Raw genomic sequence first — 47,073 nt, 5'->3', positions numbered from 1 at the left:
TAATACCGATTTTGGGCGTAGCCATAGCTTCCACTTTACTTATTTTGATTGTACGCCAGGAACAGCCGGAGTTGGCCCTACTCTTAAGTCTGACAGTAGGAGCACTGATTTTTTTGTTTGCTGTTACTCGCCTAGGCAGTGTTATTGGTGTGCTAGAGTCTTTGGCCCAACGTACCGGTGTTAATCCGCAATACTTTACCCTAATTTTGAAAATTATTGCCATTGCTTATATAGCTGAATTTGGCTCCCAAATTTGTCGTGATGCCGGGCAGGAGGCTTTGGCCGGTACGGTAGAACTGGCCGGCCGAGTGGTAATTCTCCTTTTGGCTGTACCGATTCTACTCACGGTATTTGACTTGGCCCTAAAACTTCTTCCTTGAGGTGAAATACATGAAGAAGCAGTGCCTGCTGATAGCTTTGCTGGTTGCCATTATGTTTCCATCTGTTGGTGTCCGAGCTGAAGGCATCGAAGAAACAAATGATCTGGATCTGTGGGCGTTGGAAGACATCGTTAGAGCTTTGGAAGGCGACTGGGCCCTATTTGTGCCTAGTTTTCAGTGGAGAGACCTGCTGGCTCAGGCCAGGAGCGGTAAAGGATTTGACTGGCGAGCGGTGATAACCGGGCTGACAAGGTACTTTTTCCGTGAAGTTGTGGTAGGATCAAGACTTTTGGGCCAGTTGCTAGTCATGGTTGTGTTTACTGCTTTACTGACCACGTTAGAACATAGCTTTCAGGTTCAAGGAACTGTGCGGGTTGCTCAAACGCTGGTTTTCATAGCTATCATGGGAGTAGCTGTCCAGAGCTTTCATGTGGCTCTATCAACAGGCAAGACGGCTATTTCTAACATGGTTTCCTTTATGCAGGCCTTGCTCCCTGTTTTATTTACCATGTTAGTGGCTAGCGGTGCTGTGGCCAGCACAGCGCTCATGCATCCATTTCTGTTAGCCACTATTACTATTTTAGGTACCCTTACCAAAGACATAGTCTTTCCTTTACTTTATCTAAGTACAGTACTAAACCTGGTAACATACGTGGTTCCGGAGATAAACGTGGGGCGGCTGGCTTCGTTCATATCCGGAGTATGTGTTACGCTGTTGGGAATGGTATTATGTGTGTTTGTCGGCGTGAGTGCCGTCCAAGGAGCAGCAGGTAAGGTGGTTGACAGCGTGTCGATTCGGAGCGCTAAGTTCTTGGCCGGTTCTTTTATTCCTGTAGTTGGGAAGCTGTTTGCAGATGCTGTGGAAGCTGTGGTTGGTTATTCGGCAGTGGTGCAAACGGCGGTAAGTACTGCGGGAATGTTAATGTTACTGCTCCTTTGCGCTTTTCCACTCCTTAAAATTTTGGCTTTGATTTTCGTCTATAGATTGGCAGCTGCGTTGGCAGAGCCTATTGCTAATGCCCGAGTCGCCCGGTGTTTAGGGGGCTTAGGTAACAGTCTGGGGCTAATTTTTGCTACCGTGGGAGTTGTGGCTTTATTGTTTTTTCTAGCACTGACAGCTTTAGTAGGGCTGACCAGCTTGTCACTGGGGCGGGGTGGATGAAGACATGGTGTGGTTGCAAGATTGGGTACGAACCATAATCATTCTGGTGTTCTTTGCTGGGTTTTTGGAATTATTGTTACCGTCAGGCAACATGAAGCCGATGGTACAAGTGTTGGTTGGGCTCTTTGTTTTGATATTGTTACTCGGACCGGTATCGGCCTTGGTGGACCAGATCCAAAACCAAACAGAACCGGGGTTACCACGAATAGCTGAAGCAGAGACCGATGAAGTCTTAGCTCGAGGAAAAGATTTGGAAAAGCAGCAATTACAACAAGTTCTAACCCAATATCGGACCAATATCGAACAGCAGGTGTTGTGGCTGCTGAGATCTCAAGACGAGACAGTGAGAGCGGCGGTAACGGTTGACGTTGCAGATCGCGCCAATGGGGTCGATTTTGGGCAGTTGCGTTCACTGACAGTTGTACTCCAGGCGGATAAGCAGCAACGAGAGCAAGTCAACATAGAGAGTATTGCCACCTTCCTCGCCGATTTCTATGGCTTAGCAAAGGACAAGGTGGCAGTAAGCTGGATCGACTGACGAAACAAAAGGGGGACAGGGTGGATGACAGACAAAGATACGTGGTCACTGAAGACGAAACCCAGAAAACATATGAGCTGGCAATGGTTAAAGATCGACCGCTACACACTGGTAAAGTTGGGATTGTTGGCCGGCTTAGGCCTAATCCTCCTTATAGCCGGACAGTTGGTGAAAGGTCCGGCTCAGGATAGACCCTCGTCCAGTCCCTCACCTGGTTCCACTGTAGCCAGCGCTTCAAAGCAGATTGGGTCGGTATCTTACCAGGAGACGCTAGAGCTGCAGCTGGCAAACACCCTATCCCAAGTACGAGGAGCTGGACAAGTGCTGGTTCATCTTAGCTTGGAGGGCGGTAACCGAGTTACCTACGCTACTAACCGGCAGGAAGAAGTGAGGAGCACGGAAGAAAAAGCGCCGGCAGGTAGTACAGTTCGTGTTAGTGAAGAAAAACGTACAGAAGCGCAGTTGGTGATGGCTAGGGAAGGAAATGCAGAGTACCCGGTAGTGGTAGATGAGTTCCTACCGACTGTTCGCGGCGTGCTGGTGATCGCAGAGGGTGCCAAGAACCCATTCATAAAAGAGGAACTTAGCCAGGCGGTACAAGTAGTACTGGGTTTACCGGCTCACAAGGTGAAGGTTTTGGAAAGGGTGGATTGAAGATGCGTTGGCAGGAAAGAAACATAACTACATGGTTATTGATTTGTGTTGCGGTTTTGCTGGCATCAGCGTTTTATCTTCGCAATCAGCAACTGGCTAAAAGCTACAAGTTGGCTGAACCCCCTCCAAAAGAAAACTCTGAGCCTGGCCCGTCAGCTGAGCTCGGGTCGGAGAAACAGCAAACGGAACCGCGCCGACAGGATTTTTATGTGGAACAACGGTTGGATCGAGATCGTGTCCGTAGTCAAGAAATCGATACTTTACGGGAGATCATACACAATCCAAACACTGATGAAGAGAACCGTAAAGAAGCCCAGGCCCGGTTAATTCTGCTCAGTGAAGAACTGGCCAAAGAAGTAGAAATAGAGGCATTGATCAAAGCCAAAGGTTTTGCCGATGCATTGGTCTATTTGCATTCTGATTCAGTGCATGTGCTAGTGAAAGCTCCTGATCTTACCGCCGACGAGGCCGCTCGTATAGGTGATGTGGTAGCCAGGAGCTCAGGGCTACCGTTGGAAAACATCATTATTGATACGCGGCTTTGAATTCGTTGTCAGCCTGTACCAATTCTGCTATAATGAAGAAACAGAAGACGAAGGCAAGGGAGAGATTGTTTTGGATAGACTACCGGATGGAGTTCAAGTTGTGGAGTCTGAGAGCGATTTGGGAAGTGTGAAAATTGCTGATGAGGTTGTTGCTATTATTGCCGGTTTAGCGGCTACAGAAGTATCAGGTGTTGCCGGCATGAGCGGAGGGTTGGCCGGAGGTATTGCGGAAATGCTGGGCCGCAAGAATTTTACCAAAGGTGTTAAGGTAGAAGTGGGTGAAAGGCAAACGGCAGTGGACTTGTTCCTCATTGTGGAATACGGGGTGAAGATTCCGGAGGTTGCCTGGCACGTGCAAGTTGATGTCAAGAAAGCTATCGAAAGCATGACCGGTCTGGATGTGGTTGAGGTTAATGTTCATGTTCAGGGAGTAAAGATAGCAGGCGAAGAAAAAGAAGAAGAAGCTCGTGTTAAGTAAAGGAAGTGGAGCTGTGAGTACAGGTGATCGATTCTTACTTATTGTAGCTGCTATTTTACTGGTAGTTGCAGCGGTGAGCGTTGTCCTTATGGCCTTTAATTGGGGTCCTGCTATCAATCTGGGGATGCGGTTAACCAGTGAGTTTGTTTATGGCCGCTGGGAAGCTGCGATTGTAGGCGGGGTAATGTTGGCAATAGGCTTACGGCTGATACGTCTTTCCCTGGCTAGGCGCAAGGTGTTAGGGGCCCTAGTTGCCCGTTCGGAACTGGGAGAAATAAGTATTACAGTGGCAGCAGTGGAGAATATGGTTCAACGAACAGCATTGCAGGTAGCTGGGATACGGGAAGTCCGCCCCGCTGTTGTGGCTCAACCGGAGGGAGTTGCAGTAAGAATTAAGGCCTGGGTTGAGAAGGAAGCCAATGTTCCGGAGTTGGCAGAGGAGGTTCAGGAAATCCTTAGCTCACACCTCAAGGAAGTTGCCGGGCTTACGGCCACTTCCATCAGTGTAGAGGTACAGGGCGTAGGAACCGAACCCACCTTCAGAACCCGAGCGCCCCGCTAGGAAAGAGGTATTACCATGGCAAATTTTTGGTTCAATTTCCTCACCCGTCATGGCGGCAAGGTAATATTTTCTATCCTGGGGCTAGTCTTTGGCTTGACAGTTCTAGCGAAAGGGTTTTTTGCCGCCTTCTTTCTCCTTATTTGTTTGATAGCGGGCTATATGTTAGGAAAGCAAGTTGATCAAGGAGAGAAGCTATCTTCTTTGTTAGACAAAATATTTCCGCCTCGCTAAGGGAAAGGGGCGATACAGTTGGGTCGGCGACAAGGGCGCGAAGCTGCTCTAAAAACTCTGTTTCAGGTTGAGTTGGGAGGAGCTCAACCTGATTTTGCTTTACAGCAACTAATATTGGAAGACAGGCTAACCGAAGATGAAGCCAGCTTTGCCTGTGAGTTGGTTAATGGCGTACTGGCCAAACAGGAGGAAGTGGATATAATCTTAGCCCAATTCAGCCCGGATTGGAGCTTAGAACGCATGGCCAACATAGACCGAATGGTATTGAGGCTAGCGGCATATGAACTGCTTTTTTGTCCTGATGTACCGGCTGCGGTGGCTATAAACGAAGCTGTGGAGTTGGCTAAGTTATATTCTACCGGCCAATCGAGCCGCTTTGTTAACGGTATCCTTAGCTCTGTAGCTAAACTCAAATTTGCAGAGGATGACAAAACCAAGTGGAAGAAATAGTACTGGGGTTTGACAGCAGCTGCTACACCACTTCGGTAGCGGCTGTTTCCCTAGCGGGGGAAATAGTGGCCGACTGGCGCCGGCTGCTGGCAGTAGAGCCAGGAACTGCCGGTCTTCGACAGCAAGAGGCCTTGTTTCAACATTGGCAGAACTTTCCTCAGCTGTTGCAACAAATGCGGTCGTTACCTCACTTAAGACCGGTCGCGATAGCTTATAGCGAAAGACCTACCGCTCGGCCGGATTCCTATCTGCCAGTCTTTACCGCGGCTTCGTCTTTAGCTCAGTCCATAGCCGGGGTAATGGGTATACCGTCGTTACCTTTTACTCATCAAGAAGGTCACTTAGCTGCCGGGCGACTGGGGGCCGGGGGCCCATCTGCAGGTGCGTTTCTGGCGGTTCATATGTCGGGCGGGACCACAGAATTACTGGCAGTGCAGGAAAAGGCAGACGGCTTTGAGTTATCTGTTTTGGGGAAAACCATGGACCTAAATGCCGGACAATTTGTCGATCGCGTTGGCGTCGCTCTCGGCCTTCGTTTCCCAGCCGGACCGGACCTGGAAAAATTGGCCCTAACAGACCCAACTGCGGACGAGCTGGTAGTACCTTCTCATACAAAGGGATATCAAGTCAGCTTTTCAGGTCCTACCACAGCCGCCTTGCGGCTTGTGTCTAATGACGCCAATAAGGCGGCCATTGCACGAGCCGTGTTTCGTTGTATTGCCAATTCTATGGAGAAGATACTGCGCCTGGCAATTACTGAGCTTGGGATTGGTGATGTCTTACTAGTAGGCGGCGTTGCCGCTAACAAGATTATCCGTGAGCGCTTAAGGGACCGGCTCGAGCATCAGGCAGTAGGAGGAAAATTGTTTTTTGCCCCACCCAAGCTCAGTACAGACAATGCCGTTGGCATAGCCTGGTTAGGTTTGTCGACCTTAAGGAGGGGAAAGCCATGACCCCTACGTGGCCTTTGCCGGCGCTGGTGTACAGTGTAGCTGAGCTTACACGTCTGGTTAAGGACAACTTGGAAGCAGACCCTCGCTTAGGGAGCGTATGGGTACGCGGTGAGATCGGTACGTTTAGATGTCATTCATCGGGACATGTTTATTTTTCCCTAAGAGATGCCGATAGTCTACTGCGCTGTGTTATGTTCCGCAGCTTTGCCAGGCGTTTGCGCTTTGAACCCGCTTCCGGCCTGAGTGTGTTGGCGCTGGGCGAGGTTGGTGTATATGAGCGTGACGGCGCATATCAGCTCTATGTCCGGGAGCTACAACCGGATGGTCTAGGAGCACAGTATCTGGCTTTAGAACAGACCAAAGAGCGCTTAGCTAAAGAGGGGCTCTTTGCTCCTGAACGCAAACGGCCACTGCCGCCATTTCCACAGCGGGTAGCTGTGGTGACCTCACCAGTGGGAGCCGCCTTACAGGACATACTGGCCGTGGCTCGGCGACGTTTTGCCGGCATTGAAATAGTCGTTTGTCCGGTACTGGTTCAAGGCCAGAACGCCCCCGGTCAGATCGTCCATGCTTTAAGCAGATTGAATGAAATGGAGGGTATAGATGTAATTATCTTGGCCCGGGGAGGTGGAAGTAGGGAAGATCTCTGGGCTTTCAATCATGAGCAGGTGGCTCGCCAAGTGGCAGCTTGTCGATCACCCGTCATCAGTGCGGTGGGCCACGAGATTGACTATACTTTGGCTGATTTGGCTGCCGATGTAAGGGCAGCCACTCCATCAGCGGCCGCTGAAATAGTGTTTCCTGATATCAAGCATATTGAGAAGGAGTTATTCTATTTTTCACGGCGGTTGGACGAGGCTCTTAATCGGCGCCTTTCCCGTCATCGCCAGGCCCTAAGCGGCATGATAGAACGGAAACCGTGGCGTGAACCGGTGGCTCAGCTAGCTGACCGAAGGCAGGCGCTTGGGTATATCAAAAGTGAATTGCTGCACGCTAAGACCCGGTTCTTGGCCGATAAAAAAAGAGCGCTGGCAGAGATAAGACGGGCTCTACTGGCACTTGATCCGGTAGCGGTACTAGAGCGCGGTTTTGTAGCTGCCTTAGACCAAGACAGCGGTTGCCTGGTGTCTCGTGTTGGCCAAACGTATCCTGGCCAGGTTCTTAGATTAAGATTCTTGGACGGTGAGGTGTTGACCCAAGTATCGGTACCCAATCGAGGAGATGAGGATAATGGCTAAGTTGGATCAGGTAAAAGAACAGCAGCTAAGTTTTGAAGAAGCGCTGGAACGATTAGAGGAGTTGACGGCAGCCCTTGAACAGGGAAACCTTAGTCTCGAAGCAACCTTAACGGCTTTCAAGGAAGGGAAAGAGTTGCTCAAGTATTGCGAAGGGTTGCTGGGAGAGGCTGAAGAGACTCTAAAGGTGATGGATTTCAATAGTCTGTCTCCAGGGCCTGAATCTGATTGGGAGGAAGAGGAATGAATCTAAAACAGTACTTGGTTGACCGAGCCCAACAAATAGAAGAAGCGTTGCTGTCCTACATGCCGAAGTTGCCCCCGGAAGTGGAGCAACTGGGAGCTGCTATGCGTTATAGCCTGTTTGCCGGGGGCAAGAGGCTAAGACCGATCTTAGCTCTAGCCAGTGCTGAGGCGGTTGGTGCTGATCCTCGAGCTGCCATGCCAGCTGCTTGTGCCATTGAATTCATTCATACTTACTCTCTTATTCATGATGATTTACCGGCCATGGACGATGATGATTGGCGACGCGGCCAGCCAACCAGTCATAAGGTATTTGGCGAAGCCCAAGCAATATTGGCTGGTGATGCTCTTCTTACCCATGCGTTTTCTATTTTGGCTACTCCCAATAACTTTCCTTCGGTTCCAGCCGAAACAATACTACAGGTTGTGCTGGAAATTGCCGACGCGGCCGGTCCTAAAGGGATGGTAGGGGGTCAAAGTGCAGACATTAAGGAAGAGGGCACAATTCAAGCACAAGATGCGCCTTCTATGCTTAAGTACATCCATGCTCACAAGACAGGTGCCTTACTAACAGCTGCTGTTCGGGTAGGCGCTATTATTGGAGCAGCTAATTCGGAGCAACTGGCATCCCTCACCACATACGGGCAGAAGTTAGGACTAGCTTTTCAAATCTGCGACGATATTCTCGATGCTACTGGAGATCCAGAATTGTTGGGAAAACCGGTGAAGACAGACGCGCAGCACCAAAAACTAACCTACGTAACGGTGTACGGATTGCAGGAAGCTAAACATGCGGCCCAACGGCTAGCTACTGAGGCCTCAGTAGCTCTCGCCAATTTTGATGAGGCGGCTGAACCGCTCACGGCTTTAGCTTGCTATGCGATACAGCGGAAGTATTAAGGTCAGTTAACCATCCGAACAGTCAGTATATAAGTGGAGGTACCTGATCATGTCCGGATTAGGGGATAATAGAATTCTCCTCACGGCTCTTATTGCCTGGGTCACCGCTCAAAGCTTGAAGGTGCCTAGCACACTGCTTGCCAAGCGTCGCTGGGATTTTATGCGTCTGGTCAGCCCCGGTGGAATGCCCAGTTCACATTCCGCCTTGGTTACAGCTCTGTCTATCGCGGTAGGCCGAGTCAAGGGTTTTGCTTCAGCTGAGGCAGCTATCGCCATAGTCCTGGCCTTTATTGTTATGTACGATTCGGCCGGTGTTCGTCGGGCAGCAGGAGCTCAGGCCATTGTTCTAAATCAAATCGTTGATGAAGTGTTCAAAGGGGGCCGCATACGGGAAGAACGTTTGCGTGAGCTTCTAGGGCACACTCCGATAGAGGTATTTGCCGGTGCGTTTTTAGGGGCGGTTGTGGCAGTCCTTATGCGTCTCTAAAGTCCGTTGCACCAGTTTTTGAGCCATGATATAATAGTTTCGAACTGCCAATATGATTCACTTGATCTTTGAGGTAGTAGCTTTCCGAGGTCAGGTGGTGCAGTATTCTAGTCAACACTTTTGCTTTCGAAAACGGGCCTAAAAATCCGTCAAGGGCACAGCGATGAAGTTTCTGGTGGTGGCCGTATACGCCCAGTGTGCGGCTGGTGCTGGGAGTTAAGGGAACAGGGCAACCACAACGGCATGTGGCCGCTGACCCTCTTCCCGCGGAGACCCAAGTGCGTGGCTCTAAGTTACGGCTTGGGACATGAACCTGCATGCGGTGCAAGCTGTGTGCAGCGTAGCCTGCCTTGAGTGTAAGGGGTGAATACAGGTCCGACTTGCTGTCTAAGGGCCCAAAGACAGCCGGTCGCTGCTGTTGAAACCTTTTATGCAAAAGAGGCTAGAAAGCAGAAGTGTTGTCGGGGAAAACTCCTAGACTGCCCAACCAAGTTGGGACAGAATAAGGATTAAAGTGCGGGCTAAGTGGTAATCTAGTCCGATGTTCGGCAACGGCATCGAGCAATCGTAAAGGGAAACCGCCTCTTCGGTGACGACAAGGTGATTGTTGGGAAAACCTACTAGACCTGAAGCCGCAACATTTACTTATTCTGTTACCACCTGCCATTGTCTGGAGAGCCGAGAAAAAGAGTCGGAGTGTGGTGGGGTGAAATCTAAGGACACGGAAGTAGATGCCTGGCGACATGGATTCAAAGTAGGAGCGCTAACTCTTGGGCTTTCTTTGTTATTAAGCTTTTGTTCGGGGTATGTGGTACGCGCGGTACCATTTTTTTTAGCCTTTTTGGTGCTGCTGACTATTGTAGGGCTCGGCATTCTGTTTGATGTTATGGGGGTAGCTGTAACCGTGGCTGATGAACCGCCCCTACATGCTATGGCAGCGAAAAAAGTCCCTGGAGCACGTCAGGCCATTCGATTGTTGCGCCAAGCACCGGCTGTAAGCAATTTCTGCAATGACATGGTCGGTGATATGGCCGGCACCTTATCTGGAGCCACTGGCGCTATTATTGTATTTAGTCTGGTTAAGCGCTACCCTGCACTGAAGGAAGAATGGGTGGCTTTGGTAGTTGTAGCCTTTATTTCCGCCTTAACAGTGGGGGGAAAGGCTGTGAGCAAGCATTTTTCTTTACAACGGGCCAACGCCATAACACTACAGATGGGACGCGTACTGTTCCTGGCAGAACGCATCCGGGGTCGAGAGTTATTGGGGACGAAAAATAACAGTGGGGGTAAGAGATAATGACAGGAATTCTAGCTCGAATACATAACCCGTCGGACCTAAAGGGTCTCAAGCTGCAAGAGCTTGAGGCCCTGTGTGAGGAATTGAGGGAAAGAATAATAACCACCGTAGCGGTAAACGGAGGACATTTGGCTCCCAATTTGGGTGTGGTAGAACTTACGGTGGCTTTACATTATGTCTACAATCAGCCAGGAGACAAGATTATTTGGGACGTTGGTCATCAAGCCTATGCCCACAAGCTACTTACCGGTCGCCGTACCACCTTTTCCAGTTTGCGCCTGGCTGGAGGTTTAAGCGGATATCCAAACCGTTCTGAGAGTACCTACGACTACTTTGGAGTCGGTCACAGCAGCACATCAATCTCTGCTGCTTTAGGTTACGCGATCGCTCGCGACCTTAACGGCGCGGATGGAGTAACGTGTGCAGTTATTGGTGACGGCTCTTTAACCGGAGGCATGGCGTTCGAAGCTCTTAACCATGCTGGACAGCTGGGCAAACGACTCGTTGTGGTTCTCAATGACAACAAAATGTCCATTAGTCACAATGTCGGCGCGCTCTCATTGTACCTGACAAGGCTAAGATCTAATCCGAATTATTTTCGATTAAAAGAAGACATTGAGTTCTTACTGAAACGGATTCCAGCCATAGGAACACAAATGGCCCGGACAGCCGAAAGGGTTAAAGATGGTGTGCGGTTTATGCTAATTCCGGGTACACTATTTGAAGAGCTCGGTTTTACTTATTTCGGCCCGCTGGACGGACACGATATTGCTCATTTACGGAGTGTGTTCGATCATGCCCGTAAGATTAACGGTCCGGTGCTAATTCATGTGCTGACAAAAAAAGGGAAGGGCTATCCACCGGCAGAAAAAAGTCCGGATAAGTACCATGGGATTGGGCCTTTTGATGTGAGTACCGGCCGGCCCCGCACTGATGGTAGTATCACTTATACGGACGTTTTTGCCAAGACCATGTTAGAGCTTGGAGCCAAGAAGCACGATCTGGTCGCTGTTTGTGCCGCCATGGCTTCCGGTACAGGTCTAGCAGAATTTGCGAAGCGCTATCCGGAGCGTTTTTTTGACGTGGGCATTGCTGAACAACATGCTGTCACCATGGCAGCTGCCTTGGCAGCCGCCGGCAAGCGCCCGGTGGTAGCTATTTACAGCACATTCCTCCAACGAGCTTACGATCAAGTTATTCATGACGTTTGCCTCCAAAATCTTCCGGTAACTCTTTGCCTGGATCGGGCTGGCTTGGTGGGTGAGGATGGAGCCACACACCAAGGCTTGTTTGACCTAGCCTATTTGCGCCATATTCCTAATATGACTGTGTTAGCACCGCGTGATGCCGGTGAGCTGGAGTACATGTTACATTCTGCTGTTGAGTACCCGGGGCCGGTGGCAATCCGTTATCCCCGTGCTGCGGTCGAATCTGCTCCATGGATAACCAGCACAGCCGGTTGGGGTGAAGGGGAAATCCTCAAGGAAGGCTCGCAAGGCATGGTGTTAGCTGTGGGCAGTATGGTGCTACCCAGCCTCAGAGTGGCCCGGGCCTTGTCTAAAGAAGGTCTGGACATTGGGGTATGCGATGTACGATTTGTCAAGCCTTTACCAACCGATCTGATTTTGGACCTTGTTCGCCGACATAATCGACTTATTACTGTGGAAGATCATGCTTTGGCGGGGGGCTTCGGTAGTGCTGTCTTAGAGCTGGTAAGTGAAGCCGCCATGGGTATTCCGATCAAACGCTTAGGAATAAAGGACCGGTTTATCGAACAGGCCAGCCGACAGGAACAGCTCAAGTTATGCGGCTTAGATGAGCAAAACCTCACGACCTGTTTTCATAACTATTTTAGCCTCAGCCAAAACAGAAAAGAGCTAAAGGCAAGTGATGGCCGTGACAACTAAGAGGCTAGACCTATTGCTGGTGGAACGAGGACTGGCTCCCAGCCGGGAGCGGGCACAAGCTCGAATTCTGGCCGGGGAGGTTTTAGTGGATGGACAGCTCACCGACAAATCCGGAACCAAAGTACGCCCAGATGCAGAAGTGGTACTTCTCGGAGAAGATCTACCCTATGTAAGTCGTGGGGGCCTAAAACTGGAAAAAGCGATCCGTTGTTTTGGGCTAAATTTTGAGGGCAAGATTGTGTTAGATGGTGGGGCCTCAACAGGGGGTTTCACTGATTGTGCCCTGCAACACGGAGCGGCGAAGGTGTACGCGGTGGATGTAGGTTACGGGCAGCTGGCTTGGAGACTGAGACAAAATCCGAAAGTGGCAGTGTTGGAGCGCACTAATATCAGATATTTAGCTAAAGAACAACTGGTTCCCTTGCCGGAAATAGCCTGTATCGATGTGTCTTTCATTTCCTTAGAAAAAGTCGTCCCGCCAGTGCTCAATGTCCTGGTAGGAGAGAGAGAAATAGTGGCACTGATAAAACCACAATTCGAAGTGGGCAAGGGCAAAGTGGGCAAGGGAGGAATTGTCAAGGATCCGCTGTTACACCAGGAAGTACTAACCAGAATCATGTGCATGCTTAACCGGTATATGAGTTGTGTAGGTCTTGATTATTCTCCCATCAAAGGAGCCAAAGGTAATATCGAATACTTGGTCTATGCTCGCCATTCCCCCTCCAAGGTAAGCCTTGACGTTGCTCAAGTGATAGAAGCTGCCCATACTGAACTGGCATAGCAGGCTAGCGGCATTTTTGAGGAGACAACAGGTTGCAGTGCTGCTTGGTAACCAGTCTGGAACAAGTCCGGTGGCCCCTCCAGTAGATCTAATTGTGAGTCAGTACAGGAATTGAGCGTTGGTTGGCGAACTAGGAAATGGGGGGGAGAACATAAGTGACCCGGGGTGACGTGTTTATCCTTGGGATAATACTAGGTGGGGCAAGTCTATACTTGATTTGTACACTGTGGCAGCGTTGGCTTCGTAAGCGTCGGTTTGTCGGAGCTAAGCGTTCGGAAGAAAAGGCGGCGAATTTACTGGAGCAACAGGGATTTTACATTGTCTGTCGTCAGCCTACAGCTTCTTCTTTGGCCTACGTTAACGGCAAGGCACACACAACTACGATAAGAGCCGATTTTATAGCTAGGAAAGGTTGGCGTAGGTACGTGGTAGAGGTTAAAAGCGGGCGCACAGCCTCGAGGCTGAATGCTCGCACCCGACGTCAGTTATTAGAGTACCAACTGGCATTTCAACCCGACAGTATTTTGCTGGTGGACATGAGCAAGAACAATTATAGAGAGATATCCTTTCGCCGACCTATTCATTGGCGCAGTCTATTGCCGACTGTCACCGCTTGCGCAATTGCTTTTGTGTTGGGGGGAACAACTGTCTATATCCTGGGCAAGGGGATGTGGTGATGATTTTCAAGAAAATAGCTATAGTAGTCAATAAGGAAAAAAGGCGGGCGTATAGGTTAGGCCGCCAACTGGTTACATATTGTCAAGAACATGCTCTTGAAACAGCATTGTTGCCGGTAGATGCCGAGTTCTTAGGCTATCCGCAGCAGGGCAGATCCCTGGAGGAGCTCAGACAATGGTCTGATTTGGTTATTTCATTGGGAGGTGATGGTACCCTTTTGGGTGCAGTCCGGTTGTTTGTTCCAGCAGGAGTTCCTATTCTGGGAATTAACCTTGGACATCTAGGCTTCTTAACTGCGGCTGAACCTGAACATGTGGAACAGATGTTCTTAGATTTGGTGGCCGGCCGTTGTTCCTTGGAGGAACGTAATTTGGCCCAAGCCACAATATACCGACAGGGAGAAGTGTTAGGAGAATTCTTGGCGTTAAACGATGTAGTCATCACCAAGAATGCTTTTGCTCGAATACAGGTAGCATGTTACGTTGGGGACGAATACTTAGCTACATATCGCGGTGATGGCGTAATAGTGGCCACGGCTACCGGTTCTACAGCTTATTCACTGTCGGCCGGGGGACCGATTGTCAGTCCGGCTCTAGACTGCTTGATTATTACCCCTATTTGTGCCCATGCCTTGGGCGTACGCAGCTTGGTAATTTCCGGACGGGAGACATTCCACGCTTTTGTTGCTGCTCACAAAGGGGACATTATGATTACAGTAGACGGTCAAAGGGCACAGCCGTTAGAGCAGGGCGATAAGGTGAAGGTGATGCTAGCTGATCAGACAGTGAAGTTCATTCGCCTGCCAGGACAAGAATTCTACCGTGCGTTGCAGGCTCGCCTGCTGGATAACAGTTGTAGGTTGCCGGAAGCCGAGAGAGTTGAGGAGTAAGGGGGGTACTTAGGCGGTGAAAGTCCGGCGACAAATGAAAATAATGGAGCTGATCAGTTCCCGACCCATCGAAACCCAGGAAGAATTAGCCACACTACTTAGCCAAAGCGGTTTTGAAGTAACCCAGGCAACCGTATCACGGGATGTCAAAGAATTACGGTTAGTAAAAGTGCCTCTGGGTGAAAACAGGTACGGTTATGCTTTGCCTCCAGACATGCCAAAGGGAAGCATTGATCCTCGACTAAGACGTATTTTCCGCGAATCGGTTATTAGCATGGACTACAGTGAGAACTTGATTGTAATCAAGACCTTGCCCGGTTCGGCACAAGGGGTGGCCTATGCGGTTGATAACATGGATTGGGAAGAGATCCTAGGTAGTTTAGCCGGTGACGATACAATCCTGGTGATAGCAAAGCACAAGGATCAAGTTACCAAGGTTATGGAGCGCTTTGAGAAATTTCTTGGCTAGAAGGTGGTACATTTTGCTGGAGGCAATTTCCATCAGCAATTTTGCCTTAATTGATAAGCTTACAATAGAATTTGAGCCCGGCTTGAACATTCTAACCGGCGAAACAGGAGCCGGCAAGTCAATTATTATCGACGCTTTGGGCATGGCTTTAGGAGAAAGGGCGTCGTCCGACTTCTTACGTACAGGGGCAGAGTCGGCTCGGGTTGAGGCAGTATTTGCGTTGGAATCTGGCTCTCGGCCATTGCTTACATTGACAGAAGCTGGAATTCCTCATGACGACTACCGGATAATACTAGTTCGTGAGCTGAATGCGTCGGGGCGCAATTATTCCCGGATTAACGGTCACCTGGTAACTACAACCCAGCTTAAAGAAATTGCCCAACAATTAGTGGACATACACGGCCAACACCAACATCAATCTTTGTTACATCCGTCGACACACTTGAGTTTCCTTGATGCTTTCGGAGGCTCTGACCAGATGGCGCTAGTTCATAAGGTACGTGAGCTGTACTCTCAGCATAACCGCCTGGTAACTGCACGGGAAAACTATGAACAAGCGCAAAGAGAACGTGCCCAAAGGATAGATATGCTTCAGTATCAAATTGAGGAAATAGAAGCAGCCAGGCTTATACCTGGTGAGTGGGAGGAGCTGGAACAGGAAAAGGAGCGCCTGAAGCAGCGCGAAAGCTTACTGGAAGCTGTGGGTAATTCTTACGTGCTATTATACGGTGGGCCTCGGGAACAAGGTGCGATCGATCTTGTGGGGCAGGCCCAGACGCTCCTTGATCAAGCAGCTACAACCGACCAGGAGTTGGCTGCGGTGGCCGAAGAATTAACGGTTAGTCTGTACAATCTGGAAGAATTGGTACCGAAATTGCGGCAGTATCAAGAGGAGTTTCCTCAAGACCCTAACCGTTTGACTGAAGTAGAGGAACGGTTGGAATTAATCCGTTCCCTGAAGCGGAAGTACGGAAAAGACATTCCTGCTATCTTAGATTATGTCCAAGCTGCGATCACCGAGTTGGGACGATTGCAGCAGGAAGAAGCAGACCGAACCAAGCTAACTGACGAGTTAACCCGGATAAAGGACCAGTTGACAGAAGCTGCTGGCCGGTTAACCAACAAAAGGCGGCAAACGGCAACCGCTTTCGAACAGCAGTTAGAAGAAGAACTAACCGATTTGGGCCTGGACAAAGCACAATTACAGGTAGCGTTCTCCATGCAAGAAGATGATTCCGGCCTGGACTATGGTGAGCGAAAGCTCAAAATTTTGGCCACAGGTTTTGAACAAGCTGAATTCCTGCTGGCAGCAAATCCCGGGGAAGAACCGCGGCCGCTGGCCAAGATTGCTTCCGGAGGTGAAACTGCTCGAACAATGCTAGCAATAAAAACGGTATTGGCAGGAGCAGATGCTGTACCAACGCTGATTTTTGACGAAGTCGATGCCGGCATCGGTGGTCGAGCAGCTCAAAAGGTTGCCTCTAAACTGGGTCAGGTCAGTCAATTCCATCAAGTGATCTGCATTACCCATTTGCCACAAATTGCTGCTATCGGCAGCACTCACTTTTATATTTATAAACAGACTATTGAAGGGAAAACTTATACCAGAATCGACCGACTGTCTCCGTCAGCCCGAATTCAAGAGCTGGCCCGAATGCTAGCGGGATCAAATGTCACCGCAGTAGTTTTGCAGCATGCCGAACAGTTACTACAACAGTATGGATCGATACCGTCGTAAAATATTACCAAATCAGGTAAGCGCTCTCAGCATAAAGGAGCTTGAGACAGGGAAACCTGTTCTCAGGTTCTTTTTTTGAATGGAAAGGAGGTGGAGATTGGTCAAGTTGGGGCAAGGAGTGACCGGACGTGGAACGTAGAACAGTCGGACTAGTTCTCATGGTTGCGGTCATTGTTGTTTTTCTGGTTCCTAATTGCTTTTCTTTGGTTGCTTTTCCCAAAACCATCGGATTGCCTGTGGGGCAAAGCCAGTCTTTTCATCTTAATGTACTGTTGCCGGTGAGGGTTCGACTTGTCAACGGACCAGGACTGAAACTCAATGAAACTTGGCTAACCAACACACCGGTACAATTACACTTGGGTTATCCGCTGACTTTAGAAACAGCTGAAGTTGGGCAATCCGAAATGGAATTTCAGTTGTTTGGTGTCCCTTGGCGTCGTGTTCTGGTTGAAGCTAGGGAGCCTGATGTGGTGGTGCCAGGGGGCCATGCTGTTGGAGTCTTACTAACTAGTGAAGGAATTATTGTTGTCGGTTACGATAATGTTGCGGGACCGTATGGGTATTCCTCTCCGGCCCGGGACTCCGGCATTTTGCCGGGAGACCTGTTGCTTAAAGCAAACGGAAGCAGCTTATTAACGGTAGCAGACTTAATCCGATCGGTAGAGCAAGCAGGACTTGAAAACCAGGCCTTAGTATTGACGCTAAGGCGGGGAACAGAGACTAGGATAGCAGAGTTATATCCGCTCAAGACGCCCAAAGGATCTTTTCGGATTGGCCTCTATGTGCGAGATGGAGCCAATGGAGTAGGCACTCTGTCTTTTTACGATCTCGATACAGGTTGCTTCGGTGCCCTGGGTCACGTGGTAACTGACGTGGATACAGGTACAACACTAGCTATCAGAGACGGATCCATTGTCAAAGCCTTTATTTCCAGTGTAAATGCCGGTACACGAGGTCAACCAGGAGAAAAGATAGGTGTCTTCCAACCGGGAGAAAGCAACCTAGGTAAGATAGTGGCCAACACTGAGTTTGGGATATTCGGCTTGCTTAATGAGCCGTTGGAGAATCCCTATTTCCAGGAAGGGATTCCGGTTGCCATGGCCACTGAAGTGCATCCGGGACCGGCTGAGATATATACAGTTCTGGAACGGGATCGAATTGATAGTTTCGAGGTGGAGATCGAACGGGTAATTAACCAATACAGTCCCACTGACAAAGGGCTAGTACTGAAAATTACGGATGATCGATTAATTGAAAAAGCCGGTGGAATTGTCCAAGGGATGAGCGGGAGTCCGATAATACAAGACGGTAAGTTAGCCGGAATTGTTACTCACGTATTTATCAATGATCCCAGCCGGGGTTTTGGAATCTTAGCCGAATGGATGGTGGAAAAAGGTAAGTCAATTACTGAAGGAGCCGTCAAGGCTCCTTCAGTGCTTGCGGCTTTTTCTACCAAATGAGGAGGATTATGGTAACGTGGTGTCGAATATCTGCAGCAACCTAATTGGATTCAACCCAGGTCAACTAGATCGAACAAAGAAGGGGGAAGTAGAGTGTCAGGGAGTATTCGAGTAATGATTGCTGACGATAACAAGGAGTTTTGTGTTTTAGTTCAAGAATACATTGAAGAACAAGCTGATATGGAATTGGTAGAAGTAGCGTACAATGGTATGGAGGTGCTGGAAAAACTCGACACAGCTTTGCCGGATGTCCTAGTATTGGACATTATTATGCCTCATTTGGACGGACTGGGTGTATTAGAGAAATTAGTGGAAAGGCCATTAGATAAACGTCCCAAAGTTATTATGTTAACAGCGTTTGGGCAGGAAAGCATTACTCAACGGGTGGTAGACTTGGGAGCTGACTATTACATTCTTAAACCGTTTAATCTCGATGTGCTCATTAACCGTATTAGGCAACTGGCTGGAGAAAGCTATGTCTCGAAACGAACAGCGCCGGTAAAAGCCAAGAGCCTTGATGTGGAGGTGACCAATATTATTCACCAAATTGGGGTACCGGCTCATATTAAAGGCTATCTTTATTTGCGCGAAGCTATCCTAATGGTCATTCGCGACGTAGATTTGTTGGGGGCAGTTACCAAAGAGCTGTATCCCCTGATTGCAGACAAGTACAACACTACTCCTAGTCGAGTAGAGCGCGCGATCCGACACGCGATTGAAGTTGCTTGGAGCCGAGGAAATGTAGATGTAGTAAACAGCCTTTTTGGCTATACCATAGACGTAAACCGGGGCAAACCGACAAACTCGGAGTTTATTGCCATGATTGCTGACAAGCTACGCGTAGAAAACAAGGCCAGTTAAGAAGGGGACAGGTCAACTGTCCCTTTTGCGTTTAGATGGTTGCTCATAAATAGACCATGCAGTCTAAATGGGAATAATAGGGTAATTGGCCAAGGGCTAACATTCTGTTGGGCAGTTGGTTACTGGGTACAAGTGGGGGGCCGGCGCAACTGGGAACAAAAAAAGACCAAGTGGTGAGGCCATTTAGAGGAGTTTTGTCTAGCAATGACGAATAAAGGACGATGAAGGTTTATTAAAATGAATGCCTTAAGTGAGGGGGAAAACTAACTTGATCGGGGTGGCAATAAGCGATCTTGCAGCCGACGATGCCAGGGGAGTGGCAGAATGCTTTGAGGAGAGCACATTTCTGCAACCTCTGGCTTATGTACGTTGTGGGGATGAAAATCTCCATGATCTTCCTCCATCCTTACGGGCTTTACCAGGAGTAGCTATTGAAGAACTTGCCTTTTTACCGGGATTAGACATGGTCATTTGTGGTAGCACCGAAGCCCAAAGGCTGGTCCAGTCACTCAGATTAAGGGGAATGTTAGTAGTGGGCCCGGAAGCTTTGCCGGTGTTTTTGTTCTTAACTGCTCGACTTCGTCACGAGATTAATAACCTCATCCAAGCAAAACTTATGTTGGCAGCTATTATCGACGCCACTCAAGATGCTATTTCGGTGGTTGATGAGCGCGGCTACGGCATCTTGGTCAATCCGGCCTATACCCGTCTGACTGGACTGACTCAAAAAGATGTGCTGGGAAAACCGGCCACTGTCGATATTGCCGAAGGAGAAAGTATTCATTTGAAAGTGTTAGATACTGGCAAGCCGATCCAAGGCGCCAGACTCAAAGTAGGTCCCCAGAAAAGAGATGTCATTGTGAATGTAGCCCCTATTGTCGTGCATGGACACTTGCGCGGTAGTGTCGGAGTCATTCATGATGTGTCCCAAATCAAGCAGCTTACAGAAGAGTTGGCTCAAGCCAAGCAGAGAATCAGACACTTGGAAGCCAAATACACTTTTGAGGATATTATCGGCGACAGTCCGGAGCTGAAGGCGGCAATAGACCAAGCTAAACGAGCAGCAGACCTACCGGCCACAGTTCTGCTACGGGGCGAAAGCGGCACTGGGAAAGAGCTGTTTGCCCACGCTATTCATAATGCCAGTCGATGGCGGCGGGGACAGTTTGTCCGGGTCAATTGCACTGCTATTGCCGAATCCCTACTGGAAAGCGAACTTTTCGGCTATGAAGAAGGAGCCTTCACCGGAGCTAGAAGGCAAGGCAAGAAAGGATATTTCGAAGAAGCAGTCGGAGGGACCATCTTTTTGGATGAAATAGGAGAGATTAGCCCTGCGTTACAAGCAAAATTGCTCCGAGTACTGCAAGAAAAAGAGATTGTCCGGGTTGGGGGGACGCGAGCTATTTCTGTCAATACGCGGGTTATTGCAGCTACTAATGCTAATTTGGAGCAAGCTGTAGAAGAGGGACGTTTTCGAGAGGACCTATATTATCGGTTGAATGTGGTCCCCATCTTCATTCCGCCGCTGCGCTATCGGAAAGATGATGTGCCTCCCTTGGTTGTCTTTCTTTTACGTAAGTTCAATCAACAATTTGGCCGGGCCGTAGAGAAAGCAGCTCCGCAGGTTCTTTCTGCTTTAGTAGCTTATGATTGGCCGGGCAATGTTCGTGAGCTAGAGAATTTGCTGGGCCGAGCCATGATCAATATGAAGTACAACGAAACGGCGATGCAGTCACACCACCTGCCTCCTATGGGCGGCTTTGGCATGGATACTCGGGCTACCCGCAGCTTACCCACTGCTCGCTGGGTTCCGGGAAAAACCCTGGCCCAATTGACGGCGATAACTGAACAGAGGGCTGTGGAGCAGGCGTTGGACCATGCCAAGGGCAACAAGACTGTAGCGGCTAAATTACTTGGCATTTCACCGCGAACGCTGTACTACAAGCTGGACAAGTATGGCATTACAACTTAAGGCAACTCTGCAGTATACTGCAGGCAATGTATTGCAGAGTTGCAACCTTCTGCGACCTAAGACCGTTCTTTGGCTAGAAAGGAATGGCTTTTTTATTGACTAAGAGCACAACAGGCTTGTAACTGCGCACTGATCGTGGCAGATATTGTATCAAAAGGATCATTGAGCGTTGGCATGTTACTTGCATTACATAAGTCGGGTACTACCCTTGCGGCTCAATAGGTATTACTAAGGAGGGGGTGAAGGGAAACGCGTATTTTGGTTTTAAACCCGGGTTCTACATCCACCAAGCTTGCTTTGTTTGATAACAATCAGTTGCTTTATACGGAAAGCCTGTCTCACCTGCCGGCAGAATTAGAAGCCTGTGCCTCTGTAACAAAGCAATACGGCCTTCGTAAAAAGGCTATTTTGGCTGTTATGACTAAGAAGAATACTTCTTTGGCCTCATTGTCAGCAGTGGTTGGCAGAGGAGGACTCACCAAGCCCCTCTCTGGTGGTACGTACAGCATCAGCCAACAGATGGTTGAGGATTTGAAATCCGCTAAGTGGGGTGAACATGCGTCCAATCTAGGGCCGATTTTGGCTTATGAACTAGCCCAAGAGGCCGGAGGAATCCCGGCTTTCACCGTGGATCCGGTGGTGGTGGATGAGCTCGACGATGTGGCCCGCATCTCAGGTCTGCCGGAATTGCCGCGCCAGAGCAAGTTTCATGCCCTGAACCAAAAAGCAGTTGCTCGTCGAGCAGCAAAAGCGTTGGCTCGTCCTTATCAAGAGCTGAACCTAATTGTTGCTCATATGGGCGGCGGTATCTCTATCGGTGCGCATAAGATGGGGCGGGTGGTGGACGTTAACAATGCTCTGGACGGGGAAGGGCCGATGACGCCTGAAAGAAGCGGCACCCTTCCTGTAGGCGATTTGGTTCGGTTGTGTTATAGCGGTCGTTTTACCTACGAAGAGATTATGCGTATGGTGAAAGGTTCCGGCGGTTTCATGGCACATTTGGGGACAATTGATACCCGGGAAGTACAAGAACGGGCCATGGCCGGAGATAAGGAAGCAGAGTTGATTTTTCGAGCCTTAGCCTACCAAGTAGCAAAAAACATCGGTGCTTTGACAGCAACCTTTGGTGGCAAACTGGATGCCATTGTTCTGACCGGGGGGATGGCTCATTCCGAACTGTTGACCACTTGGATTAAAGAGCGGGTGGATTTCTTGGCACCGGTATTGGTCTATCCTGGTGAGAGTGAGATGGAAGCTTTGGCGCAAGGAGCCCTTCGTGTTCTTAACCAGGAGGAAACAGCGCGCAAGTATGTTTGAAGCTGAAATACTTTAAGCTGAGAGGGCAGATTATGCATTTTGAGAGTCGGATCACAATTTTCGTTGGGGCATTCGGCAGCGGTAAAACGGAAATCGCCATCAATTATGTCCGTGCTCTGGCAAAGCAACGGGAGAAAGTCGCTATTGTAGATATGGATATAGTCAGCCCCTATTTTCGATCCCGAGACGTGACCGAAGAACTCACAGCTCAAGGAATCGAGGTGATTGTGCCGCCGGGGGAATTGGCACAAGCGGATCTCCCTATTATAGTTCCGCGTATCAAAGGAGCATTCGACGATCCTGAATTGCATGTAGTGGTGGATGTGGGCGGTGACGATATTGGTGCTACAGCCCTGGGCCGTTTCAGTGATCAATTAGAATCGCTGCCACATGAGCTGCTACTGGTAATCAATACTTGTCGACCTTTTACCAAGGATGTTAACGGTATCAAAAACATGCTATTGGCAATTGAGAATGCTACGCACCTGAAAGTGACCGGTCTGGTGGCTAATTCCAACCTTGCTTTGGAAACTACACCCGAGGTCATTCAGACCGGATTAGAAATCATCGCCGCTGCGGGAGCAGATAGCGGTATTCCAGTAGTGGGGGTAGGGGTGCGAGAAGACCTGATTTTAAGTATCGGCACTTTAGCAGCACCAATATTTCCAATCACTATCACTTTGTTGCCCCCTTGGTATAAGAGCCCTGTTCTTGCCCGGGATCGGAGATCGGTCATGGCCGCCCAAGCGGCCCTAACTCACCGTCAGCAGAGACAGTAAGGAGGGGAAGAAATGGCCCGTGGGAAAGTGGTGTTCAATGAAGATCGGTGCAAAGGCTGCGAACTTTGCACAACCGTATGTCCCACCAAGATCTTAGTTATGAGCGAAAAGATTAACAAATTGGGCTATCATCCAGCTTCAGTATCTGATCCGGACAAATGTACCGGCTGCGCTACCTGCGCCCGTATATGCCCGGATTGTGTTATTCAAGTGTATCGAGAATAAAGAAGCGAACGGAGGGGAGAAGTATGAGCGAAAAGCTCTTGATGAAAGGTAACGAGGCCTTGGGGGAAGCAGCGCTGCAAGCCGGCTGCCGACTTTATTTTGCTTATCCTATTACACCTCAGAGCGAGTTACCGGAGTATCTATCACGGCGCATGCCGGAAATTGGTCGAGTGTTCCTACAAGCGGAATCCGAAATTGCTGCTATCAACATGGTATACGGTGCTGCCGGTGCCGGTGCTCGGGTAATGACATCTTCCTCCAGCCCCGGTATCAGCCTTAAACAAGAAGGGCTGTCGTATATTGCCGGGGCCGAGCTACCTTGTGTAATTGTAAACATGTCTCGTGGTGGACCGGGACTAGGAAGTATCCAACCGGCCCAATCAGATTACCTCCAGGCTACTAAAGGCGGCGGCCATGGAGATTATCACCTTATTGTGTTGGCTCCCGCTTCAGCCCAAGAGATTGTGGATCTAACCATCTTGGCTTTTGACTTGGCGGACAAGTATCGTAACCCGGTAATGATAATGGGGGACGGACTGCTAGGTCAAATGATGGAGCCGGTGAGTTTTCCGGACAGAAGCGAGGTAAAGCTACCGGAAAAGCCTTGGGCTACCACCGGTTATAAAGGAGATCGTCAGAGAAACATCATCCATTCTCTGGAGTTAATGCCTGAGCGTCTTGAAGCCCACAACCGAAAATTACAAGAGAAATACGCTGACATTATGGCCACTCAAAAGCAGTCGGAAGAATACTTGACCGACGATGCCGACATAGTTTTGGTTGCTTTCGGCACAGTGGCTCGCATCTGCCGGAGCGCTATTGATATGGCCCGCGAAAAGGGTATTAAGGCCGGACTATTTCGTCCGATAAGCTTATGGCCGTTTCCTGATGAAAGCTTGGCTCGCTTAGGCGAAAAAGAGCGCGTATTTCTATCAGTAGAAATGAACTGTGGCCAGATGATAGAAGATGTCCAGCTTGCTCTTAAGTGCCGCCGGCCAGTGCACTTCTTGGGGCGTGTAGGCGGTATTGTACCATCGCCGGAAGAAGTCCAGGCAAAGATTGAAAAGATTATGGCCGGGAGGTGTGAGGCATGAAACTAGTATTTGATCGCCCCCGTTCCTTGGCAGATGTACAGACCCACTATTGTCCCGGGTGTACTCATGGCGTAATTCACCGCTTGGTGGCCGAAGCCATTGACGAATTAGATGTGGCCGAGCGCACCGTTGGAGTGGCGCCCGTGGGCTGTTCAGTCTTGGCCTATAATTACTTTAACCTGGATTTCCAGGAAGCGGCGCATGGTCGAGCTCCTGCTGTAGCTACCGGCATCAAGCGGGCGCTTCCAGATCGCATTGTCTTTACGTATCAAGGGGACGGAGACTTGGCTTCTATCGGTACAGCTGAGATTGTGCATGCAGCTAATCGCGGTGAGGCTATCACTGTTATTTATGTCAATAACGCTATTTATGGCATGACCGGTGGGCAGATGGCGCCCACTACCTTACCCGGCCAAAAGACGACCACTTCGCCCTACGGCCGTGATGTAGATTTCTGTGGATATCCTATCCGTATGGCCGAAATGCTATCCACCCTTGTTGCTCCGCAATATATTGCTCGGGTAGCAGTCAACTCTCCGGCCAATATCCAAAAAGCAAAACGAGCTATCAAGAAAGCCTTTGAAATTCAAGTTAAGAACAACGGTTTCGCCTTAGTGGAAGTTCTGTCCACTTGTCCTACGAACTGGGGTCTTGCACCTGAAAAAGCTCTAAGATGGCTTGAAGACAATATGATGCCATACTACCCCTTAGGTGACTTCAAGGTTCCCAAGGAGGTGGAGTAGATGCAACATGAGTTTATCTTTGCTGGTTTCGGTGGTCAGGGTGTATTGCTCATGGGCCAGCTACTAGCCCACGCAGCCATGGATGAGGGTAAGAAAGTATCCTGGATTCCGTCGTACGGACCGGAGATGCGGGGCGGTACCGCTAACTGCACTGTGATTGTCTCGGAACGCGAAATCGGCTCACCGGTGGTAAGCAGTCCAAGTTGCGTTGTCGCTATGAATCTACCTTCACTGGATAAGTTTGAGAAGGCAGTGAAGCCCGGCGGTGTGCTGGTAATTAATTCTTCCTTGGTAACCCGTGAGCCCAAACGGCAGGATGTAACCGTAGTTAAGGTGCCTGCTACCGGAGTTGCCAATGAATTGGGGAACGCTCGGGTAGCCAACATGGTGGCCTTAGGCGCGGTGGTAGAAGCTACCGGGGTGGTGACTCCCGACAGTGTGTTGGAAGCACTAAGAAAAAACCTACCAGCACACAGACAGAATCTCCTCCCGCTTAACAGAGAAGCGATTGAAAAAGGACGAGACGCTGCTAGAAAGTAGGACTTAACAGCTGCCCCCGCTAAGCCGGGGGCAGCTTTTTTGGAAAACCATGAATGATGTGCAGGAATTTCCTACTGTGGTCACGAATATGACTATGACTTATGCCTTATATTACGAGTGACCAGAAGAAGGAAGATAGTTGTGAAGATTATTCGTGCGGACCCATGCGGGTTTTGTCCCGGTGTTAAGCGGGCGCTAACCCTGGCCAAGCAGGCTTTGGCTAATGGAACAAAAGTGTATAGCTTTGGCCCGTTAGTTCATAATGAACATGTAGTGGCCAAATTGCGTAATCAAGGAGTAGAACCTATTGATCGACTAATGGGCGTAGATTCGGCGGCATTGATAATTCGAGCGCATGGCGTCAGCCCGGAAACGGTTGCTGAAGCTCGAACCTGTGGTTTTACTCTTTATGATGCCACTTGTCCCCGGGTACGAAAAGTGCAGGAGTTGGCTGCGCATCTTAGCGGTGCAGGCAAGACAGTTGTGTTGGTGGGAGAGAGTGAGCATCCCGAAGTAAAAGGGATTGTCGCCCACGCCCAAGGTCCTGGTAGAATAATCGTAGTGGGGCATGCCGATCAGGTGAAGAGCCTGTCTGAACTGCCTCAGACCATAGAACTTTTGGCTCAAACAACACAGGCACCAACCAGCGTACAGTCCGTGGCCTGTGCACTGCGGAACCGAGGGGCCCGCGTGAATATCCATGACACATTATGTGATGCGACCACGCAGCGTCAGATGGCCGCGCAAGCTCTTGCGCGGCGTGTGGACGTTATGATAGTGGTAGGTAGTAACCAGAGCGCTAATACCCGCCGCCTGGTCCAAATTTGTCGGGCAGAGGGTGTTCCTACCTATCTGGTCACCAGCGGAGAAGAGCTTGATCCAAAGTGGTTTGCTGGCAAGGAGACGGTTGGAATAACGGCTGGTGCGTCGGCGCCTGAGGAAATGATCGAGGAGGTTTACGGCAGAATGACTGAAGACATTCTAAAGGAAGAGGTACAAGCGGTGACAGAAGAGGAACAAGTGGAAGCGGCGTCGGAAACGCCGAAGGAAGAGGAAACAGCAGTCCAGGAGTCTCCAAGTGCTCCTGCGGAAGCGGAAGCCGCGGAAGCCGCGGAAACCACAGAAGCCACCGATGCCATGGAAGCTATGGAAGCGAAGGAAACAGTTGAAGAACTGTATGCTAGCTCATTGCTTACCTTGCAGGAGGGCCAGGTTGTCACTGGAAAAGTAGTACGAGTGGACAACGATGGAGTACTCGTGGATGTTGGCTATAAATCAGAAGGGCTTATTCCTTTGGCAGAACTCAGCGATGCACTTTTCTCCAGCCCGGAAGAGGTTACTCAGGTTGGAGAAGAGATTAAAGTCGCTGTCCTGAAAGTGGATGCAGAAGGAAACAATCTTCTTTTGTCCAAGCGGCGAGCCGATCAAGAAGAAGCTTGGGAGCTGCTGAAAAAGCATTACGAGAATGCGGAACCAATAGAAGGTAAAGTTACAGAAGTTGTAAGGGGCGGCCTCATTGTTTACTTGGGATTAAGAGCGTTTATGCCAGCTTCCCAAGTGGGACTGCGCTACGAAGCGGATCTTTCACATTATGTAGGGCAGACTTTAAAGGCCAAGATTATTGAGTTAGAACCTGCTCGAAGGCGGGTAATACTATCGCATCGAGCTGTGCTGGAAGAAGAGAGGGAAGCCAAGCGGGAAGCCCTCTGGGCAGAACTGGAAGAAGGCCAAATACGACATGGAAAGGTAACCAAGCTTACTGATTTTGGTGCCTTTGTAGATTTAGGCGGGGCCGAAGGCTTGGTTCATATCTCAGAAATGGCCTGGTCTCGAGTTCGCCACCCGTCCGAAGTGGTAGCCGAGGGAGAAGAAGTAGATGTTAAGGTGTTGCGTCTGGATCCGGAACGGAATCGCATATCTTTAGGGCTTAAGCAAGTCAAACCAGATCCGTGGTTGGAAATCAGGCACAATTTCCCTGTGGCTACTGTTCACGAAGGTCTAGTTACCAACATTCTTGACTTCGGCGCTTTTGTCAAGCTAATGGATGGAGTGGAAGGGCTAGTCCATATTTCACAGTTGGCTCCACGTCACGTGGGTCATCCCACTGAGATAGTGGAAATTGGCCAACAAGTGAAAGTGAAAGTGCTTGATATTAACGAAGACGAAAGAAGAATTAGTCTGTCTATCAAGCAAGTACCTCCCGAATTACAGATATTGACTCCCACGGAAGATGGGGAAGACGAAATTGAGACTGCAGACGCTGTCGAAGCCGATGCCCCTGAAGAGATTAGTCCGGACAATGAACCCGAGACAGATGGTGACGAATAGCATAGTTCGGCAGAGGAGAAAAGACCAACATCTAAAACTGGCCCTGAAGCTCTCTGACGGTGCCAGAGGCAGTTTATTTGGCGGCATTAGTTTTCAGCCGGAGGCTTTACCTGAGTTATCACAACAGGACATCGACATTACGACAGAGTTTTGTGGTATGAAGTTTAGTGCCCCTCTGCTGATCAATGCCCTCACCGGCGGCACCCGCCGAGGTGCGTGCATTAATGCGCAGCTAGCACAGGTTGCTAAATGTTCTGGTTTGCCCATGGCTGTGGGGTCACAACGAATAGCTTTAGATGATCCGCGGGTTGCCTCCAGTTTTACTATAGTCCGCCGTATCTATCCTGACGGGGTGATTTTTGCCAATCTAGGTGCCGACAGCAGTGCAGACGATGCCCGCGGCGCAGTTGAAATGCTCCAAGCTCAGGGGTTACAGCTGCATCTGAATGCGGCTCAGGAGCTGGCTATGAAAGAAGGAGACCGTTCTTTCTATTGGGGCGAACGTATCATGGCCGTGTCCCAACAGCTGCCAGTCCCAGTTATTGCCAAAGAAGTCGGCTGTGGGATAACGGGAGTAACAGCCAGGCGTTTGCTTGAACTGGGTGTAGCAGCTATCGATGTGAGCGGCTCAGGCGGTACTAATTTTGTGCTTATAGAACACACCCGTCGAGATCGTTCAAATTCCCCGTTAAGCGGCTGGGGCTTGTCCACGGCACGAAGCTTACTAGACGTCCTGGGAGCCAATCCCAAGGCTGAAGTATGCGCGTCAGGGGGTATTAGAAGCGGTCTTGACATGGCTAAAGCTTTGGCCCTGGGTGCTAAGATCTGCGGTGTTGCCAAACCGCTGCTGCAGGCGGTGACAGTTGGTGGTGTTAAAGCCGGGGTGTGTTTGGTCCAGCGTTATCTGGCTGAGTTAAGAACGGTTATGATCTTAGTTGGAGCTAAGGATTTACCTGCTTTGCGAAGGAAACCTCTGGTATTTGACTGTGAGACCTGGGCCTATTTACAGCAGTTGGAATTGACTGACGTATGGACGCGCAAATAGAGTAATCAAATTACGGGCTTCCTTGCAAGCAAGGAGGCCTTTCTTTTGTATAAGGACAAGAGAGGCTGGATACGCTAACCACTGCTACCACTTCAAAAGTGAGGTAATGCTTGTGCCTACTGGCCTTATTGTCCTTGTCGCTATTACTGTCCTGGTTTATTTTGGGCTGCTTCAGCGAGTCTTAGATCGAATGCACCTGACTGATAAAGAAGCACTTTTTTTCTTAGCGCTCATGATTCTGGGAGCTTATATCAACATCCCCCTGTGGCGTCGACCATCTTTGACAATTAATGTTGGTGGAGGTTTAGTACCGATAATCCTCGCAGGTTATGTTATGAGCCGTGTTGGCACCGTGCAGGAGTGGCAACGGGCAGTGTTAGCCACTATTATCACCGCAATTGGTATTTATACGGCCGGGCGCCTACTACCTTCTGAACCGGGAACCATGATACTCGATCCGACTTACCTGTATGCTCTTCTCGGTGGTACAGTGGCCTACTTAAGTGGGCGCTCGCGGCGGGGAGCATTTATCGCCGGGATGTTAGGAGTAATCTTGTCTGATCTGGGTCACTTTGTCCGCTTAGTTATGCTGAGGCTTCCAGGTCGAACCGTCATCGGAGGAGCCGGTGCCTACGACACAGTCATCTTATCGGGGATGTTGGCGGTGAGCCTGGCTGAGATTGTGGGAGAAACAAGAGAAAAACTCGCCGGTGGTTCCCGGGAAGAAGTCTTCGAGCACCGTTTGCGTCGGATTAATGCAGCCGACAAGAACAAAGGCGATACAAGAAAAGGTGAGGGCAATGGGTAAAGGCAGCCGAGCAATGTTGGTGTCGATGGCACTTGTTATGGCGCTGTTACTTGGCAGTAACAAAGCTTGGGCTCATGAGGAACGGTTCGATGGGCACTTTTCCCTTATTGATCCCAAAGGTGATGTCTTGTTTCAAACGGCCCTGGCCGTTTCATTAGGGGATGAATTCATCGCCGAAGACAACAGTCATTATCGCGTTGCCAACCTAGAGGGTGATAACGCTCATTGTGAATATCTGGGCCTGGCTACCCCCTCAGAAGCCGCCCGTTCTACCTGGGCTAGGTATCTACCTATCCCCTTCTGGACAACACAGGCAGTTGGGGCTCTGAGACCTCCGGTGGTGGGTATTTACCACACACATAGCGATGAATCATATGTCCCGACGGATGGATCGACTAGCATCTTTGGCAAAGGCGGAATTCTAAAAGTTGGGAGTGTGTTGAGCGCTGCCCTCCAAAAACTAGGTCTAAACGCTATCCACGATACCTCATCCCATGATCCACACGATGCCATGAGCTACACACGATCCCGCCGAACAGCTACTCAGCTGTTACGACGTCGCCCGGTAGCCTTGTTTGACGTACACCGTGATGCAGTGCCAAGAGAACTTTATGTGGCTTCTGTAAAGGGACAAGACGTGGCTAAACTCACGTTGGTGGTAGGACGGGAAAATCCTAAGATCAAAGCCAACTTGAACTTTGCCAAACAATTAAAAGAGCTTAACGATGAGGAAAACCCCGGACTCATTAAGGGCATTTTTCTGGCGCGGGGAACATTTAATCAGGATTTGTTTGACCGGTCTATCCTTATTGAAGTCGGTACCCATGAAAATAGCCGGCCCGCTGCAGAACGAGGAATTTCTTTATTTGCAGCTACAGTGCCACGGGCCGTAGGGACCAAAGGGCGACCGGCCCAAACTCAACCTGCGAAGGTAACACAGCGTACAGGTTCTTGGTCTGCTGTGGGGTGGATATTGGTACTTCTCATTGTTGGTGGTGCAGCGTATCTCTACCTAGCCACAGGCAGTTGGGCAGAATTACAGAGACAGGTCAGACGTTTTCTCGGTCGGGAATTGAAGGAATTGCGTAGCCGCAATAGAGATTCTGACGACAAACCCTAACCCTAGTTAGTCACTCTGGTGCAGCTCAAACAAAAAAAACAGGGCGAGCGGCTTTGTTTTTTGCAGTATTAAGAACCAGAAAACCCACTCTGAACTCGGTGGGAGGGCAGGAGCATTTATATGTGGGTGATCTATCACGGCCATTATGCTTCCTCACTGCCTTTGCTGGCGGCTATCCTGCATCAGCACTGTTACTCAACTGCAGTTAGCAGTGTTGGTTCAGAAACGCTGCCTTTTTTGGATTGTAATTGTTTTGAGGAACACATCTTTCGGGCTCTTTCGCACAGGAATTCTGCTGTTCTCACATATTTAGGCACTGATGGCGGCGGAAATAAGATCTTGATATTGGGCCGAAATCGTTTCTTTACAATTTTGGAGCGAGCGATTCGAGCCGCGTTGGTTCTAAGCGATACCCATGACGGAGTGCTGTTTGTAAACACATCAACTTGTGAGAACTATAGAATCTGGCTGGGCTTACAATTACGGCAACATCTTAACCGACAACTGGATCTCCTTGGGCCGAGCAGCTTTTTGACCATGATACTTGCACCGGTCAGGGGACTAAGCGATCTGTTGGTAGAACAGGGTACCCGGCAGGCGGTTCCCAAAATCCTGGCCCAGGTTCGGAGTTTAGAGGTGCACTTATGCTAATATTCTACTGCTGCTATGGGAGGGCCCACTCATCGGTAGTAGCCGCAGCTATACATCTAGAGATACTTTCACCAGGTACACCAAGGGATATTGTCAAGCTACAGCATTTCGACCAAGCAACTGCGGAAGATCTCGGAGTTCCCAAGTTAATTGGCACCGATCCCGATGGCAACCAAATCTTCATCCTGGGAGGCGGAGCGGCAGGCGCTCTAGTTGAGGAAGCCATCAAGAGCATTTTCTCGCTGGCAGGAATAGACGCTCATGATATCTTGTTTGTAGATCTACAACCCCACTTGAATTTCTGTACTCGTCTCGGTGGATTCTTATCGCGCCGCTTAGGATTCGTCTATTTGGGTCGTCGGCTCGCTGCCCTTGGAATTTGGCGGGCTCTAAAGCGGATCAAAGAGTGCGTACAGCAGGCTAAGGTGCAGGCGGAAAAAGTACAAAGCCTTGACGTGCAGCAGGAAAATAGAGCATAATGGTACCGATTTAACTGCACAAAAGGCGGGATTTGATTTGCCAGGATTAGAGATAGCCAGGGTATGTGCAGACAGCATAGCTAACGAGTTAGGACTGGTGCCGGGTGACAGAATCACCGAGGTAAATGGCAAGCCTCTGGAGGATCTGATTGCTTTTATCTTTGCCTGTGCCGACGAGAAGCTGTCTGTGACCGTGACTAAGAAAGACGGTGGGCAGGAGCTACTGGTAATAGACAAAGATCAACATGATGAGCTCGGCTTAGTATTTGCAGAGGCGGCCTCTGACGGCATCCGGCACTGTAATAACAACTGTTGTTTTTGCTTTGTCGACCAGATGCCACCAAATTTGAGACCCAGCTTGTATGTTAAAGATGATGATTGGCGGCTATCAGTCTTGCAGGGCAATTTTATCACTCTCACTAACATTAAGCCCAAAGATATGCAGCGTTTAGTGGCTGAGCATCTCGGCCCACTCTATATTTCGGTCCACACCCTAAATGGACGGTTGCGCAGCCAAATGATGGGAAATCCAACAGCAGCTGCCATAAAAGGGCAGCTGACTGCTTTAGCCAGAGCTAAGGTAGAAATGCATTGCCAGATAGTACTTTGCCCCGGACTAAATGACGCTGCGGAACTTGAACGCACCGTGGAAGGATTGGCCCGACTTTACCCTGCGGTAGCGTCCGTAGCCGCAGTCCCGGTAGGACTAACCAAGTTCCGCAACAATCTTCTACCCCTGAAATCTTATAATAAAGAAAGCGCCTTGGAACTAATTAATTGGGCAGCCGACAAGCAAGCTGCCTTCCGTCGGAAATTTGGTTGCACGTTCTTTTATCTTAGCGATGAGTTCTATGGGCTGGCAGAACAAGAAGTACCACCGGCCAGCCATTACGATGGGTTCCCTCAGTTAGAGAACGGGGTAGGGTTGACCAGACAGTTCTTAGATGACTTGGCCGCTTTGCCGTCCTCGATGATTGTGTCTGAGAACAAGCAGGATATTATGCTGGTAACCGGCGTGGCGGCTGCCAACACCATCCGGCAACTTGCTGACTGGTGTAACTGCGTCATGGGATGGAAAGCCCAGGTCACCATAGTACAGAATAGCTTCTGGGGCCCGAACGTCACCGCTGCCGGGCTCCTTACCGGCAGGGACGTGATCTGCGCCCTTCAATCAGCCTCGCCGGCAGATCACATTTTCTTACCGCAAGCAATGTTTTCTGCTGATGGATTAACCATCGACAATTTAAGTCTGCAAGAAATGGATCAGGCTCTGGGAGCCAGGCCCAAAATAGCACATTTGCCCTGCCAACTATGGCCACAGTTGGCTGAAAGGAGTGAACGGGATGACTAAACCATCAGTTGCCATTATCGGCCGACCCAACGTAGGTAAATCCACTCTTTTTAACCGACTGATCGGCATGAGATTGGCGATAGTAGAGGACGAACCCGGTGTGACCAGGGACCGTCTGCAGGCGCTGTGTGATTGGAACGGGCGCGAGTTTACTCTCATCGATACTGGTGGGCTGCAACCGGCTACTGAGGAAGAGTTATACGAGAATGTGGAAGAGCAAGCAAAACAAGCTCTGTTTGAAGCAGATGTACTGGTGTTCCTATTAGACGGTAGAGATGGAATCACACCTGGAGATTGGGAGATTGCCGATCTTGTACGCAAAAGTAACAAACCAGTGGTTCTGGCAGTGAACAAGCTGGACAACGTCCACCAAGAAAACAAAGCGGTGGAGTTTTTCGCCTTAGGGCTAGGTGATCCGATCCCTGTTTCGGCCCTGAACGGTATTAACACCGGCGACTTATTGGACCAGATTGTGGCCTTACTTCCACCGAAAAAAGAGTCACCGTCCCCGTTAAAACAGTTACGAATAGCCATTGTGGGTCGACCTAACGTGGGTAAGTCCTCACTGGTAAACAAGATTTTAGGTGCCGAGCGGCTGGTGACCAGTTCCATACCTGGAACTACCCGCGATGCAGTTGACGTTGTGTTCTCTTTCCAGGGCTATCGATTTATTTTTGTTGATACAGCTGGCATGCGACGCAGAACCCGGATTAAAGAAAAAATAGAATATTACAGTTCTTTAAGAGCACGACGGGCCATTGAACACTCGGATATCACTGTGCTGGTGCTGGAGGGCCTGGAAGGCGTGACTGAAATGGACCAACGGATTGCCGGCTATGCCCATGAGGCAGGTAAAGGCTTGATTATCGCCGTCAACAAGTGGGATCTAGTAAAACTCGATCAGGAACAGTTTCGGTACTACCAAGAGGAAATCAGGCGTCGGCTGTCCTTTTGTGATTATGCTCCGCTGGTCTTTTTGTCGGCGCTAAGCGGCCGCAATGTTGAGCGCTTACTAAAAACAATTATTGAGGTTCGGGAATCGCAAACGCATACGTTACCCCAAGCTGAACTGAACATGCTTCTTCGAGACCTTCTGGCGGTCACGCCCCTACCGCAGCTAAAAGGACAGAGCACCCGCATTTTCAACTTAACCCAGTTGGGTATTAGCCCACCGCGTTTTAAGTTGACTGTTAGTAATCCTAAGGCTATTCATTTCTCATATTTACGCCGGGTAGAAAACCGGATCCGGCAGCTGTACCGCTATCCCGGTACCCCAATAAGACTTTTTGCGGCGGAAAAATAGACTTACGCCGGCTACCCGCCGGCGCTATTTTTTTGGTCTCAGATGCTAGCAGAGTCCATATAAATGTAATGGGTTGGAAGAACGGCATCTGTTCTAAGTTTGGGGACAAGAAAGTAAGATATGGTAAGGGAGGGATAAAAAGTGGAGAAGTTTGACCTTTTTCAGGACATAATTGAGCGCACAGGCGGCGATATTTACATCGGTACGGTGGGCCCTGTGCGCAGCGGGAAATCCACGTTTGTTAAGCGTTTTATGGAGCTCTTGGTTTTGCCCTATATGGAGGACAGTCCGGAGCGCGACCGCGCCTTGGATGAGTTACCGGTGAGTGGGACCGGACGGACAGTTACAACTACTGAACCCAAGTTTATTCCGGAAGAAGCGGTAGAAGTAGTTCTCAGAGAGAATATCAAATTCAGGGTGCGAATTGTGGACTGTGTGGGTTATGCTGTAGACGGGGCCTTAGGTTATCTTGAGGATGAGGACGCACGTATGGTACGAACTCCTTGGTTCGAAGAAGAAATAGCGTTTGAACAGGCGGCCGAAGTTGGTACCCGCAAAGTTATCACCGAGCACGCCACTATCGGCTTGGTTGTAACCAGCGACGGCTCCATTGTTGATATTGCGCGCCGCAGCTATGAACCGGCCGAGGAAAAAGTAATTGCCGAACTGAAAGAAATAGGGAAACCGTTTGTGGTTGTCTTGAACTCGCTTCATCCCACTGCCACAGAAACACAGGAACTGGCAGCAGAACTTACTGGGAAATACCAAGTTCCAGTGTTGCCGGTTAATGCGCTGAGAATGACGTTGTCAGATATCTATGATCTGTTACAGGAAATCCTGTATGAGTTCCCGGTGCAAGAGGTTAATGTTCATCTACCAGGCTGGCTATTGGAACTCGATTCGGTTCATTGGCTGCGTTCTCAGTTCGAGGACTGCGTGCGAAATACTGTGGACGTTATTCATAAAGTCAGAGACATTGATCAAGCTGTAACTACGTTTCAGGAACAAGATTTTGTTGATCAGGCTGTACTTGTAGATTTGGATTTGGGTCAAGGTATTACCACACTGCAGCTTACCGCCCCACAGCGCCTCCTTTTCCAAATCTTAGAGGAAACATGTGGCCGGACGTTAAAAGACGACCAAGACCTGCTGCGAGTACTCAAGGAATATACCGCCGCCAAGGTAGAATACGATAAAGTCGCGGATGCTCTTTATGATGTAGATCGCGTTGGTTACGGGATTGTTCCGCCGCGGCTGGAAGAAATGGTTTTAGAAGAGCCTGAAGTTTTAAAAAGCGGAGGTCGCTTTGGAATTCGATTGCGTGCCAGTGCTCCTTCGATCCACATGATTCGAACGGACATAAGAGCAGAAGTAGCGCCGATTATCGGTACTGAAAAACAATCGGAAGAACTGGCACAGTATTTGTTAGACGAATTTGAAGATAATCCCCAGAAGCTGTGGGAGACCAACTTGTTCAGCAAGTCGCTTCATGATCTGGTAAAGGAAACCATCCAAAGCAAACTATATCACATGCCGGAGGATGCACAACAGAAACTGAAAGAAACGTTAGAACGAATTGTCAATGAGGGGAGTGGTGGCCTAATCTGCATTATCCTGTAGACTTAAGTCGGTCTTTAGACCGGCTTTTTCTCTCGCTAACAGGATTTAAGTATAAAAAAAAGCCCTCTTCGGGCAAAAAATGGAGGTGCGGGCCGGATTCGAACCGGCGCATAGTGGTTTTGCAGACCACGGCGTTAGCCTCTTCGCCACCGCACCTTGCGTTTTCATTATAACATGCCTTGGTTCCAGCGGCAAGAGCAAGTTCTAGCAGGAGGTGAAGATACGAGCAAAGACACAGTTTGTCTTGAAAGTTTTGCGGATAGATGGTAGAATAATATCGTCAGTGCCGGAGTGGCGGAACAGGCAGACGCAAGGGACTTAAAATCCCTCGGGTGGTTAACACCCGTACCGGTTCGATTCCGGTCTCCGGCACCAACTAAAACCAGTGTACGACACAAGCTCGAGATATCCTAAGCGGCAGTCATGATTATTGCCGCTTATTGTTGTTATTGTGATGTGTCGGCAGTGACAGAGACCATGCTTGAACCTGGTTGGAAGCGTACGATACAATGGGATGGGGACAGGGTACATAAGATTTTGAGAAACGGGGGAACATCTATGCTGAAATGGGCTCAAGTAAACACGATTTTGGGATCGGGGTCAATAGCGAGTTCGGATATTGGCTTATGTTACTTTAGTGTCTACAGCGGCCTGAGAGATATGAAATACTGGCTAGCCAGCCATTACCCTGAAGAAGATATGATTATGGTACCGGAGTCCCCCTATTTGGCTGAGGCTTTAAGGCAGCTAGACGAGTATCTGGACGGGAGACGGCGGGTATTTACCATCTCTTTAGATCTTAAAGGGACCCAATTTCAAACAAGAGTCTGGGAGACCTTATTGAAGGTACCATATGGACTTACCATAACCTATAGTGCTTTAGCAACAAAGGTAGGATACCCGCAAGCAGCGCGAGCAGTGGGCAATGCTATGCGGGCTAATCCGCTACCTGTATTTGTGCCCTGCCATCGGGTGTTACCGGCAAACGGTTCTCTAGGCACTTATGCCGGGGGCAAAGACCTAAAGCGCTGGTTGTTGGAATTGGAGGGTAAGCAGTAACTGAAAAGGAGACCGTAGGTTGAAGCCTAGTGATAAGAAATGGTTTCTTGACAAAATAAAGCGGGCCATCCGCCGTTATCGGCTGCTGGATCGTGGCGATCGCGTGGCTGTGGCCGTTTCCGGAGGAAAGGACAGCTTGTTTTTGTTACATACCCTTGACTGGCTTTGTCAGAGGTCCTTTCATGATGTACAACTGTTTCCTCTCCGGGTGGACTTAGGATGGCAAGAGGATACAGTCCCGTTAGCAGATTTTTGCCGAACCAAGGGGCTGAAACTGACCGAGGTTAAGACTCAAATTGGCACCATAATCTATGATGTCAGGCAAGAACGTAATCCATGTTCTCTTTGTTCGCATATGCGTCGAGGGGCTCTAAACAATGCTGCTCTAGACCTGGGATGCAACAAGGTTGCTTTAGGTCACCATTTAGATGATGTTTTGGCCACATTGTTCATGAATTTCTTTTATACCGGTCGTTTGGCCACCTTCCAACCTCGAACCGAGTTAAGCCGTAGTGGTCTGGTGGCTATAAGACCGTTGGTTTACATACCTGAGGAAATAATTAGTGCTGTTGTGAAGCGCGACCAGCTCCCGGTGTGCAAGAGCCGCTGCCCGGCAGCAGGAAACACCAGACGGGCAGAAATGGAGGACTTAATAGCCAAGTTAAGCGACCATTTTCCCAATTGGCGCCAACGCTTCCTCAGCGCATGGGAAAGCAGCATACCACTGGCTACTTGGAGTTATGTTATGCCTATGGCCGAAAAATGTGATAAACTAGGAAAGAATCATTCATGAGGAGGAGTTATTACGTGAAAGAAGATAACGTGGGCAAAAGGCTCATGGACAAACTGTCTTTTGAAACCAAGTCAGCTTGGGATCGTCTCAGCAAGGAACAGTTAAAAAGAGTTTTTGCTTTTGCCGACGGCTACAAAATGTTTCTAACCCAAGCCAAAACAGAACGCGAAGCCAACAACTACATCCTCACCAAAGCTGAGAAGCGTGGTTTTGTTCCTGCCGATAAGGTTGCTGGTCAGTTGCGCCCGGGGACTAAGCTATACTTTAATAACCGAGGGCGGAGCTCGGTTTTGGTGGTTTTGGGCCAGAAGCCCGTTACTGCCGGTTTTCGGTTGGTGGGCTCACATATCGATGCCCCCCGACTAGACTTAAAAGCCCGGCCGCTGTACGAAGAAGAGGGGCTGGTTTTGCTCAAGACCCAGTATTATGGCGGTATTAAGAAGTACCAGTGGCCCGTTCAGCCTCTGGCTTTGCACGGGGTAGTGGTTCTGGCTAACGGAGACCGTCTTGATCTGCGCTTGGGCGAAGATCCTGGGGACCCGGTATTTTGTGTGAGCGATCTGCTGCCCCATCTAGCTTATGAACAGATGGAGAAGAAAGCCAAGAACGCGGTGGCTGGTGAAGCCCTTAACATCATCGTGGGCAATCTGCCTTATCCAGAAGACAAGGACGTGAAAGAACGAGTAAAGCTAGGCGTTCTTAAGCTGCTGTACGATACTTATGGAATCAGTGAAGAGGATCTGGTAAGTGCAGACCTGGTAGCAGTGCCGGCGGGAGCGGCCAGGGATGTGGGTTTTGATCGCAGCTTGGTTGGAGCCTACGGCCAAGACGACCGTGTCTGCGCTTATACTTCGCTACTTGGGTTTTTTGACGTAATGTCACCGGAGTATAGTGCCTTTTGTCTGTTCACTGACCGCGAAGAGGTCGGAAGCATGGGTAATACCGGGGCGCGCTCGCGTTTTTTTGACAACGTGGTGGCTGAATTGGTGTACCGGGAAGGTGCGGCTAATGTAGATCTAGAGGTTCGGAGGGCGCTGGCTCGAGCAGAAGCTTTGTCAGCCGATGTGAATGCTGCGCTGGATCCTTCCTATGCCGAGGTAAGCGACAAACGCAATGCAGCCCGCTTAGGATACGGCCTCAGCCTGACTAAGTATACGGGGGGGCGCGGCAAGGGCGGTGCCAGCGAAGCCAGTGCTGAGTTTGTAGGTAAAGTACGTAGGCTCCTGAATGACCATAGTATCCCCTGGCAGCCAGGAGATCTAGGTAAAGTAGATGAGGGAGGAGGCGGCACCATCGCCCAATTCTTAGCAGACTTGGGTATGGATGTCCTGGATGCCGGCGTTCCGATTCTTAGTATGCATGCTCCGTTTGAGTTAGCCAGCAAAGTGGACATTTATTCCGCCTACAGGGCTTATAAGGTCTTTTGGGAACCGGAGCGGTAACTAATTCTCGATACCTACTCGAGCAGGAACACCTTGGTGGTAATAATGTTTTACCTCTCTCATTTCGGTAACTAAGTCAGCGCAATCAATCAACTCTTCGGGAGCACCGCGGCCGGTTATTACTACTTCTACCGTCTGTGGGCGCTCCTCTAGTATTGTCCGTACTTCCTGCCAAGTGATCAACCCCAGGTGCAAAGCCACACAAAGTTCGTCCAAAACTATCACGTCGTAGTCTCTGCTCCGAAATGCTGCTTGGGCCAAGGACAGCCCGGTGCGAATGAGGGCTACATAATCGGCAGGTGGCTGTCCGGGCTCATATAATACAATCTTGTCCCCCATGGCAGTGGCAGTCTCTGGCGAGACTTGGTCAGAACGCGCTATAAAATACGGCTTTCCTAAAGTTACCAGCTTAAGATTAGGTGAAAAATTGCTCAGCATTTCATGCTCACTGTAAGTCGGTTGTTTCATGAATTGTACAAACAGTACTCTTTTCCCGGCACCTAAAGCTCGAATTGCCAGGCCGATGGCTGCTGTAGTCTTTCCTTTGCCGTCGCCGGTGTAGACCTGTACGTATCCCCTATTGCTGTCAGGCGTCATGACTGTACCCCCTGTTTCTATTATAACCAATGATGGGATTGCTTGATGATTCGCTACCAGCAGAACAAATCCTGCTAAAAAGAACAGGAGCGGGAAGCAAGTACTAAGAAAGGCGGCGCCTGAGCGCCGCCTTTCTTGTAGTGTCCGCAGGTCTAAATTTTGATTATACCTACGCTGCTCATGAATACAACGGCAATCAAAATGGGCGCTACATACTTAATCAGGACGTTAGCCCACAAGTTGCCCCAAGCAAATTCGATTGTGCCGTCGTTAGTGGCTTCTTGTAAGGCATTTTTGCTGCCCCAGACCCAAGCTACAAAAATGGCCGTAAGCATTCCGCTGATGGGAAGTAAAACGTTGCCGGAAATGAAATCCAACAGATCAAAGATATTTCTGTCGAGAACAATGAATCCGCTCCAGATCCCATTTGATAATGAACAGGCGATGCCAACTACGAATATCAGACCACCCATGGTGATTGTAGCTTTCTTACGCTCCCAACCATGTTCTTCCATCATGTAAGCTACCACAGGTTCCAATAGGGAAATGGACGAAGTGAGCGCTGCCAAGAAGAGCAGGAAGAAGAAAGCGCCACCGAACAGGTTACCTGCCGGCATTTCATTGAAAACAGCCGGTAAGGTAATAAAAGCCAGGCCGCCACCGGAACCGGGTTCAAAGCCGTAGGCGAACACAGCCGGGAAAATAACCAGTCCGGCTAAGAACGCGATCAGTGTATCCATCATAGGGACAATAGTGCAAACAAAGGGAATGTTTTCGTCTTGGCTGAGGTAACTACCGTAGGTTAAAATAGATCCCATGCCCAAGCTTAGCGAGAAGAACACCTGTCCTAAAGCAGCTAACAGGGTTTCGCCATCAATCTTTGACAAGTCCGGCTTTAAGTAGAACTCTAACCCGGCGCCGGCACCAGGCAACGTTAGCGAGCGAATAGCCAAGATAATAATAATCACAAATAGAGCTGGCATCATGATGTTAGAGTACTTTTCTATGCCATCCTGTATACCTTTGTAGACTATATAGATAGTCGTGGCCATGAATATGGCTGTATAAATAAGCGGCAAGATGGCATTACTGATAAAGCCGACAAACAAATCGGTACTGGCACCGGGGTCAGGAAAAGCAAAGCCAGCAATTGCTTTGAAAAAATAGTAAATAGTCCAACCGCCAACGACGCCGTAGAATGAGAGAATCATAAACCCGGCGATAATTCCAATTAGGCCTACTGGGGCCCAGGAGGGCTTGATAGCTTTGAAGGCACCGACGTTGGACTGTCTGGTGTGGCGGCCCAACGCCACTTCAGAGATGAAACACACGACACCTATTATTACCACGATGGCCAAATAGACCACCAAGAAAGCTGCACCGCCATAGACACCGACCAAATACGGAAAGCGCCAAATGTTGCCCAAACCAATGGCCGATCCGGCGGCGGCAAAGATAAATCCTAGTCTACTACCAAACGTTTCACGACTTTCTCCACCCATTCATCGAACCTCCTTGTCAATCATTTAACATGGTTATTGCAATTATGATAATTCCAGGCACACCTCCTTCGCTCGCCAACCCTAATTTACTAATTAGACATTAAGACAGAAAATCCTGCCTAAACTTACAAGTTTTTGGCGATCCAATTTCATTGTGCGTCTATTAAATTCGCAATACCGTTAATGGTGGCGATTGAGCGAACACATAATCGTTATAAAGCCAAGAAGGTGTCTATTCAAGAGTAAATGGCGTTATTGAATATCCAGCGATGCCCGTAGCACGGCAAATGAATAGACTACCCGTTATGCCGAGGGAGCAAAGCGACTGAGGAATCTTAAAATCTTGCGGGCAAAGTTCTCAGGATGACAATGAAGAAGAGTTTTTGTGGCAATGATGTGAAGGGGGGACTTGTTCGATGCCATTGTACCCGCTTCCTTGATTTTTCGATTACTCCTGAAAAGACACCCAAAAAGAAGGTGGTGCTCCAAAAGCGCCACCTTCTTGCTTGACTACCTGTTAGATGCTTTATTATCCTAGAGCTTGATCAAGCCAACACTGCTTAGGAACACAACGGCAATCAAGATCGGAGCTACGTATTTAATCAGCACGTTAGCCCACAGATTGCCCCAACCGAACTTAACAGTGCCGTCATTAGTGGCTTCTTGCAGGGCGTTTTTGCTTCCCCAAACCCAAGCCACAAAGATGGCGGTAAGCATGCCGCTAACGGGAAGGAAAATGTTCCCAGAAACGAAGTCCATGAAATCAAAGAAATTTTTACCAGCGATGAGAAACCCGCTCCATACCCCGTTAGACAGCGAGCAAGCAATACCAACAACAAATATAATGGTACCCATAATAAGCACAGCCTTCTTGCGCTCCCAACCGTGCTCTTCGATCATATAAGCTGCCACCGGCTCCAACAGGGAAATGGCCGAAGTGAGCGCAGCCAAGAAGAGCAGGAAGAAGAAAGCTCCACCGAACAGGTTCCCGGCGGGCATCTCATTAAAGACAGCCGGCAGGGTGATAAAGGCCAGACCACCACCGGAACCAGGTTCGAAACCGTAAGCAAATACAGCCGGGAAAACAACCAGTCCAGCTAAGAATGCGACTAGTGTATCCATAAGGGGTACAACAGTGCAAACATAGGGAATGTTTTCGTCCTTACTCAGATAGCTACCGTAGGTTAAGATAGATCCCATGCCCAAGCTCAAGGAGAAAAACACCTGTCCCAAAGCAGCCAGCAGAGTTTCGCCGTCAATCTTGGAGAAGTCCGGTTTCAAGTAGAACTCTAACCCAGCGCCGCCGCCAGGCAAGGTCATGGATCGAATAGCCAAGATTACTATGATTACAAACAAGGCGGGCATCATAATGTTAGAGTACTTTTCAATACCGCCTTGAATGCCCTGATAAACGATCCAGATAGTAGCACCCATGAACAAGGCGTGGAAGAGAAGAGGCGACAATGGGTTGCTGATAAAACCGACAAATAAATCGGCACTGACGCTGGGATCAGCAAATTTAAAGCCGGCAACAGCACGGAAAAAGTAGTAAATAGTCCAGCCGCCAACCACACTGTAAAATGATAGAATCATAAACCCTGCCGTAATACCGATTAGGCCCACCGGAGCCCAGGACGGTTTCAGGGCTTTAAAGGCACCGACGTTTGACTGCCGCGTATGTCGACCCAGCGACACTTCAGCAATGAAACAGACAACACCAATTATGATGACAATAGCCAAATAAACAACGAGGAAAGCTGCACCGCCATAAACACCGACTAAATACGGGAAACGCCAAATATTACCTAAACCAATGGCCGATCCGGCGGCAGCGAAGATAAAGCCCATTCTACTGCCAAACGTCTCACGAGTTTGTTCACCCATAAGTCCAACCTCCTTGTCAATGCTTTACTACGGTTACCATGATTCTACTAGTGCGCAAACATCACCCCCTTACTTGGCCGTTTGCTTAGTAAACCAGGCCGCATCGGTAAGACAATTCGGAATGTACTGTCTCCTGTTATAATTGTGACAATTTTTCCTGCTAATGTGCTGCTATTTCGCCCCTGTCTCCTGGTATAAAATACTTTGACATAACTCTAGAAAATCCTGCTATAAAAAGCATGTTTTTAGGTAACTTTTTAGCCTTGCCTTGAAGGTAAAGGAGTAAATCCCTTGGCACAAGATATTCGCGGTCCATCGATAGATTCCTGCTATGTTATGCTGGAAGAACATAACTTTTTTGGTTGTAGTCTGCCGCCGAAACAAATACGAAACAAATTGTACTACCATCTACTTTTGATAACGATGTTTGATGTTTAAAGAACGATGAGCAGCAGGAATTATCGTATTGAAGAGAGAAAGCAAGGATCAGGAAGAAGAGAGGATCGGCGAAATATCTCCTAGCATAGATTCAGTTTGCCTTCCAGGTGAAATAAAAAGATAGGAGCAAGAGACATGAACTTGGACGAGGATACCCTACAGATAAGACGCATCTATGAAGGTCGTATCTTTCGGGTCGAACAAGCTCTGGTAAGGTTACCCAACGGCAAAGAGACGTGCCGAGACGTGGTCAAGCATCCCGGAGCGGTGGCTGTTTTGGCTTGGCCCAGTCCCCGTGATATTATTTTGGTACGCCAGTTTCGCTACGCCACCGACAGACAATTGTGGGAAATACCGGCCGGGAAGTTGGAATCTAATGAAGATCCGGCCGACTGTGCTGCCAGGGAGCTGGCTGAAGAAACAGGATACTATCCCCAGCAATTGGAACACATCTATTCGTTTTATACCAGCCCAGGGTTTAGTTCAGAATTACTGCATTTGTTTAGTGCCACAAATTTGAAACCGGTTCTAAGCAACACAGACGTTGATGAGTTTTTGGCTCTGACCACAATCCCGTTGGCAGATGCCTTTTGCTGGTTGAGCCAAGGTAAAATCAGAGACGCCAAGACTATCATCGCTCTGCAGTGGGCTGCTTGTCAACAGATGGCATAGCAGTCCTGCCCCCTGCATATGGATGAAGGTAAGTGGGCAGGGGGAGATGCTTATGCGCTGGCGACGGTTTGAGGAAGAAGTGGAGCGGCAAATACGCTCAAACCAAGGTATATATTTTTTTGTGGTCTTATTGTTTCTTACCGGGGTGGTATTCGGTGCCTTAGCGGTACGAACATTGGCCAGCCACCAAAAAACTGAGCTTATGGAGTATCTACAGGTTTTCGTCGGTGATGTCACCTCCGAAGTACTGCCGAGCGGAAACGAGCTTCTACTTCCCACTCTCTGGGCAAACGCTAAAACCATTATCTTATTATGGCTGGGCGGGCTTACTGTAGTTGGACTTCCTCTAACTCTAATACTGCTCTTTACCAAGGGCTTTAGCAGCGGATTTACAGTAGCCTTTTTGGTGGAAGAAGTCAAATGGCGAGGTTTTGTCCTGGCTACTACAGCCATACTGCCACACAGCCTGTTTGTGATTCCTGCGCTCTTGTTTTTGTCTGCAGGAGCAATATCGTTCGCTTATTGCGTGTTGCGACAACGCTTTTTCAATCGCCGGAGCCATCGTGAGGCTTCACCCTTCTGGAGCTATGCGCTTTTCATCTGTTACGCTGGACTGGCGATATTCTTGGCTGCTCTGGTTGAAGCTTACATAACACCTGTGTTAGCCAAAATCACCGCCGCTTGGTTGCTCTAGCCTCTGTTGGCGATCGCGTTGACCAGTACAGTTTGGCTGCGGGTACTCTAGACTTAAGAGGTGTTTGCTTTGCACAGTAAAGATTCAAATACAGATTTATCCCAGCAAGACATCGATCGTTTTTGTGCGTATGTTTTGGCTGAACGTGGTCTGTCGCTTAACACTGCTACCAGTTATCGTCGGGACCTAAAAAAACTATCGGCATATCTTTCGGCCCAAGGTTATACCTTACGCACTGCTAACCATGCCTTGCTGGTAGGTTATTTTCAGCTGCTAGCTCGCCACAAGATGGCACCTTCTTCCATAGCGCGTGCAGCTGCGGCTGCACGGACGTTTTATCGCTATCTAAAAGAAGAAGAGATAATACAAGAGAACCCAGCCCGTAACATAGACACTCCGCGCCCGAACTTTTATTTACCCCGCTATTTGGGACAAGCTGAGATTGGGGTATTACTGGAACAAGTAAATGGACCTGCTCCTGCTAAGCTCCGTGACCGAGCCATGTTGGAACTTATTTATGCTTGCGGACTGAGGGTATCGGAGCTGGTGGGACTTGATGTGGGAGACATTCATCTTAAAGAACGATATGTGCTTTGCCAGGGGAAAGGAGGTAAAGAGCGCATCGTGCCCCTGGGCGAACAGGCTGCTGCTGCAATAGAAGCCTGGCTGGACAAAGGGCGGCGGCTGTTATTGGCTAAGCGCACGAGTGAGAAGGCTTTGTTCGTAAACTGCCAGGGTAGGCGCCTCACCCGTCAGGGATTCTGGCTTATTTTAAAACAGTATGTTCGTGCCGCCAAGCTGCCTGAAGATGTGAGTCCCCACACTCTACGCCATTCTTTTGCTACTCACTTGCTGGAAGGTGGAGCTAACCTACGCACAGTCCAAGAGCTTCTAGGGCACGCTGATATTAGCACCACCCAAGTGTATACCCAGGTGACTCCCCAACACTTGCTGACGGTCTACCGACAATGCCATCCCCACGCAACAACAAGATCGCCCTCGGATCAAGCAGAAAAGAGGTGAGTAGAACTTGGCGGTAATAATACTGGTAGTGGATAGTCTTGGCATTGGAGCGCTACCGGATGCCGGTTCGTATCAAGATGAAGGCTCTAACACTTTTTTTAATATGGCTCAGGCCGCAGGCGGGCTAACGCTGCCTTCTCTGTCACGTTTGGGTATAGGGAATATTGCCCCGGCCGAGGGAGTTGTGCCTGCAATTCTTCCGGAAGCTGCCTATGGCCGTATGGTTGAGGCTTCGGCCGGAAAAGACACCACTACCGGCCATTGGGAACTTATGGGCTTGATATTAGATCAGCCGTTTCCCGTCTACCCTACCGGTTTTCCCCGCGATATTATTGCTGCTTTCGAAGAACGTATCGGACGACGGACATTGGGTAACAAGCCTGCTTCCGGAACCGAGATCATTGCCGAGCTGGGTGAACGGCACCTGGCCACAGGTTACCCTATTATATACACATCTGGGGACAGTGTTTTTCAAGTGGCTGCTCACGAAGAAGTCATTCCGCTGGCTGATCTCTACCGTATGTGCACGGAAGCTAGAGCTCTGCTTGCGGGTCCGAATGCGGTAGGAAGAGTGATTGCCCGACCTTTTGTCGGGGCACCGGGAGATTTTCACCGGACTGCCAATCGTCGCGATTTTTCACTGCCGCCGCCGGCTCCGACGGTGTTGGATATTGCCCTCAGTGCTGGCCGAGCCGT

Annotated in this window: 49 protein-coding genes and 2 tRNA genes; 47 read left to right on the top strand and 4 right to left on the bottom strand. The window is 49.5% G+C overall.

Going from position 1 to position 47,073, the window contains the following annotated elements; genetic code table 11:
- The first annotated feature begins 2 nt into the window (after positions 1-2).
- From spoIIIAD to spoIVA, 39 genes are all read left to right on the top strand, one after another.
- Positions 3-380, top strand: coding sequence for a stage III sporulation protein AD (spoIIIAD, locus tag GX016_00695; GenBank protein ID HHT70079.1), 378 nt, complete (start codon positions 3-5; stop codon positions 378-380).
- A gap of 10 nt (positions 381-390) precedes the next feature.
- Positions 391-1,542: a stage III sporulation protein AE gene (spoIIIAE, locus tag GX016_00690; GenBank protein ID HHT70078.1), complete on the top strand. Its 1,152-nt coding sequence runs from the start codon at positions 391-393 to the stop codon at positions 1,540-1,542.
- A 4-nt stretch (positions 1,543-1,546) separates the two neighbouring features.
- Positions 1,547-2,080: a stage III sporulation protein AF gene (locus GX016_00685; GenBank protein HHT70077.1), complete on the top strand. Its 534-nt coding sequence runs from the start codon at positions 1,547-1,549 to the stop codon at positions 2,078-2,080.
- A 24-nt stretch (positions 2,081-2,104) separates the two neighbouring features.
- Positions 2,105-2,734, top strand: a complete 630-nt coding sequence (locus GX016_00680) for a hypothetical protein (protein ID HHT70076.1) — start codon at positions 2,105-2,107, stop codon at positions 2,732-2,734.
- A gap of 2 nt (positions 2,735-2,736) precedes the next feature.
- Positions 2,737-3,279 (top strand): SpoIIIAH-like family protein, encoded by a 543-nt coding sequence (locus tag GX016_00675; GenBank protein HHT70075.1) that lies wholly within the window; start codon positions 2,737-2,739, stop codon positions 3,277-3,279.
- Positions 3,280-3,349: 70 nt separating this feature from the next.
- Positions 3,350-3,757: an Asp23/Gls24 family envelope stress response protein gene (locus GX016_00670; GenBank protein ID HHT70074.1), complete on the top strand. Its 408-nt coding sequence runs from the start codon at positions 3,350-3,352 to the stop codon at positions 3,755-3,757.
- Positions 3,758-3,770: 13 nt separating this feature from the next.
- Positions 3,771-4,319, top strand: a complete 549-nt coding sequence (amaP, locus tag GX016_00665) for an alkaline shock response membrane anchor protein AmaP (protein HHT70073.1) — start codon at positions 3,771-3,773, stop codon at positions 4,317-4,319.
- A 15-nt stretch (positions 4,320-4,334) separates the two neighbouring features.
- The gene (locus tag GX016_00660; protein HHT70072.1) at positions 4,335-4,550 is read left to right on the top strand and encodes a DUF2273 domain-containing protein; all 216 of its coding nucleotides are present in this window, start codon (positions 4,335-4,337) and stop codon (positions 4,548-4,550) included.
- Between the two features lie 18 nt (positions 4,551-4,568).
- Complete coding sequence (gene nusB / locus GX016_00655; GenBank protein HHT70071.1) at positions 4,569-5,000, top strand: transcription antitermination factor NusB; 432 nt, start codon at positions 4,569-4,571, stop codon at positions 4,998-5,000.
- The gene (locus GX016_00650; protein HHT70070.1) at positions 4,997-5,953 is read left to right on the top strand and encodes an O-sialoglycoprotein endopeptidase; all 957 of its coding nucleotides are present in this window, start codon (positions 4,997-4,999) and stop codon (positions 5,951-5,953) included. The genes nusB and GX016_00650 overlap by 4 nt, the downstream gene beginning before the upstream one ends.
- The gene (gene xseA, locus GX016_00645) at positions 5,950-7,191 is read left to right on the top strand and encodes an exodeoxyribonuclease VII large subunit (GenBank protein ID HHT70069.1); all 1,242 of its coding nucleotides are present in this window, start codon (positions 5,950-5,952) and stop codon (positions 7,189-7,191) included. Before GX016_00650 ends, xseA begins: the two co-directional genes overlap by 4 nt.
- Complete coding sequence (gene xseB / locus GX016_00640; GenBank protein ID HHT70068.1) at positions 7,184-7,435, top strand: exodeoxyribonuclease VII small subunit; 252 nt, start codon at positions 7,184-7,186, stop codon at positions 7,433-7,435. The genes xseA and xseB overlap by 8 nt, the downstream gene beginning before the upstream one ends.
- Complete coding sequence (locus tag GX016_00635) at positions 7,432-8,331, top strand: polyprenyl synthetase family protein (GenBank protein ID HHT70067.1); 900 nt, start codon at positions 7,432-7,434, stop codon at positions 8,329-8,331. The genes xseB and GX016_00635 overlap by 4 nt, the downstream gene beginning before the upstream one ends.
- A 49-nt stretch (positions 8,332-8,380) precedes the next feature.
- On the top strand, positions 8,381-8,818 hold the full coding sequence (locus GX016_00630) for a divergent PAP2 family protein (GenBank protein HHT70066.1): 438 nt from the start codon (positions 8,381-8,383) through the stop codon (positions 8,816-8,818).
- Between the two features lie 706 nt (positions 8,819-9,524).
- Positions 9,525-10,115, top strand: a complete 591-nt coding sequence (locus GX016_00625) for a hypothetical protein (GenBank protein HHT70065.1) — start codon at positions 9,525-9,527, stop codon at positions 10,113-10,115.
- Positions 10,115-12,022, top strand: a complete 1,908-nt coding sequence (locus GX016_00620) for a 1-deoxy-D-xylulose-5-phosphate synthase (GenBank protein HHT70064.1) — start codon at positions 10,115-10,117, stop codon at positions 12,020-12,022. The genes GX016_00625 and GX016_00620 overlap by 1 nt, the downstream gene beginning before the upstream one ends.
- Entirely contained in the window at positions 12,006-12,803 is a 798-nt protein-coding gene (locus GX016_00615) for a TlyA family RNA methyltransferase (GenBank protein ID HHT70063.1), read from the top strand. The genes GX016_00620 and GX016_00615 overlap by 17 nt, the downstream gene beginning before the upstream one ends.
- Before the next feature lie 155 nt (positions 12,804-12,958).
- Positions 12,959-13,480, top strand: a complete 522-nt coding sequence (locus GX016_00610) for a hypothetical protein (GenBank protein HHT70062.1) — start codon at positions 12,959-12,961, stop codon at positions 13,478-13,480.
- On the top strand, positions 13,480-14,370 hold the full coding sequence (locus GX016_00605) for an NAD(+)/NADH kinase (protein HHT70061.1): 891 nt from the start codon (positions 13,480-13,482) through the stop codon (positions 14,368-14,370). The genes GX016_00610 and GX016_00605 overlap by 1 nt, the downstream gene beginning before the upstream one ends.
- Before the next feature lie 16 nt (positions 14,371-14,386).
- A complete protein-coding gene (gene argR, locus GX016_00600; protein HHT70060.1) occupies positions 14,387-14,839 on the top strand; it encodes an arginine repressor in 453 nt (150 codons plus the stop codon).
- Positions 14,840-14,852: 13 nt separating this feature from the next.
- The gene (recN, locus tag GX016_00595) at positions 14,853-16,577 is read left to right on the top strand and encodes a DNA repair protein RecN (protein HHT70059.1); all 1,725 of its coding nucleotides are present in this window, start codon (positions 14,853-14,855) and stop codon (positions 16,575-16,577) included.
- A gap of 128 nt (positions 16,578-16,705) precedes the next feature.
- Positions 16,706-18,037, top strand: coding sequence for a SpoIVB peptidase (gene spoIVB, locus GX016_00590; GenBank protein ID HHT70058.1), 1,332 nt, complete (start codon positions 16,706-16,708; stop codon positions 18,035-18,037).
- Positions 18,038-18,151: 114 nt separating this feature from the next.
- On the top strand, positions 18,152-18,898 hold the full coding sequence (gene spo0A, locus GX016_00585) for a sporulation transcription factor Spo0A (protein HHT70057.1): 747 nt from the start codon (positions 18,152-18,154) through the stop codon (positions 18,896-18,898).
- 463 nt (positions 18,899-19,361) lie between these two features.
- Entirely contained in the window at positions 19,362-20,870 is a 1,509-nt protein-coding gene (locus GX016_00580) for a sigma-54-dependent transcriptional regulator (GenBank protein ID HHT70056.1), read from the top strand.
- Between the two features lie 255 nt (positions 20,871-21,125).
- The gene (gene buk / locus GX016_00575) at positions 21,126-22,187 is read left to right on the top strand and encodes a butyrate kinase (protein ID HHT70055.1); all 1,062 of its coding nucleotides are present in this window, start codon (positions 21,126-21,128) and stop codon (positions 22,185-22,187) included.
- A gap of 32 nt (positions 22,188-22,219) precedes the next feature.
- Positions 22,220-22,966, top strand: coding sequence for a hypothetical protein (locus GX016_00570; GenBank protein ID HHT70054.1), 747 nt, complete (start codon positions 22,220-22,222; stop codon positions 22,964-22,966).
- Positions 22,967-22,978: 12 nt separating this feature from the next.
- Positions 22,979-23,191: a 4Fe-4S binding protein gene (locus tag GX016_00565; GenBank protein HHT70053.1), complete on the top strand. Its 213-nt coding sequence runs from the start codon at positions 22,979-22,981 to the stop codon at positions 23,189-23,191.
- A 23-nt stretch (positions 23,192-23,214) separates the two neighbouring features.
- On the top strand, positions 23,215-24,285 hold the full coding sequence (locus GX016_00560) for a 3-methyl-2-oxobutanoate dehydrogenase subunit VorB (protein ID HHT70052.1): 1,071 nt from the start codon (positions 23,215-23,217) through the stop codon (positions 24,283-24,285).
- Positions 24,282-25,028 (top strand): 2-oxoglutarate oxidoreductase, encoded by a 747-nt coding sequence (locus GX016_00555; GenBank protein ID HHT70051.1) that lies wholly within the window; start codon positions 24,282-24,284, stop codon positions 25,026-25,028. Before GX016_00560 ends, GX016_00555 begins: the two co-directional genes overlap by 4 nt.
- Positions 25,029-25,568 (top strand): 2-oxoacid:ferredoxin oxidoreductase subunit gamma, encoded by a 540-nt coding sequence (locus GX016_00550; GenBank protein HHT70050.1) that lies wholly within the window; start codon positions 25,029-25,031, stop codon positions 25,566-25,568.
- Between the two features lie 141 nt (positions 25,569-25,709).
- Positions 25,710-27,896 (top strand): bifunctional 4-hydroxy-3-methylbut-2-enyl diphosphate reductase/30S ribosomal protein S1, encoded by a 2,187-nt coding sequence (locus GX016_00545; protein HHT70049.1) that lies wholly within the window; start codon positions 25,710-25,712, stop codon positions 27,894-27,896.
- Complete coding sequence (locus tag GX016_00540) at positions 27,868-28,941, top strand: type 2 isopentenyl-diphosphate Delta-isomerase (protein ID HHT70048.1); 1,074 nt, start codon at positions 27,868-27,870, stop codon at positions 28,939-28,941. The genes GX016_00545 and GX016_00540 overlap by 29 nt, the downstream gene beginning before the upstream one ends.
- 112 nt (positions 28,942-29,053) lie before the next feature.
- A complete protein-coding gene (locus tag GX016_00535) occupies positions 29,054-29,749 on the top strand; it encodes a DUF1614 domain-containing protein (GenBank protein HHT70047.1) in 696 nt (231 codons plus the stop codon).
- Positions 29,742-30,869, top strand: coding sequence for a stage II sporulation protein P (locus GX016_00530; GenBank protein HHT70046.1), 1,128 nt, complete (start codon positions 29,742-29,744; stop codon positions 30,867-30,869). Before GX016_00535 ends, GX016_00530 begins: the two co-directional genes overlap by 8 nt.
- Before the next feature lie 120 nt (positions 30,870-30,989).
- A complete protein-coding gene (locus GX016_00525; GenBank protein HHT70045.1) occupies positions 30,990-31,520 on the top strand; it encodes a DUF3189 family protein in 531 nt (176 codons plus the stop codon).
- Complete coding sequence (locus GX016_00520; protein ID HHT70044.1) at positions 31,514-31,999, top strand: DUF3189 family protein; 486 nt, start codon at positions 31,514-31,516, stop codon at positions 31,997-31,999. The genes GX016_00525 and GX016_00520 overlap by 7 nt, the downstream gene beginning before the upstream one ends.
- A gap of 37 nt (positions 32,000-32,036) precedes the next feature.
- Positions 32,037-33,350 carry a DUF512 domain-containing protein gene (locus tag GX016_00515; protein ID HHT70043.1) on the top strand — a complete coding sequence of 438 codons (1,314 nt, stop codon included), beginning with the start codon at positions 32,037-32,039 and terminating at the stop codon, positions 33,348-33,350.
- On the top strand, positions 33,343-34,653 hold the full coding sequence (locus tag GX016_00510; GenBank protein ID HHT70042.1) for a ribosome biogenesis GTPase Der: 1,311 nt from the start codon (positions 33,343-33,345) through the stop codon (positions 34,651-34,653). The genes GX016_00515 and GX016_00510 overlap by 8 nt, the downstream gene beginning before the upstream one ends.
- A gap of 141 nt (positions 34,654-34,794) precedes the next feature.
- Positions 34,795-36,273, top strand: a complete 1,479-nt coding sequence (gene spoIVA, locus GX016_00505; protein ID HHT70041.1) for a stage IV sporulation protein A — start codon at positions 34,795-34,797, stop codon at positions 36,271-36,273.
- An 80-nt stretch (positions 36,274-36,353) separates the two neighbouring features.
- Here the strand turns inward: spoIVA and GX016_00500 are convergent.
- Positions 36,354-36,429: transfer RNA gene (locus GX016_00500), tRNA-Cys, on the bottom strand.
- 129 nt (positions 36,430-36,558) lie between these two features.
- Between GX016_00500 and GX016_00495 the strand changes: the two genes are divergently transcribed.
- From GX016_00495 to GX016_00480, 4 genes are all read left to right on the top strand, one after another.
- Positions 36,559-36,648, top strand: a tRNA-Leu gene (locus tag GX016_00495).
- A gap of 183 nt (positions 36,649-36,831) precedes the next feature.
- Positions 36,832-37,332: a methylated-DNA--[protein]-cysteine S-methyltransferase gene (locus tag GX016_00490; protein ID HHT70040.1), complete on the top strand. Its 501-nt coding sequence runs from the start codon at positions 36,832-36,834 to the stop codon at positions 37,330-37,332.
- 19 nt (positions 37,333-37,351) lie between these two features.
- On the top strand, positions 37,352-38,125 hold the full coding sequence (locus GX016_00485; GenBank protein HHT70039.1) for an adenine nucleotide alpha hydrolase family protein: 774 nt from the start codon (positions 37,352-37,354) through the stop codon (positions 38,123-38,125).
- 44 nt (positions 38,126-38,169) lie between these two features.
- Complete coding sequence (locus GX016_00480; GenBank protein ID HHT70038.1) at positions 38,170-39,567, top strand: aminopeptidase; 1,398 nt, start codon at positions 38,170-38,172, stop codon at positions 39,565-39,567.
- Here GX016_00480 and GX016_00475 read toward each other — a convergent pair whose 3' ends face one another.
- The 3 genes from GX016_00475 to GX016_00465 all read right to left on the bottom strand — a co-directional run bounded on the left by GX016_00475 (position 39,568) and on the right by GX016_00465 (position 43,550).
- The gene (locus GX016_00475; protein HHT70037.1) at positions 39,568-40,164 is read right to left on the bottom strand and encodes a cob(I)yrinic acid a,c-diamide adenosyltransferase; all 597 of its coding nucleotides are present in this window, start codon (positions 40,162-40,164) and stop codon (positions 39,568-39,570) included.
- Between the two features lie 152 nt (positions 40,165-40,316).
- On the bottom strand, positions 40,317-41,666 hold the full coding sequence (locus GX016_00470) for a sodium-dependent transporter (protein ID HHT70036.1): 1,350 nt from the start codon (positions 41,664-41,666) through the stop codon (positions 40,317-40,319).
- A 534-nt stretch (positions 41,667-42,200) separates the two neighbouring features.
- Positions 42,201-43,550: a sodium-dependent transporter gene (locus GX016_00465; GenBank protein HHT70035.1), complete on the bottom strand. Its 1,350-nt coding sequence runs from the start codon at positions 43,548-43,550 to the stop codon at positions 42,201-42,203.
- A 573-nt stretch (positions 43,551-44,123) separates the two neighbouring features.
- Here GX016_00465 and GX016_00460 point away from each other — a divergent pair.
- The 4 genes from GX016_00460 to GX016_00445 all read left to right on the top strand — a co-directional run.
- A complete protein-coding gene (locus GX016_00460) occupies positions 44,124-44,660 on the top strand; it encodes an NUDIX hydrolase (GenBank protein HHT70034.1) in 537 nt (178 codons plus the stop codon).
- Between the two features lie 52 nt (positions 44,661-44,712).
- The gene (gene spoIIM / locus GX016_00455) at positions 44,713-45,354 is read left to right on the top strand and encodes a stage II sporulation protein M (GenBank protein ID HHT70033.1); all 642 of its coding nucleotides are present in this window, start codon (positions 44,713-44,715) and stop codon (positions 45,352-45,354) included.
- A gap of 69 nt (positions 45,355-45,423) precedes the next feature.
- A complete protein-coding gene (xerD, locus tag GX016_00450; GenBank protein HHT70032.1) occupies positions 45,424-46,377 on the top strand; it encodes a site-specific tyrosine recombinase XerD in 954 nt (317 codons plus the stop codon).
- A 19-nt stretch (positions 46,378-46,396) separates the two neighbouring features.
- Positions 46,397-47,073, top strand: a 677-nt coding sequence (locus GX016_00445; protein ID HHT70031.1) for a phosphopentomutase, incomplete at its 3' end; no start/stop codon positions are given.

This window comes from Bacillota bacterium (assembly GCA_012837285.1).
Classification (GTDB): Bacteria; Bacillota; DTU030; order DUMP01; family DUMP01; genus DUNI01.
This window is presented reverse-complemented; position numbering and strand designations above follow the sequence as displayed.

Excerpts from the sequence above, each read along its gene's own strand:
- spoIIIAE (HHT70078.1), top strand. The coding sequence starts at position 391 with ATGAAGAAGCAGTGCCTGCTGATAGCTTTGCTGGTTGCCATTATGTTT.
- GX016_00685 (HHT70077.1), top strand. The coding sequence starts at position 1,547 with ATGGTGTGGTTGCAAGATTGGGTACGAACCATAATCATTCTGGTGTTC.
- GX016_00680 (HHT70076.1), top strand. The coding sequence starts at position 2,105 with ATGACAGACAAAGATACGTGGTCACTGAAGACGAAACCCAGAAAACAT.
- GX016_00675 (HHT70075.1), top strand. The coding sequence starts at position 2,737 with ATGCGTTGGCAGGAAAGAAACATAACTACATGGTTATTGATTTGTGTT.
- GX016_00660 (HHT70072.1), top strand. The coding sequence starts at position 4,335 with ATGGCAAATTTTTGGTTCAATTTCCTCACCCGTCATGGCGGCAAGGTA.
- xseA (HHT70069.1), top strand. The coding sequence starts at position 5,950 with ATGACCCCTACGTGGCCTTTGCCGGCGCTGGTGTACAGTGTAGCTGAG.
- xseB (HHT70068.1), top strand. The coding sequence starts at position 7,184 with ATGGCTAAGTTGGATCAGGTAAAAGAACAGCAGCTAAGTTTTGAAGAA.
- GX016_00635 (HHT70067.1), top strand. The coding sequence starts at position 7,432 with ATGAATCTAAAACAGTACTTGGTTGACCGAGCCCAACAAATAGAAGAA.
- GX016_00630 (HHT70066.1), top strand. The coding sequence starts at position 8,381 with ATGTCCGGATTAGGGGATAATAGAATTCTCCTCACGGCTCTTATTGCC.
- GX016_00620 (HHT70064.1), top strand. The coding sequence starts at position 10,115 with ATGACAGGAATTCTAGCTCGAATACATAACCCGTCGGACCTAAAGGGT.
- GX016_00615 (HHT70063.1), top strand. The coding sequence starts at position 12,006 with ATGGCCGTGACAACTAAGAGGCTAGACCTATTGCTGGTGGAACGAGGA.
- GX016_00605 (HHT70061.1), top strand. The coding sequence starts at position 13,480 with ATGATTTTCAAGAAAATAGCTATAGTAGTCAATAAGGAAAAAAGGCGG.
- spo0A (HHT70057.1), top strand. The coding sequence starts at position 18,152 with ATGATTGCTGACGATAACAAGGAGTTTTGTGTTTTAGTTCAAGAATAC.
- GX016_00580 (HHT70056.1), top strand. The coding sequence starts at position 19,362 with ATGGTCATTTGTGGTAGCACCGAAGCCCAAAGGCTGGTCCAGTCACTC.
- GX016_00570 (HHT70054.1), top strand. The coding sequence starts at position 22,220 with ATGCATTTTGAGAGTCGGATCACAATTTTCGTTGGGGCATTCGGCAGC.
- GX016_00565 (HHT70053.1), top strand. The coding sequence starts at position 22,979 with ATGGCCCGTGGGAAAGTGGTGTTCAATGAAGATCGGTGCAAAGGCTGC.
- GX016_00560 (HHT70052.1), top strand. The coding sequence starts at position 23,215 with ATGAGCGAAAAGCTCTTGATGAAAGGTAACGAGGCCTTGGGGGAAGCA.
- GX016_00555 (HHT70051.1), top strand. The coding sequence starts at position 24,282 with ATGAAACTAGTATTTGATCGCCCCCGTTCCTTGGCAGATGTACAGACC.
- GX016_00550 (HHT70050.1), top strand. The coding sequence starts at position 25,029 with ATGCAACATGAGTTTATCTTTGCTGGTTTCGGTGGTCAGGGTGTATTG.
- GX016_00540 (HHT70048.1), top strand. The coding sequence starts at position 27,868 with ATGAACCCGAGACAGATGGTGACGAATAGCATAGTTCGGCAGAGGAGA.
- GX016_00530 (HHT70046.1), top strand. The coding sequence starts at position 29,742 with ATGGGTAAAGGCAGCCGAGCAATGTTGGTGTCGATGGCACTTGTTATG.
- GX016_00525 (HHT70045.1), top strand. The coding sequence starts at position 30,990 with ATGTGGGTGATCTATCACGGCCATTATGCTTCCTCACTGCCTTTGCTG.
- GX016_00520 (HHT70044.1), top strand. The coding sequence starts at position 31,514 with ATGCTAATATTCTACTGCTGCTATGGGAGGGCCCACTCATCGGTAGTA.
- GX016_00510 (HHT70042.1), top strand. The coding sequence starts at position 33,343 with ATGACTAAACCATCAGTTGCCATTATCGGCCGACCCAACGTAGGTAAA.
- GX016_00490 (HHT70040.1), top strand. The coding sequence starts at position 36,832 with ATGCTGAAATGGGCTCAAGTAAACACGATTTTGGGATCGGGGTCAATA.
- GX016_00480 (HHT70038.1), top strand. The coding sequence starts at position 38,170 with ATGGACAAACTGTCTTTTGAAACCAAGTCAGCTTGGGATCGTCTCAGC.
- GX016_00475 (HHT70037.1), bottom strand. The coding sequence starts at position 40,164 with ATGACGCCTGACAGCAATAGGGGATACGTACAGGTCTACACCGGCGAC.
- GX016_00470 (HHT70036.1), bottom strand. The coding sequence starts at position 41,666 with ATGGGTGGAGAAAGTCGTGAAACGTTTGGTAGTAGACTAGGATTTATC.
- GX016_00465 (HHT70035.1), bottom strand. The coding sequence starts at position 43,550 with ATGGGTGAACAAACTCGTGAGACGTTTGGCAGTAGAATGGGCTTTATC.
- GX016_00460 (HHT70034.1), top strand. The coding sequence starts at position 44,124 with ATGAACTTGGACGAGGATACCCTACAGATAAGACGCATCTATGAAGGT.
- spoIIM (HHT70033.1), top strand. The coding sequence starts at position 44,713 with ATGCGCTGGCGACGGTTTGAGGAAGAAGTGGAGCGGCAAATACGCTCA.